This window comes from Pseudoalteromonas sp. P1-11, from assembly GCF_001399995.1.
Taxonomy (GTDB): domain Bacteria; phylum Pseudomonadota; class Gammaproteobacteria; order Enterobacterales; family Alteromonadaceae; genus Pseudoalteromonas; species Pseudoalteromonas atlantica.
The window spans coordinates 1-57671 of sequence record NZ_LJSP01000001.1 but is presented as its reverse complement, the minus strand read 5'-3'; the positions used below and the strand labels follow the sequence as shown (position 1 = coordinate 57671).

The following is a 57671-nucleotide window of genomic DNA, read 5'->3' as shown; positions in this document are numbered from 1 at the left end:
ATTACTTTTTTGTGCTGCTCAGAGAGGTAGTTTTGAATCACCTTTTCATCAAATTCTTGGTCTTTGCTAATATCGTTAAACGTAATTAACTCGGGGTTGTCTGCAAAGTATTCGTAGCTGTAAGTATCTAAGGTGTTGATCTCTGTAATTGCTTTAAAGCCAACTAAGTCTTCAGCTAACTTTTTTTCATAATCTAAATAATAGTCCACTAGCATCGCGTTACGTTCATCAAGTAACTCCTTAACGCTGTAAAAATTTGCCGCCATTTGTGTGTGAAATAAAACGGTCCAATCGTACACTTCTTTAATTGTTTTAACTTGCATGTGCATTCCTTACTAAGTTGACTGTATAAGGTATAGGTAGCGTAAACCGTGCCAACATAAACTCAATTAAAAACAATGCATTAAAAATAAAAAAACAACAGCTAGGCGGGTTATTTGGTACAAGTTACAAAATACGGGTAATTTTTATAGGGCAATAAAACGGGTATTGCCCACAGTGTGCTATTAGAGCGTGCTGAAATAGGGGCAGCTATCAAGCTCACGAGGGTACAAACCGTACACCGCGATTTAACCGCCCCTACATTCAGCAATGTTTTAACTCACAAAGAACAACACCTATTGACTAATATGCTGCTTTTTCCACAGTAAATACACCGCAGGTATAACCAATAACGTAAGTATAATTGCGCTTAGCATCCCGCCTACCATCGGCGCAGCTATTCTGCTCATCACTTCGCTACCGGTGCCGGTGCCGTATAAAACGGGTAATAAGCCAGCAATAATGGTAGCCACCGTCATCATTACGGGGCGCACTCTTAGCCCTGCACCTTGCATAATAGCGTGTTGTAGCGCTTGTAAGTTAAATGCAGTTCCAGTTTGCTCGCACTGCTGGCGCTGCTCTGTATAAGCTTGGTTTAAATATACAAGCATTATGACGCCTATTTCTACGGCAACACCGGCCAATGCAATAAACCCTACACCCACTGCCACCGAAAAGTTAAACGCTTCAAAGTACATTAGCCAAATGCCGCCCACCATAGCCAAAGGAAGGGTGGCAATAATAATAAGTACTTCGCTTAGGCATTTAAAATTAAGGTATAGCAGTATTACAATAATCGCGAGTGTAAGCGGGATCACATAAGTAAGCTTTGCTTTTGCGCGTTGCATGTATTCGTACTGCCCTGCCCAAGTAATTGAATAACCAGCGGGTAATTGTAGGTTATCGCCAAGTACTTGCTGAGCTTGTGCTACATAGCTGCCAATATCACTGCCTTTAATATCAATTAAGCTCCAGCCATTTAAACGCGCGTTTTCGCTTTTAATACCGGTAGGGCCATCTTCAATAAATACATTAGCAACATCGCCAAGTGCAATATGTTGGCCTGAAGGTGTAATAATAGGTAATAATTTTAAATCTTCAGGCGAAGCACGAAAGCTCTGCGGGTAGCGTAAATTTACCGGGTAACGCTGTTGCCCTTCAATTGTTTCAGTCACGTTTGAGCCGCCAATTGCAGTAGCTACAACCTGTTGTATGTCGGCTATATTTAGATTATACCGTGCTGCTTTTTCGCGGTTTATATCCACTTTAATATAACGCCCTGTGGCTACACGCTCTGAGTACACTGAGGCTGTGCCGGGCACATCTTTTAACAATTGCTCAATTTGCTGCCCAATGTTTTGAATTTCTAACAAGCTTGGGCCCGCAATTTTAATACCTACGGGCGTTTTAATACCGGTGGCAAGCATATCAATTCGCGTTTTTATTGGCATAACCCACGCATTTGTAAGGCCCGGTAATGCAACTAAGCTTTCCAGCTCTGCTTTAATTTTTTGCTTCGTCATGCCCTCTCGCCACTGTGATTTGGGCTTAAATTGAATAAAGGTTTCAATCATTGTCAGTGGTGCTGGGTCGGTAGCGGTATCGGCGCGCCCTATTTTACCAAATACAGTTTTTACTTCAGGCACAGAGGCTATGAGCTTGTCTGTTTGCTGTAAAATTTTTCGCGCTTCACCAATAGAGAGCCCTGGGTAAGTTGTTGGCATATACATTAAGTCGCCTTCATCTAGCAAAGGAATAAACTCACTGCCTATTTTGTTTACCGGATAAAAGCCTATAACCGTCACTATAAATGCAATAAATAACGTACTTTTTGGAAATTTAAGTACGGTAGCTAACAGCGGTTTATACCCTGCAACCAAGGCTCTATTAACTGGGTTTTTATGCTCAGCAATGACCTTACCCCGAATAAAGTAGCCCATTAGCACCGGCACTAAGGTTATAGCTAAGCCGGCAGAGGCTGCCATCGCATACGTTTTTGTATAAGCAAGCGGGGCAAACATGCGCCCTTCTTGCGCCTCTAAAATAAATACAGGCATAAAACTTACAGTGATAATGAGCAAACTAAAAAATAACGCAGGGCCTACCTCGGTGGCCGATTTAGTCACTATTTGCCAGCGGTTTTGCTTGGTCAGTGGCGTTTTTTCCATGTGTTTATGCATGTTTTCGATCATTACGATAGCACCATCTGTCATAGCGCCAATAGCAATAGCAATCCCGCCTAACGACATAATATTAGCGTTTACACCTTGCCAATACATCACAATAAAAGCCATTAATATACCCATAGGCAAGGTAATAATAGCCACCAGCGATGAGCGCACATGAAATAAAAATACCACGCACACTAAGGCTACAATAATGAGCTCTTCAAACAATTTACTACTTAGGTTATCGACCGCGCTTTTTATTAACGTGGAGCGGTCGTAAACCGGAATTATTTCAACCCCTTCGGGTAACCCTTGTTTTAAAGACTCAAGTTTTGCTTTTACCCGAGAAATCGTTTCTTGGGCGTTTTCGCCATAACGCATCACCACAATGCCACCCGCAACCTCGCCCTCGCCATTTAGCTCTGTAATGCCTCGTCGCATTTGTGGGCCTAAGCGTACATTTGCTACATCTCGTAATTGTAATGCACTCCCTTGGGCGTTAACTCCTAATGGAATGGCTTCTAAGTCGGCGACGCTTTTAATATAACCTGTGCTGGTTACCATGTATTCTGCTTCAGCCATTTCGATTACTGAGGCGCCAGTTTCTTGATTACCTTGGCTAATTGCAGTTTGTATCAAACTAAGAGGAAGGCCATAGGCACGCAACTTAACGGGGTCTACAACCACTTGGTACTGCTTTATCATGCCACCTACAGCAGCCACCTCAGATACACCTTCAACGCTTTGCAGTTCAAATTTTAAAAACCAATCTTGCAAGCTACGAAGTTGGCTAATATTGAGCTGATTTGTTTTATCGACTAATGCATATAAATAAACCCAACCCACTCCTGTGGCATCGGGCCCAAGTTGTGCCTTTGCACTTGCCGGCAAGCGGCTTTCTACCTGACTTAAATACTCTTGAACGCGGCTTCGGGCCCAGTAAATATCGGTATTTTCATCAAAAATAATATACACATACGAGTCGCCAAAAAACGAAAAACCACGCACTGTTTTAGCACCAGGCACAGACAGCATTGCCGTGGTGAGCGGAAAGGTAACTTGGTCTTGCACTACTTGGGGCGCTTGGCCTGGGTAGCTGGTTTTAACAATTACCTGTACGTCCGATAAATCCGGAAGCGCATCAACGGGTGTCTGTTTAACACTGTAAATACCCGCGCCAAATACAATAATACTCAGTAACAAAACGAGAAAACGATTAACAACCGACCAGCGAATAACAGCAGCTATCATAATGACTCCCCATGCATTGAATGATGAGCTGCGCCTTTGTCAGTAGGATGCTCGGCAATTTTGCTTATTACAAATTCGCCCTCAATAATGCTAAATGTAAAATGAACCTGCTGTTCAGGGGAAAGCGCACTAATATCAAGCTCTTTAGCAAGTATAAAGTCCATAGTAGCAGGGCCTCTGTTCCATTTAGCAATAGCCTCTCTACTAATATTAATAACCCGCTGCGCTGCGTTTATATTATTTATGGTTCCCATTACTGTGGCTGTTTGAACCACTTCAGCCTTGTCCATCTCCATGTTAGGCATGTCGCTCATGGCGTGAGTGCTTGGTGCGCTCATACGCTTAAAGTCCGAGTCTTTACTCGACTCAGAGTCTATTAAAAACTGCGCAGCAGTCACAACACGGTCTTCTTTGGTAATGCCCGATAAAATAGCCACCTCATGGTGGCTAATTTGCCCTACTTTTACCGCCACCGATTTAAAACGCCCATCGCCTAGAGCAAGTACTACTCGGTTTTGTGCGCCTGTACGAATAAGCGCTTGCTTAGGTATAACTAGTTGCGGTGAATCACTGTGTGTGTGAATACTTACTTGGGCAAACATATTAGGTTTAAGTAGCCCTGCGGTATTTTCAAAACGCAGCCTTACACGTAAAGTGCGATTTTTAGCATTCAGCGCTGGGTAAATGTAATCTACTACGCCCTGCCACTGCTTACCTTGAATGTAATCAAGGGTCATTGTAACGGGAAGCCCTTTGCTCACTAAAGCTGCTTGGCGCTCAAATATTTCTGCCTCTACCCATACTTGATCTAATTTAGCGATGCTCATCATTGAGGTGCCGGGCTTAACATAAAAACCTTCACGTATATTAAGCTCATCAAGCACTCCACTTTGGCGCGCGTAAAATGTAATGTTTTGCATCACTTTTTTATTTTTTTCTAAGCGCTTAATAAAGCCATCAGACACATTTAGCGACTCTAAACGCGCCTTAGCAGCCCGGATCAATACGCTGTTTTTTCTATTTACTGCGAGTAAAAATTCTTCTTGTGCGTTCACAAGTTGAGGAGAGTAAAGTGTGTAAAGAGGCTCACCGGCACTAACGGGCTCTCCTTGCGCTTTTACAAATAAAGTTTCTATCCACCCTTCTACGCGGGGGTGAATATGGGTTAACTGATCTTGATTGTATTGCACATAACCGATTGTTTGAATATCACTTTGCAGTGTTTTCAGTTGCACTTTACTGGTTTTAACGCCTAAGTTATTAACCACTTCAGGGGATATTTTTATAGTACCTGGGCTGTCGTTTTCAGCGTTTGCATATACAGGCACCAGCTCCATCCCCATTGGTGATAGCCCTGGTTCATCGCGCCTATAATTACTGTCCATGGGAGCAACCCAATACAGCGGCTTCGTTTTTTTATTATCAGCGGTTGTGGCTAAGTGCTCAGTGTCATCAATCAACCAGCGATTAGCAATAAACATTAACGTGGCACCAATAAGCAGCGCTACAAGGTATTTTAAGTTAGTTTTCATTGTTTTATCCTTGTAACTCAGCCATTACTAGCGAGTCTAAACTGGCTGCGTAATAATTTAAGCGAGCAATAATTATGTGTTTGTCTATTTGAATATTAAGGGCATCTATTTTGGCGTTTAGCTCACTAATACGCGCGCGCATAACATCAGAAAAGTCGCCATCGTCACGGGTATACGCGTTTAAAGTAGCCTGAGCTTGCTGCGACATTTGCGGTAATAACGTGTTTTGATAAAGCGTATTGCGCTGCTCAATTCGCTCAAGCTGACTAACCTCTTTAAAGTACTGTCCTTTTAAGCTTTGTAGCGCCACGCGTTTGTCGGTTTTAATGGCCTCTGCATTAGCAATAGCCGCATTAACTTGCTGATCTTGCCTGTTATCGGTAAATAAAGGTAAGTCAATACTCACCCCCACCGAAAGCAAATCAGCACGCGACTCACCAGCTTGGTTATCAGCGCGGTAGCCATAACCCATATTTACGCCAAGTTGTGGCTTATAACTTTGTTTAGCAAGGCTCACTTGTGTGCGTTTAGCGGCTATACGTTGATCTATAGCCACTATAGAGGGATGCGCCATAAGTAACTTAATGAGCTCATCAAAGTCTAAGCTATTAAATTGGGTAAGCGGGGCTGGCGCTGTAAAAGTTAGGCTTAATGGTTGGCGTAATATGCTCTGTGGTAACCACTGGGCTAACCCTTGTTTAGCGGCATCTAGCTGCTGCGCTAATACAATCAGTTTATCTTCAAGGCGTGTGAGCTCCAATTGTGAGCGAATAATATCTTGCTGACGGGTTTTACCTAAACTACTGGAGTAACTGGCTTCGGTAACTTCAATTAACTGGCTAAACAATGCTTTATCTTGTTCAATTAACGCAATACTTTGCTGTGCTCTGTAGGCATTTAACCACAGCTCCATTACCCTCGCTTTTACTTGCGCCTTTCGCTGCGCCCTAAGCCACGGCTGCTCAAGTGCTTCTTCTTTTATTGCTTGTTGGCTAAGTGCTAGGCTATTACCACGGCTAAAGCTTTGGCTTATACCCAGTTTTAACTGCGTCATGTTTTCTTGATCAAACGCAAAGCCATCTACGGGTACGCTTTGCAAACCTATGCTTAATACGGGGTCTGGTAGAGTACCTGCAGCAATACTTTGCGCAGTGGCGGCGGCTTGCTTTTGCTCACTGGCGCTCAGCCATGGCTCGTTATTGAGCGCTAGGTTTATGGCATCCGTTAAATTAAGGGTTGATGCTTTTGCTATGGCATCACTATTAAATACAGCACCAAATAAGGTGGCGCTCAGTAATACAGCTTTAAAAATTACAGTGCGGGTCATTGCCTGCTCCATCTAAAATTAAAAATAAAATCTTAAATTAACAAGCAGAACAGGCGCTTTAAGCGAATATAGCTAAATTTCACTCATACCAATGGTGTTGAGTTATTAGTTATTTATAGCGACAGTTAAATAGAGTGATAACAAGGCATAAATATCGACATGTAGTTGCTCTACACGAGAGGTTTATAACGCTGTTAACGCTTTATTTGGCACGCTAAATGACTAAATAATCAAGTCGATTGGTATCACACCTATCCTGCGTTTAAGCAAACATAGGAGGGCGATATAAGGTATTACTAGGTGGGGAGGAAATACCGCTATTAAGCTGGGTAACTTTTTCACTCGATAACGAAAAAGCAGTAAATAAGGCCGGGGACGTTAAAATAGAGCTGCTTCCACAGCCATTTATTGGGCAATGACAATCATTTTGAACATCTGCTTCATCACTGCAGCAATCCATTTCCATCATACCTGTATGCAATTTACTCTCGCTCATTACATGTGTGGCATGCTTTGCTGATAGGCTCATATGTGGCATTTCGCACTGCTGATTTACAGACGCAACGGCTTGCCCCACAAACGTGAGTAGCATCACAACAACGAGTAAATTTGAGTAAAAACGCTGCAAAACAAAGCCTATTAAGTAAATTACCCAGTAATAATATTTGAGTTATTGAGCTAACTCAAATAATTAATTTTCTTTTTTAGGTAGTGTAATTAAGCTACTCGCTAAAATAGCAAAAATACAATAAGCACTAAAATACCAAAATCCCTCACCAAAAGTGCTATGCATAATTAGTAAGTCGCTACTTTGACCATGAGCATTGCCTGCCAAATAAGTCACTATTAACGCAATAACAAACACATCCACCATGCTCCACTTGCTCAGTGCGCAAATAAACACACCTAACTTATTTTTAAATGCGCTGGCCGACAAGCAGCAATACAGTAATTGCAGCAATAATTTTAAGCTTGGGATCACAATAGAGAACAACCCAACTAACGCCGCTACAAATAAATTATTATTATTAGCTAGCTCGTTTACGGTTCCCCAAATGCTTTGTGTTTTGCTATACGCGTTTATTTCACCCTCTAATTTATCAAGTCCCAACATACTAGAGAACATCATTAACATACTGCGAGTACGGCCATCGCCTTCCTCAGCCAGCATTTCTATGCCTGCTTTGGCGAGTTGCGATTTATCAATGTTGCCCTCAATCGATAATACAGGTTTGGTAACACCAGGAAATAACAGCCCTAATGCAACCACAATACTTAAAATAGATAACCAATTACGCATATTTATTCTGCAATAGCCTCAATAATTTCGTCACTATACAACAGTGCATCAAGAACATAATTAAAAATATGACCTATATGCAAATCACTGTTTATTGCCGGCATTAACACCGCTATTTTATCCATTTCATCTAGTTCAAACGCCCTAATAAGCGCAAGGCTTTGCCCTAAAATGCCCTCATTGTTTAATAATGCCTGAGCAATACTTTCATCTAGCGAAAACTCTTTAACAATCGCTTCAAGGTCTGTATCTAAAATTGCATCCATCACAGAAAACAACCCAACCAAGTAGCCCTGACCAACCATTTCTGCGTGGTTTTGCCCTAGCAATAGCGCAATAAACTGCGCTCTGGTCAAGGCAAGTTTTGTGAGTTCTGAGGGCTTATCGGCGCCTAATTCGCTCAGCGCCAGCACGCGTACCAGTTGCCTTATGCTGTCTTCTCCTAAATACACAACCGCTTGCGAAATAGAAGTAATGGTTAATTTAGTACTGCCCGAGCGGGCATTCGCTAATTTCAATACTCGCGCTGTAATTGCCACATCTCTGGCTACTTGTTTTTGTATTTCATCAAAGCATAAAGATTCTTTTGCCGTAAAGCGCAGTAAATCAAACACAATCAACTTACCCGGCTCCACATCTTTGTAAGTGATCATCTCTGGGCGGGCAAAAAAGTAACCCTGAAATAAATCGCAACCGGCTTGTTTTAACGAGTGAAATTGCGCATGGGTTTCTATGCGCTCAACAATAATTTTTGCATGCGGATTAGCGCGTTTAATTTTTTTTATGCGCATATTGGTTTTAATTATTACATCGTCCATTTCAATTTTAATGTAATCTACATGCGCAAGTAATGGCGCCCATTTATCGTCGCCATCGTAATCATCTAGGGCAAACTTGTATCCCTCTTGCTTGAGCGCTTTCACGCGCTGAGTTACCTCAGCTATTTTGTTCGTACGCTCAACGATTTCTAACACACAATTTTGTGGTACTAACAATTTAGGAAAATTTTCTAAAATAGTGGCTGAAGAAAGGTTAATAAACGCTAAATGATGCGCTGTAAGTTTGTCTGGCCCTAGCATCATCAGTGTATTAAAAAACAAACGGCTGGTTGCTTGCTCATCAGATGTTCCCACAGGAAATGCATTATGGGCTGAATCACGATAAAGCAGCTCATAAGCAAACACATTCTGCTGCGCATCAAAAATAGGTTGCCTTGCAACAAACTGTGTTATCTTTTGCCCGTTCTGTAGAATATTTGTGGGATTCACTTAATAAAAGCCTATCTAATTTGACGTTGTTTATTACAATTAGGTTATACACTGTAATTCAACTGCTATGAAGATTCTAGAATCATTGCAAGCTGAGTTAAATTACATAACGCACAAGGTTAAAAGTTTAGCAAAGGTTACGTATTTGTATTTTTTAAAGTTGTTTTTATCCATATTTATTTTGCATCTTGCTACGTTTGCTCATGCCCAGCAAAACCAGCCAGAACTAAATTACAATGTCAGTGCGTCAGGTAGTCACTACCCTTTTTACACCGGCAACCCAGAAAAACCCGGCATTTTGCCAGAAATAATCACCGCTTTAATGGCGCAAGCAAATATTACCGCCAATCACGTTGAGCTCCCCACTAAGCGAATTACCAAATACTTAGAAAACGGCATTATTGATTTTGATGTAATTTCTTTAAAATGGTTAGCGCAAAGCGAGCGAGATAACCCTTACTATATTTTTTCAGAGCCGCTGATCCCCGCAACCGAAATGATTGTCGCACTGCCTGATAACGTCGCACAGTATCAAACTAAGCAAAGTTTATACTCTAAAGAGGTCGGTACAGTACTTGGCTACTACTACCATGATGATGCAAAATTTAACCGCGTCGATTTTCCCTCTGAAAAAGAGCTAATGATTGCATTATCTAAAGCGCGCATTAATGTTGCCATTATAGGTACTCATACCGCAGCGTATTGGTCTAAACAACTAAATATTAATACTGAGTTTGGCGCCCAGCATTCCCATGGTTATTTAAGAGTGCGTTTACTTGCTAAGCACAAAGCGTTACTGCCTAAAATTAACCAAGCCCTTGCACACTTACATAGCAGTGGTTACATAAAACGCATTGAAGATAAATACATTAACCCAATACCCGCACAAAATTTAAGGGATTAGTATCGCCGCCTACCTTTGCTAGGGTATAATACGGCCAAATGTAAACCTTTTCCTATATAAGAACGCCTTATGAGTATTGAAAAAGCCTTAATCGAGCGCAGTAATAACCAGTGTGAATTATGCAGCGCAACCGAGCATTTATCTGTTTACGAAGTGCCTCCTGTTACCGAAACCCATTCAGACAAATGCATTTACACCTGCCAAACCTGTAAAGATCAAATAGAAAACAACAGCGAGCTTACCCCAACACATTGGCACTGTTTAAACGACAGCATGTGGAGCCAAACACCTGCCGTACAAGTAGTGGCTTACAGAATGCTAACGCGCTTAGCTGTTGATAATGGCTGGGCACAAGATGCGCTCGACATGATTTACCTAGAAGAAGACACCCTTACTTGGGCCAAAAAAGCCCTTGCTGAAGATGACGATATAAAACACGTAGACAGTAACGGCGTAGTGCTACAAGCTGGCGATACGGTTACTTTAATTAAAGACTTAGACGTTAAAGGTAGTAGCTTGACCGCCAAACGCGGCACAGCAGTACGCAATATAGGCTTAACAAATAACCCTGAACATATTGAAGGGCGAGTAGATGGCCAACGTATTGTTATTTTAACAAAGTTTGTAAAAAAATAGCGTTAAAGCATTATGTTAAGGCGCATTAGCGCCTTTTTGTGCCTAAAAAAATTAAGCCATGATTAAGCTCCTCCCCCCTACACTTACCAGCAATATAGGAATAAGGAGCGCAAGCATGGCAAAGCAGCAATTTAGGTTTCAAAAACGTACATTTACTGGCTTAGGTTTATTAGCCCTAAGTGCACTCACATTAGCGGGCTGTGAAAAACCAGCTAACGAATCACAATCCACAGTACAAGAAAAAAGCGTTATGGGTTTAACCACGCAAGTGAGCTATAAAGATCGCAGTATGCCACGCCCTGGCTCACAACTAATTGTAACGCTATCTGATGTGTCAAAAGCAGATGTAAAAGCCGAAATAATTACGCAACAAGTAATTGATATAAATAAAGCGCCGCCGTATACCGTGGAGCTAGCTTATGATGACAACAACATTGTTGATAAACACCGCTATAACCTCACCGCTAGAATCATTAATAAAGACAAGGTTCTTTATACCAGCACAATGCAGTACGACCCTTTTAAAAATGCAAACTCGGGGATTCTTCACGAAATTGAGCTTGAAAAAGTCGCCTCACCTAAAAGCGATGTTACCCTTGCAAATACATACTGGAAAGCCGTTACAATTAACGCGCAAACAGTCAGTGTAAGAACAAAAGAGCCATTTATACAATTTGATAAAGATAACCGCGTTAACGGCTTTTTAGGGTGTAATAATGTCAGTGGTAGCTATAGCACAGAGCAACATTCAATTTCGTTTAGCCAATTGGCAAGTACAAAAAAAATGTGCTCACAAAGCATGGAGCAAGAAGCGGCTATGTTAAACATGCTCAATAACACGCAAAAGTGGGCTATAGAAGGCGAGTCTTTAGAATTAAAAGATAACAGTGGCAACACGCTTGCCACCTTTAATGCGGTTTATTTTAATTAAATAAAAGCCCAGCTGGGCTTTTACTTTACATAATGGCAGGCAGTTATTCGTCGACTAACTGCTCGCTTCTATAAAACCCGCTAGGCTCACTTAAAAGCTCAACTAACTCAGGTAATATGCTGTCCATAGTTTGTTTTAATTTCCACGGTGGGTTAATAACAATCATGCCTGATGCCGTCATACCGTGTACGTCAGTATCCGCTTGCGTGCCTAACTCAAATAATTGAATATTACGCATTCCCGACTCAATCAGCCCTTGCTCCATTGTATTGATTCGCTCTCTATCAACAACGGGATACCAAATCATATATGTGCCGGTAGCAAAGCGCTGGTGCGCCTTAACTAGTGTGCTTACTACAGTATCGTAATCGTCTTTAATCTCATAAGGTGGGTCAATAAGCACACATGCACGGCGTGAAGCTGGCGGAAGTAGCCCTATTAATCCGGCAAAACCGTTTTCGCCACGTACGCGAATAGAGCGCTTACCTTGCATGTTTTGCTCAAGTAACTGCAAATCGCGCGGGTGTAATTCAAAAAACCAGCCTTTGTCTTGACGACGTAAGTAATGCTCAGCAATTTTTGGCGAACCGGGGTAAAACGCCAGTTCATCCCCATCATTAAACGATTTAATTAATGCAATATAATCGTTTAGCGCTTCGTGTTTACTGCTATGTTGCCAAAGCTTAGCAATGCCCTCTTTGTATTCTTGTGTTTTTTGGGCATCAGATGAACTTAACTCAAAAAATCCCGCACCTGAGTGGGTATCAATATAATCGAGGGGTTTATCTTTAATGGTTTGATATTGAAGTACCTGTGCAAGTACTAAATGTTTAAGCACATCGGCAGGGTTACCTGCATGAAAAGAGTGTCTGTAACTAAGCATTGTTAATTTTCGCTATACGCAATTTAATATCGGCAGTGAACCATAAGCTCTGTATTTTGGCAACCTATACACCGCTTTGCGAGCAGTTAAGTGAACCATTTATGAACAAAAAAGCCGCTACCCTGAATTATCACTTAATAAACAATAAAATTGTGCTAAAACCACCGTAAATGCTGGCAAAACAACACACTTTGCTTTACATTTGCATGACATTAATTACAGTTATATGAGCGCCTTTATGAACAACACAACTCTTCAACAACTCGAACAACTGATTGACTCGCTTATCGAGCGCAACAACCAATTACAAACAGATGTTGCTAGCTTAAAAGAGCAAAACGCAAAACTAAGCGACGAAAACGAAATTTTACAACTAGAAGCCCTTGAAAACGAAGAAAAGCAAAAAGATGCCAGCTCTACGTTAACAGGCTTACTTGATAAACTACAAAGCGCACAACAGGCAAGCTAATGTCTGAGCTGCAAAACCAGCGGGTCACAGTTGAGTTGCTAGGTAAAGAGCAGCAGTTTGCATGCCCGGTTGGGCAAGAAGATGCATTAATAGCAGCAGCACAAAATTTAAATGACTTGGTTGAGCAAACAAAGCAACGCTCATCAGTTCGCAACGAACAACAGGCGATACTTTTAGCAGCACTTACACTTAGCCATGAGTTGCTAGAAGCTAAAACGCATGCCAGTGTAGAGCAACAGCAACAAGATCAACTCATTGATAAACTCAGCCAATGCTTGGCGAGTGACCCAATAAAAAAATAAAAAGCGCCCCGTGCGCTTTTTGTTTATTATGAGGGTAAATAAATGCTGCGCAGAGACACACAATGACATTAAAACCCCTTTTAGTAACTGTAATCCCCGCCCTTTTTATTACCCTTAGCCTATTTTCTCACTCTAGTAAGGCAGCGGTTACTTGGCAGCAAATAAACGAAAATGTACAATTTTTAAAACAACAAGATAAGTTACGTTTTTACGATTCAAACCAAGTGCTCATGGAGGGCGAGCAATGCGCACTCATGGTAGATGCAAGCGGAAACTTTGCAGCCGTTGAAGCACTGGCAAAACAGTTAAAAAAACACCTTAAAACCCCGCTCTGTTATTTAGTTGCGACTCACTTTCATGACGACCATTTACTCGGCATGGCCGTATTACAAAATGCCTTCCCAAAAGCGCAGCTAATAGTGCATAAACAGGTAGCCGATAACTTTGCCAAATACCAACAGGCTTATGATGATAAGTTAGCAGGCTATGAAAAAAGTATAGAGCTGAGCTATCAGCGCTTAGCCACATTGCCCGAGCAACAGCAAGCACAGTGGCGCGAAAAGCTCTCTTTAGCTAAACAACGTTTTTTACGTTGGAAAAACTATCACTTAAAATCACCTAGCACCGTAATCAGCGAGCAACAAAGTATTGATTTAGGTAGCTTTGCGGTACAAATAACACCCGAAAAAGCCCACACAAACGGCGATTTAACACTTAGCACCAATAATGGCACGCTGCTAATAGGCGGCGATATTGTTGACTGGTTACCCTACCCAGGCCACGGCCAGTTACAAAATTGGCAAGCCTTGCTCAAACGCTATATTAATCAGCCTAATTTGCGTACAATACTTCCCGGCCACGGCGGGGCGCTTGAAAAAGCGCAACTTAAGCAGCCTTTATTGTTTTTAACAAATTTAATAACCCATGTTAAAAACAATAAAAAACAAACGCTTGAGCAACTTACTGAGAGTTTCCCTGCGGATGTTTTAGCACCATATAAACAAGAAGCGTTAAATACAAAGTCGAGCCAGTTATTTTTACAGGCTGGGCTTAAGCGCGCCCAGTTAATTGAGCACGCGCAGTAGTGTTATAAAATAAAGGATTGTAGATAAGAGATGAAGATGCGTGGATTGCTTGTAAGTTGTGTAATTATTTTTTTGTATGGCTGTAACAGCACACAAACACAACCCGAAACAGACGCACCACAAATTTTTACTCACTTTGAGCCAAGCTACGAAAACCAAATAGAGCTTGAGCCTGTACAGCCAAAACAATTACAGCAAGCCAATACTGCGCCGCCGGTAAAGGCAAAAAAAACAATTGTAAAAAAGCGCCCCGCCAAAGCTAAAAACCTATGGGTGCATATTGCCAACAACCTACATTTTACGGTGTATCAAAATCGCGCCTTAAAAAAGCGTATTAACTGGTATTTAAAACAACCTAACTATTTACCCACGTTAAATAAACGCGCCGCGCCTTATTTGTATCATATCGTAAAAAAAATTGAGCAAAAGCGCCTGCCTATGGAGCTGGCTTTACTGCCCTTTGTAGAAAGTGATTTTAGACCCACCATTGCCTCATCGCAGCAAGCAGTAGGTGTTTGGCAGTTAGTGGCCGCCACAGCGCATCATTTTGGGATTAAATCCGATCAGTGGTATGACGGCCGACAAGATGTACTTGCCTCCACCGATGCCGCACTTGAATACCTCAGCTATTTACACAAACGCTTTGATGGCGACTGGCTACACGCCCTAGCGGCTTATAATAGTGGTGAGGGGCGTGTTAAACGAGCCATTGAGCGAAATAAAAAGCGCGGTAAAAGTACCGATTACTTTTCTCTAAAGCTGCCAAAAGAAACGGCCGACTACGTACCTAAACTGTTAGCGCTAAGCTACTTAGTTAAACACCCGCAAAAAGGCTTTAAGCGCCCTAAACTGGCTAATAAACCAATAACAACGCAAATGAATGTTGGCCAACAGTTTGATTTTTCGGTCATCGCTAAGCTCTCTGGGGTTGGCTCAAAACAGTTGCACGCGCTTAACCAAGGCTATTTAAAAAATCAAAGCTCACCTAATGGCCCCCACTCATTGCTTTTACCTATCGGCCAAGAAGCACTGTTGAAAAGTCAGTTTTTTAAGTCTAATTTTGCAGGCGAATACATCGTTAAAAAAAATGATACGCTATACAGCATTGCAAGGCGCTTCAGCATGTCGGTAAACGCGTTAAAGCAGCTCAATGGCAAACAAAATAATATGATAGGCATAGGTGAAAAACTGCTGGTTGGACAGCCTAAAACGCTCCCAAAATCGCTCACTATAGATTATCAAATTAGTCCTTATTTAGAGCCACAAGAAGTCGTGATCCCCACTCTTGAAATAGACTATGAAGTAAAACAAGGCGATAGCTTGTGGAGCATTAGTCAGCTTTACGAAGTGCCGCACAGTGATTTAGCTAAATGGAACAACTTAAGTGCCTCAAGCATTTTAAAGCCTGGCACGCAATTAACGCTATTTATTCCCCAGGCAGAAAAACCCAAACAGCCGCAGCAAAAACAAGATTTACTGCAAGATCTACAAAAATCACTTATTCAACCACGCTGAGTTTATAAAGCTCGGTATTTCGCGTAAAATCGGCTTTTAACTTAGTCAAAAACTTAAAGAGACAAGCATGCAAATTAGCAAAAATTCAGCAGTTGAATTTCATTACACATTAAGCGAAGCGGGCGAGCAACTAGAAAGCAGTGTAAACCACGCGCCTCTTAGCTATATTCATGGCAGCGAAGGCATGCTTCCTGGCTTAGAAAAAGCCCTTGAAGGCAAAGCCGCAGGCGATAAGTTTAGCGTAACACTTGAGCCAAGCGAGTCATACGGTGAGCGCGTTGACGATTTAATTCAGCGTATTCCGCTTAAGCACCTACAAGGTGACGTAAAAGTGTGGAAACCAGGTATGACTGCGATGGTGCACTCAAACCAAGGCCAACACCAGGTAACATTAGTTAAAGTAGGCCGCTTTAATGCAGATTGCGATTTAAACCACCCGTTTGCAGGCAAAACGCTAACGTTTGATTTAGAAGTGGTATCGGTTCGTGAAGCAACCAGTGAAGAGATTTCGCATGGCCATGTTCACGCTGAAGGCGGCTGTGGTCACTCTCACTAATCACACACCTTAAATTAGGAGCATGTATGTCTAAGGTTGCTATTGTTACAGGCGGTACAAAAGGCATTGGATTAGCGGTTGTAAAACGCTTTATTGAAAATGGCTACACGGTGCACAATCTGGATATTGAGTACAGCGAGCTGGGGGTTTTTCACCAATGCGATGTGAGTAATGTTAGTGCTGTAAAAGCCTGTATTACGGCCATATGTAAACAAAGCTCACGCATAGATGTACTTGTTTCTAACGCAGGTAAACACCTCAGTGCTAGCATTGAGGGTACCGATGAGGACACTTTCGATGCATTATTTGCATTGAACGTTAAAGGGGCCTATGCGGCTGTACAAAGTGTACTACCCAGCATGAAAGCGCAAAACAATGGCGCCATTATTTTAATAGCCTCAGATCAGGCAATAATTGGTAAACCTAACTCGTTTGCCTACAACCTGACAAAGCATGCTCTTGCTTCTATGGCAAAAACCACAGCGCTTGATTACGCCCAATTTAATATTCGCGCGAATGCGGTATGCCCAGGGACAATAGAAACCCCTCTATTTCACAACGCGATAGATGCTTATTGTAAAAAAAGTGGGGCTAACAAGGCCGATATAGTGGCAGAAGAGGCAAGCCTTCAACCGCTAAACCGCCTAGGACAAGCTGATGAAGTTGCCGCGTTAGTTAGCTTTTTAGCAAGTGATGATGCAAGCTTTATAACCGGTAGCCTACAACATATTGATGGCGGCTATACCACACAATGAGCACATGCCGATGAGCCTTAAAATTATTGACCCCCACGTGCATTTTTTTAACCTTGCCGAGGGGCAATATACCTGGCTGCAAGGCGAAAACCCACCAGCATGGCCAAATTTAGAGTTAATAAAACAACCTATTAGCGAAAAAGAGCTACTAGAGAGCAGTGACTTTACCCTCGCCGGTATAGTACATATAGAGGCAGGTTTTGATAACAACGCCCCCATTAACGAACTTAATTGGCTAACGGCGCATTTAAAAAAGCTTCCCTTTAAAGCCATTAGTTACGCTCAGTTAGATTGCGCACCTGTGCAATTTGCAAAAGCAATAAACGCCCTTGCCCACCCGCATTTAATAGGCATACGGGATATAACCGAAGGCGCAGATGCACAGCGATTATTAAACCCAGAGTGCTTTAGTAATTTGCAAACCCTTTGCCAGCAAGGACTGCATTATGAAGCCCAGTTTGAGCTTGAAAATACCGCAATAGCCGCTCAGCTTGCTCGTTACGCTAAGGCGCTGCCTCAGCTAAAAATAATAATAAACCATGGCGGCCTACCTAATAATATTAATAACTGGCAGCAAAGCATTCGCATGCTAAGTGCGCACAATAATATAGCGATTAAGTTTTCGGGTTTTGAGCTTTTAGCGTTGAATTTACAACAGCAACAAGATTGTTTTGAAACTATGCTCTCGTACTTTGGCGAGCAGCGCATTATGTTTGCGAGTAACTTTCCGGTTTGCCAAATTAACGCAAGCTATAATGATGTTTGGCATAGCCATCAAGCTTTGTGTAAAACAAATAAAATATGGCACAACCTTAGCTACGCAAATGCTAAGCATTTTTATAACATATCCTAGATAAGCTATATTAAATTTAACCACTTACGTAAATGCGGCAATGACTATGACAATACATTCGCGATTATCAGCCCTTGGCATATTAACTATTTTAAGTGGTTGCGCATCTAACACGCAGCCTACTCCTAAGCTGCATCATGCCTTACTTACCAAGCCAAATAGCCAAGCGGTAGCGAGTGTTATAGAGCGCTTAATGCATATAAAAAACGTAACGCTTGCTGACGATATCTTTATTCACACCAGTACCTTTACTCTTAAAAACACAAACCGTAGCGATATAACAGCCAATCAACAGCTTAACTTTCCCGATCAATTTGAGTTAATGATAAATAATAATCGCTGCTATATACGCCACCTTGATAGTAAAGCCACCGCTGAGATAAAAGGCGTTACGTGTACAATTAATCTTGCCAATTAAACTCACTAACTATTCAAATGGTATTGCTCATAGGTATTAGAGAAACACAGCTATAAAAAAGCCGGTAAGTGAGCTATCACTTACCGGCTTTTACTTTAAAAAATAGTATTTAAATAACGCTCTTTAAATAAAGCTTAAATTATTTAATTTCTACACGCTGCGAGCGCATAACAATCTCATCATTTAATTCAATGCCTAAGCCTGGCTCTTCTGATACTTCAAAAAAGCCATTTTTTGGTTGTGGATCTTGTAAGCACAGCTCTCGGTTCCACTTTTTAATGGCATATGTATGATGCTCATGAATCAAAAAGTTAGGAATAGCGGTTTCTAAATGAAGCGATGCAGCTGTAGCAACAGGCCCGCCACATACATGCGCCTGAATACGCACATCAAAAATATCGGCGTAGTCACATACTTTTTTAGTTTCAGTAAAGCCACCACATAAACCGATATCAGGTTGAAGTACATCAATGCTTTGATCTTCTAAATAAGGGCGCACACCCCAGCGGTTGTATAAACGCTCACCGCCTGCAATTGGCACTGCCACTTTATCTGCTACTTTTGCATGTAAAGAATGGTTTAAGTAGTTAACTGGCTCCTCGTAGTACATGCAATCAAACTCTTCGGCTATTTCACCAATTTGTATAGCAGAGGTCGCGCCAGGTAAGCTGTGGCATTCAAAAATAATATCCACTTCGTCACCAACTGCTTCACGTATAGCTTGCATACGAGCACGGTATAGCTTCATTTCAGCGCGAGAAATTATTTTAGTACGGTCGTAATACGTATTGCCGTCTTTATCGTATTGGATAGGGTCAACTTTTACTGCATCATAACCTTCGCCAATCGCTTTTAACGCAGCTTCTGCGTATTCTTGCGGTTGTACTAACGCTTTAAATTCGCTGTCCCAATCAAACTGTAACTGCGATGCGTAAGTACGCAGCTTATCGTTTACTTTGCCGCCCAGTAATTGGTATACCGGTAAACCAAGTGCTTTACCTTTTATATCCCAAAGTGCTGTATCTATGGCGCTCATTGCTGCATAAACAACAGGGCCGCCACCTAAACCCCAAAAGCTTTCGCGTAACATACGCGACCATAACTTTTCGGTTTGAAACGGGTCGTGCCCAATTAAAAAAGCATCAGCCATTTCTTTTATCATTGCTGCTGCTGCGCTGTGGCCTAAATCGTAAGCTAAACCAGCCTCACCTACACCACTAATACCTTCATCGGTATGAATACGTACAAAAACCGGCGTCCAGGCTGGACGCTCTGGGCAATGAATATCAAATACTTCTACGCGATTTACTTTCATTAAAATTCCTTATTAGCCACGCTGGCTATTGTGCAAAACTGGGATCAAGTCGGTACGCTTTTCGTAACATGGCAGGCCACGCTAATTGCCCACCTGTGCTGCCGCTATGTACCACATTAGCTTGGTTATAAATATTGTCGATAATTGGCTGCGGCACCGGAATAACCTCTTGTGAGCTGGCTTGTAATGCAAGCTGAATTTCGCAGGCACGTTGCAAGTCATAAAAACGCATAAAGGCATCGCCTACGGTTGGACCTACGGTTAAGCCACCATGATTTACCAATAGCATATGATTGGTATTGCCTAAATCATCTTGTAATACTTTGCGCTCGTCATCATTTACAGCCAGCCCTTCATAGCCATGGTACGACAGCGAAGGGAGCGAAAACATAGAGTATTGGCTTAGTGGCAATAGGCCATTTTTTTGTGTAGCAACGGCAATGGTTTCTTTTGTATGTAAGTGAATAACACAATGAGCATCTTCACGCACTTCGTGAATTGCGCTATGGATAGTAAAACCTGCTGGGTTAATGCTAAAGGGGGTGTCGTCAATAATATTGCCGTGCAAATCAACCTTTACTAGGTTTGATGCAGTTACTTCGTCAAACGTTAAGCCAAACGCATTTACAAGGTAGTGATCCGTGCCAGGTAAACGTGCCGATAAATGCGTGTATATTAAATCCCCCCAACGAAAATGCTCTACTAATCGGTAGCAAGCTGCTAAATCTACGCGCAATTGCCACTCTTGCTCCGACACTTTATTTTTTAAATCTAGTTGGGGTAAATCAATCATAATCAACCTTTTAAAATACGTACAACAACACAAGTACGAATAGATGTTTAGAAGTCTAAAGCAGTATTAATTTTATAGCAAACACAAACAAAACAGCCACACAATTGTGTGGCTGTTTACGCTGCGCTTTAATTTAAAACGATAATACGTTTTTAAACGCGGTGCTTTATTTTACCTTTGAAAGGTAGTCAGCAATTGCTTCAAACTCTTCGTCCGTTACCGTTGCAACCATTGCTTTCATTGCGGCAGTCATACCATTGCTACGCGCGCCCGATTTAATATCTTTCATTTGGGCCACTAAATAGTCTTTGTTTTGACCATTAATTTTAGGGTATGCGCCCATAATAGGTGCTTTACCTTCTGCACCGTGACATGTTTGACACATTTTTTGGGTGTAAAGGGCTTCGCCATCAGCAGCGGCGGCGTTAAACGAAAAACTTGCGGCTAAACTAATACCCGCGCCTACTATTAGTGCTTTCATCTTGCTCATTATATTACTCTTCTTTTTGACGGTTAGAAAATAGTCTATTGATTGTAGTAAACAATCTAGTAAAAAGCATACGTATCAATTTACGTTAGGCGATCAAACAAACATGACTACGTTTTCAGCCATTGTTGTTACTTTAGCAAACAATACTGAACAGACACTTACCATACTAAATCATCTGGTACTTCAAAGTCTGCATATGGGTCGTCTTCATCTTTTGGTTTGTTTTCAGGTTCAACATGAAAAACAATGTACTTTTCATCAACTTCTGCGACTTTACGCGCCGGCTCATCATCGAGTACGTAAAACTGCCCTTCCAGTACACAAATAGCTAAACGACCACCCGATAACGCTTTTTGGGTTTTCTCGTTTACATCTATCCCTTTTACTTTGTTATCGTAAGTAAAATTAAAGGTACGCTCACCGCGGATAGAGTCTTGGTTATGGTGCTCAAGTATTTGCTTAACACGAGCAACTTGCTCACGTTGCTTAAGCTCTTCTTGGCGCGACTGGTTAAGTTCTTCAGCCTTTTTTTGCTGCTCTAATTTAGTTTGCTGTATGTGCTTTTGCAGATCGCTTGGGTTACTGGTAGCCCCTTTTTTTTGCTTTTTTTGTTGCTTACGTTTTTCTGACTTAGCAACTTTAGCTTTGTGCGATGTTGTTAACCCTGCTTGCAGCAATTGGTCTTGTAATGAACCCATGGCTTTGTTCCACTAAAAACTTATATTAGGTTTATTTTAATCACCAACGAGTACAAATAACAGTGCTATTAGCATTAATCTAGCAAAGGGCTGAATATACACTTTGATTTAGCGCAATTGTTAATGATTTAACCTATGAAATATAAGCCATTTTTCATATACTTTGGCTAACTTATCAGCTTATGTTTTAAGCCTTACAATGCGTTTTGCTCATTTACTTATTTGCTCGGTGTTTATATTTTTTGTGCTGTACGCACCTCAGCCTTTATTGAGCTTATTTGCTAGCGAATTTAACGTCTCCCCAGCGCTTGCCGGCAGCTTAATGAGCGTAACCATGCTGCCTCTAGCAATTGCACCTTTGGTTTATGGGCTATTTTTAGCCAAGCAAAACCCGCTTATTATTTTACGTATTGCTATGTTTATTTTAGGAGTGAGCTGCATACTGTTTACAGTAGCGCCAAGTTTTGAGCTATTACTTTTGGTGCGTTTTATACAAGGCTTAACCTTACCTGCCGCGCTCACCGCGATGACAAGCTTTATTGGTATACGTTACAGCGCAGATGCCTTACAAAAAAATATGACCTTATACATAGGCAGTACCATAGCTGGGGGCTACTTTGGCCGAGTATTGGCCGCTTTATTTAGTGATGTATGGCATTGGCAAAGTTTTTATTATGTTATTTCGATTGTGCTTATTGGCCTGGCTATAAGTATAAAGCCCACGGGCTTTGTGGTATCTAATCAGTCAGCACTTACGCCGTTAACGTATATTAAGCAGCTAAAAGATGCGGCAGTACTAAAATTGTATGGCGCCGTTTTTTGTATGTTTTTTTGCTTTGCAGCCTTATTAAATTACCTACCGTTTATTTTGCAAAACACCTTTTTAATTACAAACACACGCGATATTGGCTTAGTGTACAGCGGCTACTTAATCGGTGCTTTAGCATCTATTGCAACACCTTGGCTTGCTAAAAAAGTGCCTTCAGCTTGGCATTTACTTGCTGCGGTTTTTATCGTGTATAACTTAAGCATTGTATTACTTATAAGCCAGCAACTGAGTGTGTTTTTAATCGCGTTTACGTTATTTTGTGCTGCTATGTTTGTTATACACTCAAGTGCTGCTCCACTTGTTAACAAGATTAGCAAAGCGCCTGCAAGTGTAACGAATGGCGGGTATGTATCGTTTTATTATAGTGGCGGGGCACTGGGCTCGTTATTGCCTGGTATTGTTTATCAACACTCAGGGCAAACTGCATTTATGCTTTGCTTACTGAGTGTGTGTTTTATTGGTTTAGTCTTAGTCACTTTAGGCTATCGAGAAGGTAAAAACATTACCCGAGGCTGATGCCCTGTATGCTCAAAAAAGGTATTTAAATCATTTTTTGAAAGCAGCCAAGTTTGGGTGTTTTCAAACGGGTGACAATGAAACAGCTCGTTAAACCAAATATCTTGATCAAGCCACAAAGTAACATTGCTTTGTTTATCGTTTGCTAAAGCAAGCATAGACACACATCCGGGCGCCACTTTTAAATAACGTGCTAACCGCTCGCTAGAGGCAAACCCCAACCGAGAAAGCCCCTGTTGCTTAGATAGGGTTTTTAAATCGAGCTGTTTGTCGTGTGCGGTAATTACTAAAAAGTGCTTTTTGCCCTCGTTATCACGCAAAAACAAGTTTTTAAGTCGCGTACCTGGGCGCTCCACCATAAATGCATCAGCATCTAAACTGGTATGTAACGCAGGGTGTTCTATTACATCGTAATTTATACCTAATTGCGCTAACAACTGCGCAAGCTTTGCTTTATCGGCCAACATACTACAAACAACGCCCTCTTAGCTGCACACTTAAGTCACGCCATAGTACTTGTGTAATTTCGTGTTTATTTTCACAATAGTTATTTTCACTGAGGGTTTCGTTTAAAAACCTGACGGCTTCATCCTCAAGCTTAAGTTTTAACACACTAGAGTCTTCGAAGTGTTCTTGTTCTATGTAACGTTTTACATCAGAGCGGCTCGGTCTTTTTTCGCCTCGCCCGCCGTTATTTAAGTTTATGTTACTGCGATGCTCAGCCTTTACCGATACAACATAAGCAAATATTTTGTTACCTTGCTCATCCACGTTCTCATAAAACTGCTTGTTATTTATTTCATAAGGAGGCGCTTCATTACTGGCACACCCTGCAAGTAGCAAAGCAAGTATACAGATACTTTTTTTCATTGTTTTTGTCGTTTCGCGAGGTATTTTTCTCGAGTCTATCAAAAATAAACGATAACAGTTAAATATTGCTAAAAAATACTTGACCAAATTTATAAAAATATTTAAAGTTCACCCCGCTTGGAACTCAGCAGCCAAGTAATTACAACTATGTAATTTAGGAATGTGGGGCTATAGCTCAGCTGGGAGAGCGCCTGCCTTGCACGCAGGAGGTCAGCAGTTCGATCCTGCTTAGCTCCACCACTTTCCTACTCTTCTATTACTTCCTATTTTTCATCGCCTTATTATTCTTTTATCTTCTACAAAATAACTTTTATATTTGCGCATTCCTTGTTTGTTTAGTCTTTGTTGGCTATAAATTATCTCATCTGTAGCAGTGATACTTTTGGCTTAAACAATGGATACCCCTAAACGCACCACATTAAAAAAGCTCGCTGTCATCGGTTTAACCGCGGGTGTAGTTACTCATGTACCATATGTGTTTGCCCGAAAAAAAGTAACCCTAAGAGTCTTAGGAACACATGTAACGCTACAAGAAGGCATTCGTAAACAAGCAATGCTTGATTTAGGCATAAATATAGAATTTTCCCCTGCAGGTAGTGCTGCCGTATTACAAAAAGCCTCTATGGACCCTGGCTCATTTGATTTATATGAGCAATGGTCAAACAGTATAAATGTGCTTTGGCGGGCGGGGTCTATTCAGCCCATAGAAAAAAAACGGCTAACCTACTTTAATGAAATAAATTCTCTTACCAAAACAGGGAAGCTCACTCCCGATGCAAAATTAGGTGCAGGCGACGCCCCTTATAAATTACTCAATGTACAAGAGGACGGCACACTAAGCGCAAACGAAAGCGATTACATTAGCTTCTTGCCCTATGTACATAATGTTGACTCTTTTGGCTATAACACCGCCAAAATAAAACCTGGTATTGCCTACGAAACTGAAAGCTGGGGCTGGTTACTTGATGATGCCCACCGAGGTAAAGTAGGTATTGTAAATGCACCCACAATTGGCTTATTTGACCTTGCCTTGGCAGCACAAAGCAAAGGGTTAATAACATTTAAAGATATTGGTGCGATTACTCGCTCTGAGCTTGACCGTTTATTTAGTATTTTAATTGACTATAAACGCCAAGGGCATTTTGCAGGTTATTGGAACTCGGTGCCAGAGTCTGTTGAATTTATGAAAAGCCAACGCGTGCACATAGAAAGTATGTTTTCCCCCGCTGTGGCCGCGCTCAATAGTCAAAATGTTAACGTGCGATTTGCCGCTCCAAAAGAGGGCTACCGTGGCTGGCATGGGGTAATGTGCTTATCGTCACAGGTTAATAATAACCAAAAAGATGCCGCATACGATTACATGAACTGGTGGCTTTCGGGATGGGCCGGCGCATTTATTGCTCGCCAAGGGTATTACATTAGTAATCCACAGCGCTCAAAAGCAATGCTTTCACCAAGTGAATGGGATTACTGGTACTTAGGCAAGCCCACTACGGTTGACTTACTAAACACCCAAAAACAAGTCGCAGTAAAAGCCGGCGAGCAGCGAAATGGTGGTAGCTATTTAAAACGCTTAAGCAATGTAGCTGTTTGGAATAGCGTTATGCCGACTTACGATTACAGCTTGCAAAAATGGTATGAGTTAATAAGCAGATAATGATAACCCGTTCAATAAAATCAAAAATAATAATTGCCCTATGCGTGTTAATTACTTTATTAATTTTGCAAAGTTACCTATTCAATTATTCGCAAAAATCACTTTTTGAGCTGCAAAATGCGCAGCACAAAGCTTTATTACAAAGCGAGTCCGTTACCCGTTTAGAAAGCGATGTGATTTCTTTACAAAGCCAAGCCATTGCTTATCTAGATCATGCTAATAGCAATACCATTGAAAAGTTTAATATGCACTTAAATGCTGCAAAAAGGGATTTAGATACGCTAAGTACATATTTAAATGAGTATGATGAAAACTATCAAAACAATATAAAGCGCCTTAACGAGTACTTAAATAATTATCAAGATACATTTAATCGCGTAGTCGTTAACAGAACCAAACGAGAGCAGCTGTACATTACACAGTTCAAACAACCTATTGAAGCGCTAAAAGCACAACTTAATGAGCTTAAAAAAAACACGCTAACCAACAAGCAAAATAAAATAGTGAATACCCTTTTAACTATTAGCAATATAGAACAAGCAACAACCAATTATTTACACAAGCCAAATTATGATGAAGCACAAAATGTGCAAGATAACCTAGCACACTTAAATACCCTACTGGCGAGTATTGAAACCGCTAATGTTAACCTACTTAATAATACTGACGAGCTTGAGCAAGCGTATAGCCAATTAGTTATTTTAACCCGTAGCTATACGTTTTCGATAAATGTAGTTTTAACAGGAATAGAAAACGAGCTGCTTTACCTAGCCGAAAAAATTAGGGATGTAGAGAAGCAAAAGCTCACCCAGACCGAGCAGCAGCTAAGAGACCACGTATTAAAAAGTACCGAAATGGCCAACCTTTTTGCCGCGCTGATCACTGTTATCATAATAGTAATTACCTTTTTTATATTTAACTCTGTCATTAAGCCCATTGCGAAATTAACTAAGCTGTTAAATGATATGAGCAATGAAAAGCAAGTAACACTAAATAGTGATGAGCATCATCAAAATGAAATTAACTCGGTTATTACCGCGGCTAATGCGCTGTATTTAAAAAACAAACAAACAAAAGAGCTACTAGCAGAAACCCAAGCGCTTAATTCTAAAATGGAATTAATGAATAAAGAGCTTACAGTTGCCATCACCCAAGCAAAAAATGCCAACCAAGCGAAAGGTGACTTTGTAGCTAATATGAGCCATGAGCTTCGCACTCCAATGAACGGTATTTTAGGCATGCTGCAGCTATTACAAAGCAGCGCTCTTCCAGCAAAACAAAAACACTATGCAGATAAAGCGTTTTCTAGTGCTCAAAACTTACTGCAAATACTTAATAACGTACTCGACTTTTCAAAGCTTGAGTCTGACAAAGTAAAGCTTGAATCAATCCCTTTTACTTTGCATACCGTTGTTTCTAATGTAAAAAATTTATTTTCGGTAAATGCGAAACAAAAAGGGTTGCGCCTTAATTTTGTATTGCATGTTGATGCAGGGCTTGAGCTGATGGGCGATCCACTGCACTTGAGTCAAATTATTAATAACTGTGTAGGTAATGCCATTAAATTTACAGAGCGCGGTGAAGTAACTGTAACAATTGAGGCCACAACACAAGATGAGCAGCAAATACAGTTACGCTTTGGTATTAAAGACACAGGCATAGGCATGACGCCAGAGCAAACCGCCTCAATTTTTGACTCGTTCTACCAAGGCGATTCCAGTACAACACGTAAATATGGCGGCACCGGATTAGGTTTAACTATTTGTAAGCAACTAACCAAGTTACTAGGCGGCGAAATACAAGTACGCAGCACACCCCACGTCGGGAGTGAGTTTTATTTTACACTACCGTTTAAAATGACGAGCAAAGAAGCGCTTAAAAAGCATGCCTTACTAATTAGTCCCGATGCTGAGCAAATAAAATCACTCACTAAGTTATTAAGTAACGCTGATATTACTGCAGAAATTACCCAAGAGCCGCTACGTGCAATTGCAAAAATGTCTCAACCGAGTAACCCTTTTAATATTGTGATCATGACGTTGTCACACAAAGAACTAAAAGATAATTTTATTTTGCAGCAACTGTACTTACAAAAACAAAAAAATAAACACAAACTGCTGCTTATTTTACTCATTAACGATCAAGAGCACCCGCAGGCAGTCCCCGATAGCGATCATATTGATATTATAACAATAGGTAATACTCACACTGATTCTCAGTTAATGCGTTTATTATTACCCGACTCAACACAGCTTAAAGAAGGAGAGTCTTACCCACAGTTTACCGGTTACACCGCACTTGCAGTAGATGATAACCCTGTAAACCAAGAGATTCTTGAAGCACTATTAACTAAAATGAATATGACTGTTATCTCTGCAAGTAATGGCGAGGAAGCACTCATTAAAGTAGAAGAAAACACAATTGATATTATTTTTATGGATATTCAAATGCCAGTGATGGATGGCCTAGAAGCGACACGTATACTGCGTCAAAGGGGTTATACAACGCCTATTGTTGCTGTAACTGCAGCTGTATTTTCTAATGATAAAAAAGCCGCCATTCGAGCAGGCATGGATGACTATTTAGTCAAGCCGTTATTATTTGGTCTGCTTTGTGACAGCATAGAAAAGCATCTAACAAAAACCCATACGTTAAGTACATTAAACCTCGATGTAGCACGGTCTAATCTTGAAGATAATAATGAACTCATTAATTCAATATTCACTAAGTTTAATACCGATTACAGCCACTTTATGGAGGTAGCTGTAAAGCACTTGAAAAATAATGAGCATAAAACATTAGCTAGAGCGATGCATAACTTAAAAGGCTTAGCCGGCACCCTAGGGTTAGAGCTACTAGAGCAAAGCGCTAAAAAAGCAGAGTTAGAACTGAGCAGTAACGCATGCACCGATCTTAGTGTTTTTAAAGAACAATTGACCTTAGCACTTTATGCAGTAAGACAGCTACTGGTAACAAACTCTTATAATCATCAGCCAGAAGCTATAAGCTCTGGGCAAAATCCAGATACATTAATTGATGAAATCTATTCTTTAGCGTTATCTGCCCGTCCTATTCCTAGTAAATTAGTTAGAGAAATTGCGCTTCAAAAATTCGATCATTCCCATCCATTATTCAAGCTAAAAGAGGCAATAGATAACTTTAACTACGCTTTAGTGATTAAACTTATTGATAAATACAGAAATAACTATAAAAACTAGACAATTATGGCAACTATAAACTAACTTTAAGGGGTAATTAAAGAATAAGGATTTAGTGTGCATTCAACCTTTCTAGCTGGCAACAATCAACCTGCAGTAACTCAACCGCGAAAGCCTTTGATACTCATTGTTGATGATGAACCTAGCAACCTACATGTATTAGTTGAGGGCCTACTTGCAGACTACGATGTACGCATTTCAACAAGTGGTGAACAAGCGCTTGTATTTGTTGAATCCACACGCCCAGATTTAATTTTACTCGATATTATGATGCCAGGCATGGATGGCTATGAAGTATGTAAAAGATTAAAAGCAAAGCAAAATACCAAAGGCATTCCCATCATTTTTGTCACCGCACTTACTGAAGTAGAGTCTGAAGAGAAAGGCTTTGCAATGGGCGCCATTGATTATATCCATAAACCTTACAAGTTAGCTTTGGTTAGAGCCCGCATACGTACACACATTACTGCACAAGGCATGCTAGACAGACTTATCGAAAAAAACTTTGACTTACACGACAAATTACTCGAAATAGAAGCCCTTGCAAAAGAGTTAAGCCAACGCGAGGAAGAGCTAAAGCAGCTGTCATCTAAGCAAAAGTTATTTTACCAGGCACTTACTAGTACCGCCGATGGTGTTGTAATTACTAATAGCGATGGCAAGATTATCGCTGTTAATCCATCATTTTGTAGAATTACCGGCTATTGCGAAGCTGAATCACTGGAAATGGATTTAAAAGAGATAAAACAAAATAATCACCCAAGTATTAGCTTTGATGAGGTATGGAAGCACGCTAACGAAGCGGGCTACTGGAGCGGTGAACTTGTAACCCGAAGAAAAAATGGCGAGCTATACCCTGAGCTATTAACACTTAGCATGGTAAAAAGCGAGCAAGATACCAACATTCACTACATTGGCGTTTTTAGTGATATTTCAAGCGTAAAGGTAACGCAAGAGCGCATAGATTACCTAACTTGGCATGATGAGCTTACTAAGCTGCCAAACCGTAACGGTTTTTTAAAGCAATTAGAACAGCAACTACAAGATTGCAGTAGCGATAAAACATGTGCCTATATTTATATTATTGACATTGATAGCTTCCACTCTATTAATGATGGCTTAGGGCTTTTAGCAGGGGATAATATTTTAAAGGAGCTTGCTCAGCGTATTCATGCCAATGTAGATAAAAAAGATATTATTGCACGCTTAGGCAGTGATGAATTTGCCGCCTTATGTAGCGTAGATAAAGGAATTGGGCGTACACGTGCGCAATCAATCGCCGAAAACAAAGCGCAAGAGCTTTTAAACGCAGTCAACCACCCTTTTGACGTTGATGGGCAAGAGGTTAGCTTAACAATTAGTATAGGCACTTATATTTTCCCGCGAGACGATGTATGGGAAAGTGCTATTGAGACAATCAGAAATTGTGAAGCAGCCTGCTATAAAGCCAAAGAAAAAGGCGGAAACAGAGTTACATTTTTTGATACCACATTTGGCGAGCAGGCTAAACGACGCTTTGAAATTGAACAAGACTTAAGAAAAGCCATTCCTCAAAATGAGCTATCCATATTTTTACAGTCGCAATTTGATAGTAAGCAAACGTTAAAAGGCGCAGAAATACTGCTGCGCTGGAATCACCCTCAAAAAGGCTTTATAAGCCCATGTGAATTTATATCAATAGCTGAAGAATCTGATGTTATTTTTGAGTTAGACTGCTGGGTTACAACTAATGCACTTAATTTACTTACCAAGCTTAAATACAGCCACCCAAGTTTGAATATTTCGGTAAATATAAGCGGTCGACATTTTCATGAACCGCGATTTTTAAACTTTATAAGCCAACAAATTAAAAGTGTTGATATTAATCCTCAGCAACTCACAATAGAGATAATAGAGGGGACGCTACTTAATCACATGGAAGCGGCCATTGAAGCCGTGCACTACCTTAAAAAGCTGGGCGTACGTGTATCAATAGATGACTTTGGCACGGGCTACTCAAGTTTAACCTACTTAAAACAGTTACCTATTCATGAGCTAAAAATAGATCGCTCATTTGTGCTTGAAGCCCCCACTGATAACAACGATAAATTAATTATTGATATGATTGTCAGCCTTGGCAGGTTGTTTCAATTAGAAGTGGTAGCGGAGGGGGTCGAGAATCAATCGCACTTTGACTTATTACAAGAGTACCCTGAGGTTATCCTACAAGGGTACCATCTGCACCGGCCTGAGCCATTAGAAAGCTGGTTAGAAAAACTAAACCATACTTTGCAAAATGCATAAAAAAACGCCGATTAAACAATCGGCGTTTTTTATATGTGAAGTATATTACTTACGTACTTGGCCTTCGCCATTAACTAAATACTTTTCAGTTGTAAGTGATTCAAGCCCCATAGGACCATAAGCATGTAGCTTAGTTGTAGCTATACCAATTTCAGCACCTAACCCTAATTGCGAGCCATCTGAGAAACGCGATGATGCATTTACCATCACTACCGATGCATCAACACTGCGTTGGAAAAGCTCAGCCGCAGTATCGTTTTTAGTACAAATAACCTCAGTGTGGTTTGAACCAAATTGAGCAATATGCTCCACAGCAGCACTAAAGCTTGGTACTACACGAATAGCAATTTCTAAATCTAAGTATTCTTCACCAAATTCATTATCAGCAAGTACTGTAGCATTATCGAAGTATTTTGCAGCTTGCTCATCTGCATTAATTTTCACACCTTCTTGGCGCAATACAACGGCACATAAATTTAAAAATTCATCAGCAACGTCTTGGTGAACCACTAGCCCTTCAAGCGCATTACATACGCCTGTGCGCTGTGTTTTACCATTTAATAGTAAATTAAGTGCAACCTCTAAGTCGGCATCTTTATCTACGTATAAATGACACACCCCTTTAAAGTGCTGAATAACAGGAATAGTACTGTTTTCTGTAACAAAGTTAATTAAGCCTTCGCCACCACGTGGGATGATTAAATCAATACTTTCGCGTTGCTGCATTAGCTCCATAAGCAATGCACGGTCTGGATCAGGAATAACTGAGATCAGTGCTTTAGGTAAGTTATGTTTTTCAAGTACACCGTGCATTACACTCGCAATGGCTTGCGAGCTTTTAAGGGCTTCTTTACCGCCGCGTAAAATAACACCATTACCCGATTTAAAACACAATGCGCCTGCATCCGCAGTTACATTAGGACGCGCTTCGTAAATCATACATACAACACCTAATGGCACACGCATTTTACGTATTTTAATGCCATTTGGGCGCTCTGTAATGTCGCGTAGCTGACCGACAGGATCATCTAAACTTACAATAACTTCAATACCTTCTGCCATTGCTTCAATGCGCTCTTCGTTAAGCGTTAGGCGGTCGATCATCGAAGCGGCTAAGTTATTATCGCGTGCTGCGCTTAAATCACTTTCGTTTTCTTTAATTATAAATGCTTTTTCTGCGCGTAATGCTGCCGCCATTTCGGTTAACACTTGGTTTTTGGTCTCGGTGTCGAGTAAAGCAAGTGTGTTTGCAGCTTTTGCTGCCTGGCGTGAAATATCCGTAATCAAACTCATGACTTCTCCAATAATGCGATATCTTTTTCTGAAATAACAGGACCAATAGAATCCTGCATTTTTTCGCTAAATTCACTTTGCTCGTTATCTGCAATAAAGCTTAACAAGCAACTACTATAATTTGCGGTGGCTTTTGCTAAACGTGTGCCATCCTCGCTTCTAACTAAAATGGTATCGCCAATGGCAAACTCACCATGAACTTCCATTATTTCATCGCCACGTATGCAACCGTTTTCACCTTCAAGAGACTCATCAAACGAGCCATCTACAACTACTTCACCTTGCTCATTGGCTGTATGCGTCATCCAGTGCACAGCTTCTTGCATTGGTTTTTCGTAAGGAAGGAAAACACTACCAGGGTTGTCACCTGCCAATAATCTATTAAAGGTTTCTTCTTTAAAGCCATTAATAATATAAGTAGCAATACCGTGAGACGTTGCTTTTTCGGCAGCTTCAATTTTGGTTTTCATGCCACCGGTTCCTACAGAGCTTGTAGCACATCCTGCCATAGCATAAATAGACTCATCAATTGATTTTATTTCAGGCAGTAAAACTGCATCGTCGTGCAAATTTGGGTTTTTATCATACAGCCCATCTACATCAGAAAAAATCATTAATGCATCGGCATCAGCGGCCGCCGCTACCATGGCTGATAAGTTATCGTTGTCACCTACTTTTAAGTCATCCGTTGTTACAGCATCATTTTCGTTAATGATAGGCAGTACACCATGCTCTAACAAAGTAAAAATAGTTTCGCGAATACTTTCATAGCGCTCACGGTCACGTAAATCACCATGGGTTAATAATAATTGCGCTGATGGAAAATCGAAAAAGCGATCCCACATAGCCATCATTTCAGTTTGACCTGCTGCTGCCATCGCTTTTTTCATCACAACTGAACGTGGAATGTCAGATGGGAATAAGTGTGAGCCTGCAGCTACTGAGCCTGAAGATACTAAAATAACTTCAATACCACGAGCACGACAGCGAACAATAAATTGCGCAATGGTTAATAAGTAGCGTGAACGGCACCCATCTTGATCTGGAGCAATTAATGCACTACCTACTTTTAAAACAATACGACGCCAATTTAACTTTTGCATAAAATCTCAACTTTCCATTTTATCTGCATTCACATAGTGTGAACTAAAACTAGGTAATTGCGTAAAAAACACGCAATTTCGAATAGGTTGTTTGTTTATACACTTTTTAAACGCACGCAAATACACGACCTAAAATTGCTTTTAGATTTGTAAAGACATGAAACAGCACCAACCAAAATAAATGGAGGTCTATTAAATATAAAAATAAAAAGTGTTGTTTATGTATCGCTGTAAAAAGCTGTGTGCGGCCTTTTTGTTAACAACATACATAGAGCCTCTAAAGTCAGATACACCAACAGATAGGGTGATGACTTAAGGACCGAGATTTAGCCGCCACGATGGGAGCTAAACATTGAAAGTAATAGTTCAACTCAAACATTTATTTACTTAATTGCTTAAATAAACTTGTTTGAAAAAACCATACCAAGATATTCAATAATACAATAGCTACTAATTAATGGTAAAAATAGCGTACAAATCTATTATTACAGGGCAAATATGACGCTAGTATTAATACATACCGTTATTTTGCAAAATTATATTTAGATGACTAATTGTTTGAACTCTAAATATAATACGACATTTCAAGGGGTAAGATCAAGGCTAAAAATCACTCTAATGTATAGCTACGCCTCACCTCTAAGTGGTTAATCATTTAAAATCAAAGAGTTATATTTATTTTTGTGTTTTAATTCAATTTTTATAAATAAATCAATAAGTTTAACCTACAATTTTTGTATTAAGCGCTAAAATTTTATTAGCAAATTAAACATTTCACGTGTATACCCCTGTATTAATATTTAACAAAAGTTATACTTTTCACATTGTGATAAATAAGGAATTCTTAATTTATGTCAGCAATTTATATAGCCGGTATCGCACTTTGTTCGGTGCTTGCCCAATGGGTAGCGTGGGCGTTTAAAGTACCCGCTATTTTGTTCTTATTGCTTACCGGTTTATTGCTAGGGCCGTTTAGTGGTGTATTAGACCCTGATGCTTTACTGGGTGATTTATTATTTCCTGTTGTGTCACTGAGTGTTGCTGTCATTTTATTTGAAGGCTCCCTTACTTTGCACTTTAGAGAATTAAAAGGCATAAGTAAGGTCGTACGTAACCTGTGCTCTATCGGCATGATCACCACCTGTGTGGTAATAAGCTTAAGTGCCTATTGGTTACTTGAGCTTAACTGGCGGGTGGCTGCAGTATTAGGCGCTGTGCTAGTAGTAACAGGGCCTACGGTAATCGCCCCTTTACTTAATTCGATGCGCCCAACACAAGATATTGACCGTATATTACGATGGGAAGGCATTGTAATTGACCCAATCGGCGCTCTTTTTGCTGTGCTTGTATTTGAAGCAGTCATGCTGGTAGGCCAAGGAGAAGTGCTTAGCCACACTATTGTTGCACTTGTTAAAACAGTCGGCGTAGGGCTTTCTATCGGTGTTGTTGCGGGGTGGATCACCACACAGCTTATGCGCCGTGAATGGCTACCGTTTGAACTACATAAATTTGGCATACTTGCCTTGGTGCTTATTAGCTTTTCGGTATCTAATCACTTAAGTCATGAATCGGGATTATTGGCTGTTACCGTATTTGGTATTTGGCTTGCCAATCAAAATGATTTAGAAATCGATTCTGTACTTGAGTTTAAAGAAGACTTATCGATGATTTTAATATCATCACTGTTTATTTTACTTGCTGCGCGGCTACAGCTTTCTGACTTGATGATGTTAGACAGCGACGTATTTATATTCCTTGCAGTGGTGTTATTTATAGCGCGTCCATTGTGTATTGCCATATCTACTTTTGGTACTGACTTGCCAATGAAATCGCGCTTGGTGCTATCGTGGATAGCCCCTAGAGGTATTGTTGCAGCTGCTGTTGGCTCGGTATTTGCGCTAAGTATGATGGAAGCTGGCGTAGCTGATGCAGAAAAAATGGTGCCGTTAATATTTACCGTTATTATCATCACTGTGGTATTGCAAAGCTTAACTGCTATTCCTGTTGCTAAGTTATTGGGCGTGCGCCAACCTTCTCCAAATACCATACTGATTATTGGTGCAAACCATGTATCTCGCGCTATAGGTAAAGGCTTACAAGAGCAAAGCATTCCTGTTCATCTATCAGACCCCGCATGGGAGAACTGTAAAATGGCTCGTATGGACGGCCTTGCCTGTTATTATGGTAACCCACAATCAGAGCATGCTGAGCGTTACTTGCCGCTCACAACAATAAGAACGGTATTAGCACTTTCACCAAACCGCCACCATAATGCGCTTGGTGTACAATATTTTTCTCACTTGTTGAATGAAAAAAATGTATTTTCACTGCGCTCATCTACCTCGCATGCTAAAGCGAATAAAGACAGTGCAACATTCCTATCTAGACAAATTTTGTTTGGTGAAGATGGCTCTTACGCTCGCCTAAGCAGTATTATTGCTAAAGGCGGTAAAGTGAGTGCGACGCGTATTTCAGAAGAATTTGATTGGGAAAAATACCAAGAGATGAACCCTGAAGCGATCCCGTTGTTTATTTTAAAAGGTGATAAAGACAACGACGACGATACGCCAGTAAAGCTTCGCCCATTTACCAGTAATATGGAAAAGCCACCGCAGGAGGGCGAGCGTATCTTTGCACTTCAGCCGCCAAAAATGTCGGTGTTAAAAGACCCCGCTAAAACAAAAAATAAAGAAGAGAGCTAACCTCTTCCAGTTATTGCAAAAAAGCCCTAATTAAATATTAGGGCTTTTTTATTTTATAAAAATAGCGTGCATTATCGACACTTACATGGGTAATCTCGCGCGGGCAACAACACTATCGGGCATTTTTTTAGCGAGTAAGCTAAGCGCACGCTCAATTTTTTTATGGGTTGCTTTATCTGCCACCATGGCATTGAATAACCAGCGATACGCATCTTCAAAGTCACGTGGGCTTCCGTAGCCTGCATTAAAAAGCTTAACCAGCCTTAGCTGTGCTTTTAAGTTCCCTTGCGCTGAGGCCTCTCGTAAGTAGGTAATGGCCATAGCTTTATCTTGCTGCACTAAGCGACCCGTGTCGTAATAACGTCCAAGCTGCTCTAATGCAGCCGCTAAGCCTTGTTCAGCCGCTTTACGCATGTAGTACACACCTAATTCCACATTGCGCTCAACACACACGTTATATGCCAGCATATCGCCATATAAAAATTGGTAAGATGGCAGCGCCATTTTATTGGCCCTTGCCTCTATATCTTGTACTAATTGGCAATCGTCTGCCTTTACACGCTGTAAATGTGTATTTTTATTTATTAGTGCAATCAGCTCCGGTTCGGTATAAAGCGGCACCGCAGCGGGCGTTTCTTCAGCTAACACATTGCTACTTATAGATAAAAGTAACGGAGTGAGCAAAGACGCTAGAAAAGTGTTACAGGTAGATAGGCGCATGTTTACCACGTATAAAATAAAACTTATCAAATAATATACAAAGATCGTTCCAAGGTGAATTTTAGGCATAAAAAAAGCTGCAAAAAGCAGCTTTTTTTTAAACGAATGGTGATTAAGCAAACGGGTTGCGAAGTACCATTGTTTCTACACGATCTGGGCCGGTAGAAATAATATCAACAGGTACACCTGTGATTTCTTCGATACGCTTGATGTAGTCAATCGCAGCTTTTGGTAAGCCTTCAAGGCTAGTTACACCAACTGTGTTTTCAGACCAACCTGGCATCTCTTCATATACTGGTGTTACTTTCTCGTAACCCTCAGCAGCTAATGGCGTTACATTAGTCACTGTGCCATCTTCAAGCTGGTAACCAGTACAGATTTTAAGCGTTTCTAAACCATCTAAAACATCTAACTTAGTTAAACAAAAACCAGAGATGCTGTTGATTTGAACTGCGCGGCGCATTGCCACAGCATCTAACCAACCAGTACGGCGTAAACGACCTGTTGTCGCGCCAAACTCATGACCTTTATCACCTAAGTGCTTACCCACTGGGTCTTGTTTTTCAAGGCCATCGTAAAGCTCTGTAGGGAAAGGACCAGAACCAACACGTGTAGTGTACGCTTTAATAATACCTAACACGTAGTCAAGGTTTAATGGACCAAAACCAGCACCAGTCGCAACGCCACCAGCAGTGGTGTTTGAAGAGGTTACATAAGGGTAAGTACCGTGATCGATATCAAGTAATGTACCTTGCGCACCTTCAAATAAAATGTGTTCGCCCGCTAAACGTGTTTGATCTAAAAGCTCAGTTACATCAACAACCATTGCTTTTAAGATGTCTGCAACAGCCATTGCATCATCAAACGTTTTTTGGAAATCAACAGCATCTACTTTGTAGTAGTTAACTAAAGTGAAGTTATGGTATTCAAGTACTTCTTTTAGTTTAGCTGCGAATAATTCTGGATTGAATAAGTCACCTACGCGTAAACCGCGACGGGCTACTTTATCTTCGTACGCAGGACCGATACCACGGCCAGTTGTACCAATTGGCTTGTCGCCGCGAGCAGTTTCGCGAGCTACATCTAATGCAACATGGAAAGGCAGAATTAACGGACATGCTTCACTAATTAAAAGACGCTCACGTACAGGTACGCCACGCTCTTCTAACATGCCAATTTCTTTCATTAGCGCTTCTGGTGATAAAACCACACCATTACCAATCACACATTTAACATTGTCACGTAATACACCCGATGGAATAAGGTGTAGAACTGTCTTTTCACCGTCAATAACTAAAGTATGGCCCGCATTGTGGCCACCTTGGTATCGAACTACTAAAGATGCTTTGTCTGTAAGGAGATCAACAACCTTACCCTTACCTTCGTCACCCCATTGGGTGCCTAATACAACAACGTTTTTACCCATTGTAAATTCACTTCGAGAAAATTAGGACGAGATTTTACCAGAAAACGGAAGTAAAGATCACCCCTGTTCAGCTTATTTTTTCTGCGCGTATTTTTTAGGCCATCACACTTTTTAAATAACCACATATATAACAGTAATTTAAAGTTTTAAATTATGCTTAACAAAAAGCCCCGCATAGGCGGGGCTTTATAACTTTTTAAATGATTAAGGCATCGCTTATTGCGCTGCAGCGCCTTTCATATATTTAAAGAAGTCACTATCTGGTGAAAGTACCATAACATCTTGTTTATCTTTAAAGGTCTTTTTATACGCCTCTAAAGAACGAACAAAACCAAAGAACTCTGGATCTTTGTTGTATGCTTTAGCATAAATAGCGGCAGCTTCTGCATCACCTTGACCACGAACTGAGCGCGCATTACGCTCTGCATCAGCAAGCATTACCGTTACACGGCGGTCAACATTTGCACGAATAGTTTCTGCTTTTTCTTGACCTTCCGAGCGGTGCTCTTTTGCAACAGCAGTACGCTCAGCGCGCATACGTTGGTAAATAGAGCTACTCACTTCTTGTGGTAAGTTAATTTGCTTAACACGCACGTCAAGTACTTCAATACCTAACTCGCGCGCACTTTCAGAAGCTTGTACTAACGCCTCTTCCATCAGCTCACTACGCTCACCCGATACAATCTCGCGAATAGTACGCGTACCAAAGTTAGTACGCAGACCATTATTAACTTTTTGCTTTAGTAGTGTTTCAGCGTATTGCTTATCACCACGAGCACGAAGGTAAAATGCGCTAAAGTCGTTTACGCGCCATTTAACAAACGAATCAACAATTAAGTCTTTTTTCTCGCTTGTTACAAAGCGGTCTGGCGTGCCATCTAGCGTTTGAATACGTGCATCAATACGACGTACTTGGCTAAAAAATGGTACTTTTAAGTGAAGGCCTGGGCTGTATACAACGGCTTTGTCTTCACTGTCTTTTTCAACTTTGCTAAATAGCAGCACAATCGCTTTTTGCCCTTCAGGTACTACAAATACCGCAGAGAAAGACATAACAATGGCAGCTAATAGTATGACTAAACTAAAGTTTTTCATTACGCTTATCTCCCGTTATTGTTAAAGCGATCACTGTTAAAACGGTCATTACCGCTATTCACAGTGCTATTTCGTGATGTATTTACTTTATTGCGTAAATCTTGAATATCACTTGAGCTTGGTAAAGCTACACGTGTTGCAGTGCCTTGCTTTTCCATAATTTTATCAAGTGGTAAGTACATCATGTTGTTACCGCCTTTAACATCAACAATGACTTTAGAACTGCTGCTAAGCACCTCTTCCATAGCATCAATGTATAAACGTTCGCGCGTTACTTCTTTAGCTGCTTGATACTCAGGTAATAGCTTTTCAAAACGAGCCACTTCACCTTGTGCTTCAAGTGTAATGCGTTCTTGATAACCTTCTGCTTCTTGCGTCATACGTGTTACTTGACCACGCGCGCGCGGTTCAATTTCACGTGCATACGCTTCTGCTTCACGGATGAAACGCTCTTCATCTTCTTGTGCGGCAATAGCGTCATCAAATGCATCTTTTACTTCAGTTGGTGGACGTGAATCTTTAAAGTTCACATCGGTCACAATTAAACCTAAGTTATACGGTTCGATGATTTTATTAAGCTCATCCCACGTATTTTGACGAACAACTTCACGGCCATTAGTCAGTACTTGGTCCATTTTTGCATGGCCAACAACGTAACGTAACGCGCTATCAAGCGCTTCTTCTAAGCTGTTATCAGCATTAGTTACGCTAAACTTGTAAAGGTACGGGTCAATAACACGGTATTGCACTTCAAACTCAACGCTTACTACGTTTTCATCTTCCGTTAGCATAAACCCTGATGCAGATAATGAACGCACAGCTTCAATATCTACCGGGATAACCGTTTCAATAAAGGTCATTTTCCAGCGTAAGCCTGGCTCTGCAATACGGTCATACTTACCAAATTGCAGTACCACACCACGTTCGGCTTCTTTAACCGTATAAATACCACTTAACGCCCACACAATTGCGGCGATAATGAGGATAAATGAAATACCGGCTCCGCCAAGTCCACCGCCACTATTATTGCCGGATTTTTTACCGCCAAATATGCCGCCTAACTTGTTGCTAAACTTACGGAACACCTCGTCTAAATCAGGTGGGCCTTGATCACGTCCGCCTTTATTGTTCCACGGATCTTTGTCATTGCCATTATTACCCGGTTCATTCCAGGCCATAGCTATACTCCATTGTTATCTAAATAAATTAGGAAATTGTGTTAAATCTATCAAATCTACCGCGTTTCTCATACAAAAACCGACATTTATGTGCCAATTTTTAATCGCGATTGATAAAACCTTCAATTTCAGGACCAAACTCTTTAATTAATCGGTTCCATTCAACCATAGGTAAACGTACATCCAACAACCAGTTACCATGTTCATCAAAGCGCTCTTCATGGACTGCACTTAAGCTAAATAAAGACGCTCTTAAGCGGCCATATTGAGGGGCAAGTAATAACGTACCACTAAGCATTTTCTTAGCCAGCAGGTCACTTATTGCCTCACTAAGTAGCTCACACCCTTCGCCGGTTTGTGCAGATAACCATACTCTTATAGGCTGCCCTTGGTCATCCCGATCAATTCGTGGGCTTACATCATCAAGCGCATCAATTTTGTTATAAACTAATAATTGCGGTACTTCATCAGCTTCAATCTCTTTTAAAACCGACTGTACTTCCTCTATGTTTTCGCGTCTGCGCGGGTCTGCCACATCAATTACATGTAATTGTAGGTCGGCTTCACGCGTTTCTGTTAATGTTGCTTTAAAGGCTGCCACTAAGTCATGCGGTAAGTGGCGAATAAATCCCACTGTATCGGCCAAAATAACCGAACCAACATCACCTATATCAAGTTTACGTAGTGTTGGGTCAAGCGTGGCAAAAAGCTGATCCGCTGCGTATACATCTGAGTCTGTTATACGGTTAAACAGGGTTGATTTACCCGCATTGGTATACCCTACAAGCGACACGGTAGGAATTTCGTTACGCGTACGCGCACGTCTACCTTGCTCACGTTGTACAGCCACTTTGGCTAATCGGGCACGAATATTTTTAATGCGCGCGCGCAATAAACGTCTATCGGTTTCAAGCTGTGTTTCGCCTGGGCCTCGTAAACCTATTCCCCCTTTTTGGCGCTCAAGGTGAGTCCACCCTCGGATTAATCGAGTAGACATATGCCTAAGCTGAGCAAGCTCTACTTGTAGCTTACCTTCGTGGGTACGGGCTCTTTGGGCAAAAATATCAAGAATAAGTGTTGTTCTATCAAGTACACGACATTGGCAAACGCGCTCTAGATTACGTTCTTGAGACGGACTTAATTGATGATTAAAGATGACAACATCTGCATTGTGGATTTTGACAATCTCAGCTATTTCTTCTGCTTTACCGGTACCGACGAATAGTTTCGGATGTGGTGCTTGGCGGCTGCCTTGCACAACCGCCAAACTACTAACACCAGCAGAAGATACCAACAACTCTAATTCATGAAGATCTTCACGATCGCCATCTTTAGGTAAGTCGATATGAACTAAGACTGCCTGTTCGCCGGATTCATAGCGGTCAAACAAGCATTACGCTCCTAATTAAATATTTCCTGGTTCTTGCTCTTCAGTGTCATCGCTCCCTTGAACACCTTGGAAGTTGACTGCACGAGCAGGTACAACTGTTGAAATTGCGTGTTTATACACCATTTGGTTTACAGTGTTTTCAAGTAAAATAACAAATTGGTCAAATGACTGAATTTTACCTTGTAATTTTATGCCATTTACCAAAAAGATTGATACTGGAATGCGCTCACGACGTAGTGCATTCAAAAATGGGTCTTGTAACGATTGGCCTTTTGCCATGTTATTGTTCCTTCGTTCTAGGTGTTATTATAATTTAAGTAGCTGAACTTATTTAATTAAATAATTCGCAACTACTACTAGCTTAGCGAACTTACTACGCGTTGCAAGTTTTCTTCATCGTCTGTTGTTAACCAAGTAACATCAGGCCAACTCCGTAACCACGTTAGCTGACGTTTTGCCAGTTGACGCGTTGCAGCAATGCCGCGAAAAACCATCTCATCATGGTCTACTTCACCCGCAAGATAATCCCACATTTGTCTATAACCTACACAACGAATAGAAGGCATATTGGGGTGTAAATCCTTACGTAGATATAGGGTCGAAACTTCTTTTTCAAACCCCTGTTCTATCATTATTTTAAACCTTTTTTCAATTCGCTGATGTAATTCACTGCGATCATCAGGCGCAATCGCAAATTGATGAAAAGTATAAGGTAACGTTGGCTGCTTTTGCTTTTGCAATTCAGTCATTGTTTTACCACTAATACGGTAAACTTCCAAAGCTCGATTTATTCTTTGTGAATCATTTTCACTTATTTTGTCGGCCGCTTGCGGATCTACTTTAGCCAGCTCTTGATGTAAATGTGGCCAGCCAAATTTTTTTGCTTGCGCTTCAAGCTCTGCTCTAACGACTGGGCAGGCTTCAGGTAGTGGTGATAATCCATCAATTAAAGATTTAAAGTACATCATGGTGCCACCCACTAATATTGGTACTTTACCTTGTTGATGGAATTCATCAATTTTTTTTATCGCATCACGTCTAAAATCGGCGACCGAATAGGTTTCGCTCGGATCGAGTAAATCAATTAAATGATGCGGAGCACGAGCAAGCTCTTCTGCATCGGGCTTTGCCGTACCTATGTCCATACCTTTATACACTAACGCTGAATCAACGCTGATTATTTCTGTATTTAAGTGCTCACACAGTGAAATTGCCAACGCCGTTTTACCAGCTGCGGTTGGGCCCATTAAAAATATGACCGGTAAATTGCTCAACACGGGTACCTTAATTTAATTGCGTTAAATAATGTTCTAGGTCTATTTTAACTGCTTTTTCTTTTAAACGTTCAATTGTTTGCGGATTATTTTGTAAGCTAATTTGTAATTCAATAAATGCATTACTTTCATAAAAGCGTTCTGGTACACAACTAAGCTGCCATGTGAGCCACGCTTGTAACTCGTTGAGCTGTGTTTTACATGCGCCAAGCAAGCTTTCAACCGCGGCTGATACTTCAAGTAAATATAAACACGTGGGTAGCTTTTTAACCATCACAAACTGTTTTTCAATAACTAGCTCAAAGCCTAATAAAGTAAACCACGATTGCTGCTGAGCTATTAGTTCGCAGTCAGCTTTTTCAAGGTTAACCCTTACGGGTAGTAGCAAGGCTTTACCCTCTAAATTACCCAGCTCTTTTATTTGTGCATGCCAGTAATCAACAAGTGCATGCTTATAGTGTGAGCAAAATAACTGCTGCTGCTGAGTAAATACACACACGCCTTTATTTACATGTAATACCTGCACACTTTTTAATGTGTGTGCAGCGCTTTCATCAGTAACGGGCTGCGTTGATACACTATGCTCAAAATGAGCGGCTTGTTGCTCACTCACCCCTTGATAAAATGCATTTACATCGTGATGATTTGCACCATGTTTTTGAGACGGTGAAGCATACCCCGCAGCGCCCCCCCCTGACCCTGCGCGATTAGAGGGGGCACGACTAGTAAAACTAGCGTTTTGTGAATCTATTGGTTGCAACTGTGACTTAGGGTAATCATACCCTTGCTGAACTGGCTGGTTATTAGCCGCATGACTTGGCTGCTCAATAAACGCTGAGGATTGGTAATCGTCTGTGGGCGCTTGATTAGTTGCAAATTCGCCTTGTAGAGGCACAACTACTTGCTTAATCGCCTGTAATATAAAGTCGTGCACTAACCGGCCTTGATGAAAACGCACCTCGTGCTTTGCAGGGTGAACATTTACATCCACTTGCCTTGGGTCAATATCAATATAAATAACAAAACCTGGGAGTTCTTGCGCTCCACTTACCTCTTCAAACGCCTGACGAATAGCATGTAAAATTAGCTTATCGCGCATCATGCGATTATTTACATATGTATATTGCGTGGTATTAGCTGATCCCACTGGCAATACCCAACCATGTAGCTGTAAACCACTTTCGCCAGATTGAATATGCAATCCTTGCTCAGCAAAGGCTTTACCTGCAACTTGCGCAACCCGAGTAATCGCTTGATTTGGATCGGTTTTAGCACGGTACTGCCTAACCACCTTTTGGTTATGCGTCAGTGTAATCGACACATCAAAACGACTCAGTGCAATACGCTTTATAAGCTCATCAATGTGGCTAAATTCGGTTTTTTCGGTGCGTAAAAACTTGCGCCTTGCTGGGGTGTTAAAAAATAAATCTTTAACTTCTATCGTTGTGCCATCTGGGTGGGCTACCGGCTTTACTTGCACGTCCATATCGCGGCCCTGTGCAAACGCTTGCCACGCGGCATCTTGTGCTTTGGGCTTTGAGCTAAGCGTTAAACGCGATACCGAACTAATAGATGCAAGCGCTTCCCCTCTAAAGCCTAAGGAGCAAATATTTTCTAAATCATCGAGTGATTTAAGTTTACTTGTCGCATGGCGAGAAAGCGCTAAAGTGAGCTCATTTTTGCCAATACCTGAGCCATTATCACGAATACGAATAAGCTTGTGACCACCACGCTCTATGTCTATTTGCACACGCGTTGCGCCCGCATCTAAGCTATTTTCTACTAATTCTTTAACCACTGAAGCCGGGCGTTCAACCACTTCACCTGCCGCTATTTGGTTAGCTAATCGTGCAGGTAATATTTCAATACTCATGAGGCCCCTAATACGTGTACAGGTTTAATAAACATCAACTCTGCGGTATGTCCAGCTCTTGACCTATAAACAAGGTGTTTGAGCGTAGTTGATTAACTTGCTTTAATTTGGCTACCGATACACCATACCGACTCGCTAATAGGCTTAGCGATTCACCCGGGCGAACTTTATGTTTAGTTGGGTACTGCGATTTAAGCTTTGCAAATAACGAATCATCAGGTGGGTTTTTTAAGTAATAATTTTTTATAGACGTAAACATCGCTTTAGCTAAGCGTTCCTGATGATTAGCGCTTTTTAACATGCGCTCTTCACGGGGGTTTGAAATAAAACCTGTCTCAACCAAAATTGAAGGAATATCTGGCGACTTTAATACGGCAAGACTTGCATGTTGTGGATCTTTTTTATGTAATTTAGCGACCTTTTTTAGCTCTTTTACTACTTCTTCGGCCACACTAAGCCCTGTTTTCATTGAGTGGTCCATAGACATATCGAGCAGCGCTTGCGCGAGGTATTTTTCGTTAGCAGCATCTTTAATTACATCGGCTGCACCACCTAAAAGCTCTGAGTGTTTTTCTTTATCTTCTATCCATTTACCAATCTCAGAATTAGCGCGACCAAGCGATAACACCCACACCGAAGCACCATTTGGCCCAGGGCTGGTAAATGCATCAGCATGAATTGACACTAAAAAGTCGGCTTTTTTCTGGCGTGCTCGGTTGGTACGGGTATTAAGCTTAACAAAGTAGTCGCCACTTCTTACCATGCGCGAAATCATGCCACGTTCGCCGTCAATCATACGCTCTAAACGTTTAGCTATTTGCAGGGTAATGGTTTTTTCATACGTACCAGAGGGGCCAATAGAACCAGGGTCTTCTCCGCCATGGCCCGCATCAATTGCAATAACAATGTCTCGCTCTTGGCTTAACTGGCGCTTTTTAGCTGCTTTTTGGGCAGGTGTAGAGCTTACTGCAGGTTCACTTTTATTATATAAATCCACAACTAACCTGTTTTTGTACGGGCCAGTAGGTGCCAGCGCAAAAATAACCGGCTTAATAGGCGCGGTTAGCTCAAATACAAAACGTACACTTTGTTTATTTTTAGGTTTTGAATAGCGCAGCTTGCTTACAATTTTGTGCTTAGAAGGAATACTCGGTAATACTTTTAACCCCTTGGTGTTTTCAAGGTCGACCACTAAGCGACTCGGGTTTTTAAGCATAAAATAGCTGAAATCGGGCTTATCATCTAAATCAAATACCACCCGCGTGCTATCTGGCGAGGGCCATACGCGTACACTATTTATGGTATTTTTTGCCCACAACGGTAAGCTCACAGCGAAAACTATGAAACAAATAAAAAGTTTAACTACACCTCGATTCATTATAACTACCATTGCCTTAACTATTTATTATTATGAGAGCGGGCGCCTTAACCCGCTATTAGCTTATTAACCTAAACGTTGGATAGTAAATCTACCTTAAGCCGCTATTTTGTACGCCAACTAAAAAGGTAACTTTGATGCTTTTATATTTCAATGTGTTAGTAAGTATATTAACTCGGGTTTAGGTTAGTTAGTTTTTCGACAATTGCTATTCCGCGCTCGCTGGCACTATTCATAACAATTTTGCGCTCATCGCCAACGTAACTTAAGGTAATGTCTAAATCGGGAACTGGTATAAATTCTCCCCCTTTTTCTGGCCACTCAACAATACAAATAGCCTGCTCAGAAAAGTAATCTCTTATACCCATGTACTCAAGCTCTTCAGGATCGCCTAACCGGTATAGGTCAAAATGATATACATTAGCACGTGTCAGTTCGTATGGCTCTACAAGCGTATAGGTTGGGCTTTTTACCTTACCAGTGTGGCCAAAGCCTTGCACTACACCACGCGTAAATGTTGTTTTACCTGCACCTAAATCACCGTGTAAATAAATTACTGCACCTTGCTCTATAATAGCAGCCACTTTGTTACCCATTGCTACTGTGGCTATTTCATCATTTAGGTGAGCTTCAAAACTACGCGTCATTGTTACCTCAAAAATTTACTAAAAGCGCATCTTTGCTAATCATACCAGAATATTTCTTGAAGGCGATAAATTGGCGTTTTAGGCATAAAAAAACCGGCCTAAGCCGGTTTTAATTAACTGGGGCTTTATAGCCCTAGTTTTTTCTCAAGGTAGTGGATATTTGTACCACCACTTTGGAAGTTTTCGTCTGCAAGAATTTTCTTATGTAATGGCGTGTTTGTTTTGATGCCATCAATAACTAATTCGTTCAACGCATTACGAGCACGGGCAATAGCCACATCACGGTTTTCACCGTAAGTAATAAGCTTACCAATCATCGAATCGTAATGTGGGGGTACTGTATAGTCAGCATAAATATGGCTATCCCAACGAATACCTAAACCACCTGCAGGGTGGAAACGTGTAATTTTACCCGGCGACGGGATAAACGTTTCTGGGTCTTCTGCGTTAATACGACATTCAATTGCATGGCCGCGGATAACCACGTCATCTTGCGTGAAAGATAGCGGTTGCCCAGCAGCAATTTTTAGCTGCTCTTTAATTAAATCAACACCGCTTACCATTTCAGTCACTGGGTGCTCAACTTGAATACGGGTGTTCATTTCGATGAAGTAAAATTCGCCGTTTTCGTATAAAAACTCAAACGTACCCGCACCACGGTAACCAATTTCGATACATGCACGTGTACAGCGTTCACCAATAAATTTACGCACTTCTGCCGTTATACCTGGAGCAGGTGCTTCTTCAACTACTTTTTGGTGACGACGTTGCATAGAACAGTCACGCTCACCTAAATGAACAGCATTACCTTGTCCATCAGCAAGTACCTGAATTTCAATATGGCGAGGGTTTTCAAGGAATTTTTCCATGTAAACCATGCTATTACCAAAAAACTGTTTCGCTTCTTGTTGAGTAAGTGCGATTGAATCAATTAATTCAGCTTCGCTACGTACTACACGCATACCACGGCCACCACCGCCACCAGCGGCTTTAATAATTACCGGGTAACCAATGCGCTTTGCAATTTGCATGTTGCGTTCTTTGTCATCCGATACCGGACCGTCAGAACCCGGTACACATGGTACACCGGCTTTGCGCATTGCATTGATTGCCGATACTTTATCGCCCATAAGACGAATAGTGTCGCCTTTTGGACCAATAAATACAAAGCCGCTTTGCTCAACTTGGTCAGCAAAATCTGCATTTTCTGAAAGAAAACCATATCCTGGGTGAATCGCTACAGCGTCTGTTACTTCAGCAGCCGCAATAATGCGCGGAATATCTAAGTAACTTTCAGTGGCTGGAGGTCTACCGATACAAATGGTTTCATCTGCAAGTAATACGTGCTTAAGATCGCGATCCGCCGTTGAATGCACAGCAACCGTTTTGATCCCAAGCTCTTTGCAGGCGCGCAATACGCGAAGTGCTATTTCACCTCGGTTTGCAATGACTACTTTATCTAACATAAGAGTTGGCCTTTAGGTTACTAAATTATTCAATGATGAATAGAGGTTGATCAAATTCTACTGGTTCGCCATTTTCAACTAAAATAGCTGTAACTGTACCCGCTTTATCTGACTCAATTTGGTTCATCATTTTCATTGCTTCAACGATACATAAAGTATCACCTACTTTAACTTGAGAACCTACTTCTACGTATGCTGGCGCTTCTGGAGAAGCTGCTGAGTAAAATGAACCAACCATAGGTGATTTAACTTGATGGCCTGCAGGTGCTGCTGGTGTAGCATCGGCTTCAACGGCTGGCGCAGCTTGTGCTGGTGCCGCAGGCGCTGGAGCAGCAAATTGCTGTGGTGCGTACTGAGCGTAAGCAGGACCTGCGCTCATGTTGTTACGGTTAATACGTACTGATTCTTCACCTTCAGTGATTTCTAGCTCAGCAATACCTGATTCTTCTACTAATTCGATTAGCTTTTTGATCTTGCGAATATCCATGAACGACCCGCCTATAAGTTTGTTAGTTTAAATTAATTCGAGTTTTGCAACCGGCTCACGGCAGCGTTCAATGCTGCGTGGTAACCCATTGCACCTAATCCACATACCACACCTTGCGCCACATCAGAAAAATAAGAATGGTGACGAAATGCTTCACGTGCATGCACATTACTTAAGTGCACCTCAAAAAAAGGAATATCAACGCTTAACAATGCATCACGTAAAGCGACGCTAGTATGCGTAAATGCAGCAGGATTAATAATTATGTAATCAACTGCCTGCCAAGCATCGTGTATTCTTTCAATAAGGGCTTGCTCACTATTACTTTGAAAATGCGTAAGCTGAACATTTAGACCCTCTGCGGCAGTCGTTAGTTCGCTCATAATTTCACCAAGAGTGTGCAAACCGTACTTTTCTGGCTCACGCTTTCCTAGCATGTTTAAATTTGGACCATTTATAACTAAAAGTTTAAATTTTGCAGCCATAATACGCGATATATCCTCTAAGTAATGAGTTAAGCCGTTGCGAGCTAATTTTGTACACTAAAGTAAGTATAAAAAACAAAAATTGCAACAAATTCTCACGTTAGCCAACTATTATAGTCAGTTCGATGTAAATAGCAGCAAAATACTGGTCTAATCTCTGGAGGTGTAATAAATATGACGTAATTGGAGGCAAGCCACTTGGTAAGCCCAAGCGGCTAAATTGCACTATTATTGTGCGCTGGCGCGCACTGCAGCTAGGTGGGTGGCAAAATCATCAGCGTTTAAAAATCCTGTAACGCGCTCTGAACTTAGCTCTTGCCCTTGTGTGTTAAAAAACAAAATACTGGGTAAACCAAACACAGTGAACTCTTCCATTAGCTCAATGGTGGTGTCATCACTTTGCGTTAAATCGATTTGAATTAACTGATAGTGGCTAAACTCGCTCTGTACTTTGGCATCTGGAAATGTGTAATGTTCAAACTCTTTACATGCCACACACCAATCGGCGTATAAATCAACCATCACCAGTTTGCCTTGCTGATTAGCTTCAGCAACAGCGTTTTTTAGCTCAGTTAAATTAGCCACTTGTTTAAACTCATTACTTTGCTGACTAACCTGCTCAACCTGTTGCTGCGGCCAAATAACGTTTTTAGCTAATGTAAAACCAGTAAGTACTAAAAATGTAGCACTAAACCAAAGCGCTGTTTTAAGCTTGCTTTGTGGCTGCGCACTCTGCCAATAGTGTAAATAAACAGCCGTTGCCAGTGCTAAAATACCTGCCATAAGTAAAATAATGTCGGCGCTAATTATGCGTTCCAATAAAATAAGTGGCACAACAAGCATAATAAAACCAAATAACGTTTTAACTTGCTCCATCCAACCGCCAGCTTTAGGAAGCAATTTGCCACCAGACGTACCGAGTAATAAAAGCGGTAGGCCCATTCCTAAACTTAATACATACAGGGTTAAACCACCGACAAGGTAGTCACCACTTTGTGCTACAAATAATAGCGCAGCAGACAACGGAGCTGTGGTACAAGGCGATGCAATTAACCCCGACAACACCCCCATTAAAAACACACCTAGGTAATTGCCGCCTTTTTGGTTATTACTGACTTGCGTTAGCTTGCTCATCATGGCGCTGGGTAACTTAATTTCGTACCAGCCAAACATCGACATTGCGAGCAGTACAAACAGTAAACTAAAACTAATAAGTACATAAGGGTGTTGTAAATACCCTTGCACTTGCCCGCCTAAGGCCGCCACTACTAAACCTAATGCAGCATAAGTAAGCGCCATACCTTGTATATATACAAACGACAACGCAAACGCTTTTTTAGTAGATAAATTTTGCTGCCCTGCAATTAAACTCGATAAAATAGGAAACATAGGGAACACACACGGTGTAAACGCAAGCCCCACCCCAACAGCAAAAAATATGAGTAAATTGGTTACTAAACTTTGACTTGCTAATCGCTCTGTAAAACTTAAATCTTGAGTGGTTGTATTACTATGGCTACGTGTTGAGTCTACAGAAGGAGTTAATGCGTTTAATGTATCAGCGGCATCAGCAGATGAGTTATTACCTTGCGCTTGCTCTGAGGCAATAACGCTTAAAGGAATACTAATAACCTCAGGCGGATAACACAGCCCAGCTTTGGCACAGCCCTGATAGCGCACCTTTACAACAGCCCCCTCTGTAACATTACTGAGCTTACTTATAACACTCACACTATTGAAAAAAACTTCGGTTTTGCCAAAAAACTCGTCTTCAATTATTTCGCCAGAACCGGCATCGCCTACCTTTATGTTGGCGCCTTTGGCGATAATTTCTATTTTCTTTTTATAAAGGTAATAGTCAGGGGCTATATCCCACCCCACAAATAAAGTGCTACCTTGTTGATCAAAATCAAATACAAACGCTTGGTCTACGGGTAAAAAGGTTTGCTGTGGCGGGGCAAGTAAATCACCTAGCACATTATTGGTGTTTGCCTTTGCCGGAAGCGCCAGCAAGCTAACCAATAATAAAAAGAAAAACCGCATTAATTTAATACCTCATCCATCCAATGAAAATAAGCCAAATTACCAGTGGCCACATCAACCACTTGAATTTCGGGTACTTCGTAACTGTGTAAACTTTTAATGGTTTCAAACACATCATTCATTTTTTCTGATTTTGTTTTAATCAGTAGCTTTGCTTCTATCTCTTGAGCAACATCGCCTTCCCACATATAAACTGAGGTCATATTTGGTAAAATATTTACACACGCCGCTAATTTTTGCGCTACAAGTGCTTTTGCTAAAGTGCGTGCTTCAGCCTCATCTTTGCACGTGGTAAATATCAATTTAAATTGCGTAGTCATAATTAACCTTTACTAATTTATAGGGAACTAATGCAATAGTATCTGATAGCTAGTGTAATGTGTAGGCGATGAATAATTGTAGATATTAAGCAATTATTAATCACTTTAAGCTCAACCTTGAAAATAGACCCTTTCACCCTCACTTATATTTCATCCACTCTTTTGAGTGCCATTATTTAGAGAGCCCTATGTTTAGATTTTTATTTGTGTTGTTTATTATCATTCCTATCATCGAAATTGCGCTACTAATACAGGTTAGCGATGTAATTGGTGGGTTTGCGACTATAGCCCTAGTGATTGTTACGGCTATTTTGGGCGCCAGAATGGTTAAACAACAAGGTATGGGTGCATTACAAAATGCACAAAGCCAAATGGCCCAAGGACAAATGCCAGCTAAAGAATTATTTACCGGTATTTGCGTGATCATTGCGGGTGTTTTATTGCTAACCCCAGGCATTATGACCGATGTATTCGGCCTACTATTATTAACCCCCTCAATACGCAACAAACTTGCTGCAGGCCTTGCAAGTCAAGCAACGGTACGCATGAGCACAGGTGCACAGCAAGGCTCTTCAGCCTTTACACAACACCCACACTCGCAGCAAGAACAACAGCATGTAAATAAACCAACTACCATTGATGGCGAGTATGAGAGAAAAGATTAAAAATTTATCGATTTTTCTCTTGGAATTTTACACTCTACCCCCATTAATGAATGCAAATTAGAAAAGCTTTTTTCTGTACTGTTCAGAAACTGTTAGGAGAACTAAAAAAATGAACATTCGTCCTTTACAAGATCGCGTAATCGTTAAGCGTCTAGAAGAAGAAACCAAGTCTGCTGGCGGTATTGTATTAACTGGCTCTGCAGCTGAGAAATCAACTCGCGGAGAAGTTATTGCTGTTGGCAATGGTCGCGTTCTGGATAACGGTGACGTTAGAGCTTTAGAAGTAAAAGCCGGTGACACTGTGTTATTTGGCTCATATGTTGAAAAAACTGAAAAGATCGAAGGTCAAGAGTACCTGATCATGCGTGAAGACAACATTTTAGGCATTGTAGGCTAACCCTACTTTTCGTTTAACAAACATTTAAGAATTTAGAGGAAATTAAAGATGGCAGCAAAAGAAGTACTTTTTGCAGGTGACGCACGCGCTAAAATGCTAACAGGCGTAAATATCCTAGCAAACGCAGTAAAAGTGACCTTAGGTCCTAAAGGCCGTAACGTAGTACTAGATAAATCATTTGGCTCTCCAGTAATCACTAAAGATGGTGTATCTGTAGCAAAAGAAATCGAACTTGAAGACAAGTTTGAAAACATGGGTGCACAAATGGTGAAAGAAGTTGCATCTAAAGCAAATGATGCAGCGGGTGACGGTACTACTACCGCAACTGTACTTGCGCAATCTATTGTAAACGAAGGTCTTAAAGCGGTTGCTGCGGGTATGAACCCAATGGATCTTAAGCGCGGTATTGATAAAGCAATTATCGCTGCTGTAGAAGAACTTAAAGCGCTATCTGTACCATGTGCTGATACTAAAGCTATTGCACAAGTAGGTACTATTTCAGCTAACTCTGATAAAGAAATTGGCGACATCATTGCACAAGCAATGGAAAAAGTAGGCCGTAACACAGGTGTTATTACTGTAGAAGAAGGTCAATCACTAGAGAACGAACTAGATGTTGTAGAAGGCATGCAGTTTGACCGTGGTTACCTATCTCCGTACTTTATCAATAACGCTGAAAAAGGCGCTGTTGAGCTAGACAACCCGTTCATTCTACTTGTAGATAAAAAAGTATCTAACATTCGTGAGTTACTACCTACATTAGAAGCCGTTGCTAAAGCAAGCAAGCCACTATTAATCATTGCTGAAGACCTAGAAGGCGAAGCACTTGCAACGCTTGTAGTTAACAACATGCGCGGTATTGTTAAAGTATCAGCAGTTAAAGCCCCTGGTTTTGGCGACCGTCGTAAAGCAATGCTACAAGATATCGCCGTATTAACTGGCGGTACTGTTATCTCTGAAGAAATTGGTTTAGAGCTTGAAAAAGCAACTATCGAAGACCTAGGTACTGCTAAGCGTGTAGTAATCACTAAAGATGATACAACTATCATTGATGGTGCGGGTGAAGAAGATGGCATTAACGGCCGTGTTGCTCAAATTAAAGCACAGATTGAAGAAGCAACGTCTGACTACGATAAAGAAAAACTACAAGAGCGTATGGCTAAACTTGCCGGCGGTGTTGCAGTAATTAAAGTAGGCGCAGCGACTGAAATTGAAATGAAAGAGAAAAAAGACCGTGTTGAAGATGCATTACATGCAACTCGTGCAGCGGTTGAAGAAGGCGTAGTACCTGGTGGTGGTGTTGCTCTAGTACGTGCTGCTAGCAAGCTAGTTGAGCTACTTGGCGACAACGAAGACCAAAACCACGGTATTAAAGTTGCACTTCGTGCGATGGAAGCACCACTTCGTCAAATCGTAACAAATGCAGGCGACGAAGCGTCAGTAGTAATAAACGCTGTTAAAGGTGGCGAAGGTAACTACGGTTACAACGCAGCCTCTGGCGAATACAACGACATGCTTGAAATGGGTATCCTAGATCCAACTAAAGTAACGCGCTCTGCACTACAATTTGCAGGTTCGATTGCGGGTCTAATGATCACTACCGAAGCAATGGTTGCTGAAATCCCTAAAGAAGAAGCTGCTGGTGCCCCTGATATGGGTGGCATGGGCGGAATGGGTGGTATGGGCGGCATGATGTGATCATCCTCCTTTAAGCACCTTGCTTATATAAAAACCCAGCTTCGGCTGGGTTTTTGCTTTTTAATACAAGCCTATTGTTATTGCTTAATTTATCTCCACATCTATACCATGAGTTATTGGATTAAAGGTAAAAGGATTTGCTTAATAATAATGAATTAATCACCTTCTTTATTTTGGTATCACTTATAACAGGGTTAGTGGTATTTATTGCTTGGATTATGCTTAAGCTCGTTATATGGGGTAAGAGCATGTCTAAAGGAGCGTATTTATTTTTAGCATTTTTTCCACTAATTTCACTTATGCCTATTCCACCCCCTACTTATGAAAATGTTCAAAAGGCCAAGCAAGAGCAGCGTAAACGCAAAGAAGACTCAGGTGACGACCCTACGAATGAAGATGAGTAAGCCAGTTTAGCTACGTAAATTAAAACACTTTTTAAGGACGCTTTAAGCATGCTATAGGGTTTAAAATAGAGTGAATCCTTTTACTGCTAGCGATAGATGCGAAGCCAATGTATAACGTACAACTCCCCTTAAAATAAGCTTTAATAAACATTTACCTATACTATTCAACCCTGTATTGATATGTGAAAATACACCGACATAAAACAACTTTAGGTTTTTAAGTTATGCCAAAGCAGCATATAGGTAGTATTGCTCTTGTTGTAAAAGACTATGACGAAGCAATCGCATTTTATACAAAAAAATTAAGCTTTGAATTAGTGGAAGATACGGATTTAGGTGATGGAAAACGCTGGGTGTTAATAACTCCACCCAACTCAAACGGCACACATATATTACTTGCACAAGCCACAGAGCCTGAGCAGTTTAATGCTGTCGGCAATCAAGCAGGTGGCCGTGTGTGGCTATTTTTAAACACTGACAACTTTTGGCGCGACTACGAAAGCATGCTAGGAAATGGCGTAGTATTTCATGAGCAGCCTCGTAATGAGCCTTACGGTACGGTGGCCGTATTTGAAGATCTCTATGGTAACAAATGGGATCTTATTCAACAGAGCTAAATACTTAGTTGATTAACGACCTGACTATTTGAAATAAATCCGAGGGTAGCATGCCGCGCTGCCCTTGCTCTTCAGCCGCAACCTCACCTGCTCGAGCATGAAGAGTTACCCCGTATCGCGCTGCTTCATCGATACTAAGCCCTTGAGCAAGCAATGCACCAATAATACCTGTAAGTACGTCGCCACTCCCTCCCACGGCAAGTGCTGCGTTACCATTTTCACACACCCAAGTACTTTTGCCGTTATCAATTAAAGACCCAGCGCCTTTTAATATGCAAGTAGCATTATACCGTTTTGCGCATAGTCGCACGCTTTCAAACCTATTTGACTCTATTTCAGAGGTGTTTTTGCTAATGAGCCGAGCCGCCTCACCAGGGTGCGGAGTAAGAACACATTGAGCCAACGTATAAGCACTTGCATTTTCAGCTAATAAATTAAGTGCATCAGCATCAAGTACAAGCGGCGTATTGTGCTCTTGGCAATAGTGCATTACAGTGCAAAACGTTTTTTTAGCCCATTCATCCTGCCCAAGTCCAGGGCCAAGTACAACACAACTTGCCCACTCTAAAGCCTGTTCAAGGTTTTCACTCATGACCATTAACTCTGCCCTACCTATGCTTATTGGCATAATAGAACTTTGGTGCGTATAAACCTTCACCATCCCTGCACCTGCTCGTAGCGCAGCTTCACTACTGAGCCTGATTGCACCCGCAGTACCTTGGTTGCCCCCTACGCATAATAACTTGCCATGATTGCCCTTATGGCTATTTAAAGCCCGAGAGCCCAAGCGATTAAAGCTGTCTATATTTATCAAGTGAGCACAAGGTGAAGCGAGTTGACTAAAAGCATCTTCAAGTGCTAATTCATCGAGAATCAACTCACCGGCATGCTGTTTACCTGTCCCTGTAGAAAGGCCCTGTTTAATCGCAATAAAAGTAAGTGTTTTTGTTGCCTGAATAGCTGCGCCTAATACTTCACCTGTATTTGCATTAATCCCTGAGGGAACATCGATACTTAAAACAGGCTTTTCGCTTTGGTTAATGGCTGTAATAATCTCACAATAATTTTCGCGAACAGGTGAATTAAGCCCAGTACCTAGTAACCCATCAATCACACAGTCGCAGCAATCTAAATCACTGTTTGCAAACTCGTTAACTATGCCACCATTATCAAGCCATAGCTGCTTCGCTTTAGCAGCGTCACCACTGAGTGTTTTAACAGGATCTATAGCGCAAACTTTAACCTCTGCACCAGAGTCCTTAATTAAACACGCGGCTATGTAAGCATCACCCGCATTATTGCCATTACCTGCAATAATTAAAGTAAGCTTAGCGTTAAAAGACTGCCACTGCTTGTATACTGCCTCTCCCGCTCGCTGCATTAAAGTAAATAAATCTATTCCACGTTGCTTAGCCGCCTCACCCTCATAAGAGCGAACCTGCTCTTTTGTGTAAATATGCCTTTGTTTATTTAACATAGAAACTCGCCATAAATTAGTGTGTAGATGCTCTTTAACTATAGCTTGGGATAAAAGAGCACTTTTCAATAGCGGATTTAGCATGCTAAACAGCTATTAAAACAGAAATTGAAGGATTTATTACAAAGAGTTTGAGTTCTGTGGTGGGCTTTTGCCGTGGGTTTCGTGATACTCAACCCACGCTACGGAGGTGGTGGAGACTGTGCAAATAATACCTGGAATGTATTTTCACTTTTCTGCGGACGTAAAAAAGCCCGACTATTGCTAGTCGGGCTTTCCTGTATTTTGAACCTGGCGATGTCGTAGTGCCCACAGCGGTAGAGAGTCACATAGCAAATGCACATTATCATTGCGTCGGGAGTCGCTACGCTCGCCCGACCTACATTCTAG

53 protein-coding genes and 1 tRNA gene (1 of these 54 running past the window's edge) are annotated in these 57671 nt (G+C 41.2%); 22 read left to right on the top strand and 32 right to left on the bottom strand.

Annotated features, from left to right (window positions below; genetic code table 11):
- The 7 genes from AN390_RS00270 to AN390_RS00240 all read right to left on the bottom strand — a co-directional run.
- Window positions 1-323, bottom strand: partial view of a hypothetical protein gene (locus tag AN390_RS00270; RefSeq protein WP_004587628.1) — the 5' portion only. The gene continues 133 nt to the left of window position 1, outside the view; only the first 323 of its 456 coding nucleotides appear in the window; its start codon is at window positions 321-323; its stop codon lies beyond the left edge, outside the window.
- Between the two features lie 294 nt (window positions 324-617).
- The gene (locus tag AN390_RS00265) at window positions 618-3740 is read right to left on the bottom strand and encodes an efflux RND transporter permease subunit (protein WP_055252612.1); all 3123 of its coding nucleotides are present in this window, start codon (window positions 3738-3740) and stop codon (window positions 618-620) included.
- Entirely contained in the window at window positions 3737-5272 is a 1536-nt protein-coding gene (locus AN390_RS00260; protein WP_055252610.1) for an efflux RND transporter periplasmic adaptor subunit, read from the bottom strand. Before AN390_RS00260 ends, AN390_RS00265 begins: the two co-directional genes overlap by 4 nt.
- Before the next feature lie 4 nt (window positions 5273-5276).
- Window positions 5277-6599 carry a TolC family protein gene (locus AN390_RS00255; RefSeq protein ID WP_055252608.1) on the bottom strand — a complete coding sequence of 441 codons (1323 nt, stop codon included), beginning with the start codon at window positions 6597-6599 and terminating at the stop codon, window positions 5277-5279.
- A 262-nt stretch (window positions 6600-6861) separates the two neighbouring features.
- The gene (locus AN390_RS00250) at window positions 6862-7227 is read right to left on the bottom strand and encodes a hypothetical protein (protein ID WP_024031447.1); all 366 of its coding nucleotides are present in this window, start codon (window positions 7225-7227) and stop codon (window positions 6862-6864) included.
- Between the two features lie 63 nt (window positions 7228-7290).
- Entirely contained in the window at window positions 7291-7899 is a 609-nt protein-coding gene (locus tag AN390_RS00245; RefSeq protein WP_055252606.1) for a paraquat-inducible protein A, read from the bottom strand.
- A gap of 2 nt (window positions 7900-7901) precedes the next feature.
- Complete coding sequence (locus AN390_RS00240) at window positions 7902-9167, bottom strand: EAL and HDOD domain-containing protein (protein WP_055252604.1); 1266 nt, start codon at window positions 9165-9167, stop codon at window positions 7902-7904.
- A gap of 145 nt (window positions 9168-9312) precedes the next feature.
- On the opposite strand from AN390_RS00240, the gene AN390_RS00235 reads away from it, so the two are divergent.
- The 3 genes from AN390_RS00235 (at window position 9313) to AN390_RS00225 (ending at window position 11638) form a co-directional block, all read left to right on the top strand.
- The gene (locus AN390_RS00235; RefSeq protein ID WP_055252889.1) at window positions 9313-10071 is read left to right on the top strand and encodes an ABC transporter substrate-binding protein; all 759 of its coding nucleotides are present in this window, start codon (window positions 9313-9315) and stop codon (window positions 10069-10071) included.
- Between the two features lie 69 nt (window positions 10072-10140).
- Window positions 10141-10707, top strand: a complete 567-nt coding sequence (locus AN390_RS00230) for an alkylphosphonate utilization protein (protein WP_055252603.1) — start codon at window positions 10141-10143, stop codon at window positions 10705-10707.
- 115 nt (window positions 10708-10822) lie between these two features.
- On the top strand, window positions 10823-11638 hold the full coding sequence (locus AN390_RS00225) for an META domain-containing protein (RefSeq protein WP_055252601.1): 816 nt from the start codon (window positions 10823-10825) through the stop codon (window positions 11636-11638).
- Window positions 11639-11681: 43 nt separating this feature from the next.
- Here the strand turns inward: AN390_RS00225 and AN390_RS00220 are convergent, their stop codons facing one another.
- Window positions 11682-12521, bottom strand: coding sequence for a 23S rRNA (adenine(2030)-N(6))-methyltransferase RlmJ (locus tag AN390_RS00220; RefSeq protein WP_055252599.1), 840 nt, complete (start codon window positions 12519-12521; stop codon window positions 11682-11684).
- A gap of 238 nt (window positions 12522-12759) precedes the next feature.
- On the opposite strand from AN390_RS00220, the gene zapB reads away from it, so the two are divergent.
- From zapB to AN390_RS00180, 8 genes are all read left to right on the top strand, one after another.
- Entirely contained in the window at window positions 12760-12990 is a 231-nt protein-coding gene (gene zapB, locus AN390_RS00215; protein ID WP_024031454.1) for a cell division protein ZapB, read from the top strand.
- Window positions 12990-13292 carry a cell division protein ZapA gene (locus AN390_RS00210; RefSeq protein ID WP_004587640.1) on the top strand — a complete coding sequence of 101 codons (303 nt, stop codon included), beginning with the start codon at window positions 12990-12992 and terminating at the stop codon, window positions 13290-13292. Before zapB ends, AN390_RS00210 begins: the two co-directional genes overlap by 1 nt.
- A 62-nt stretch (window positions 13293-13354) precedes the next feature.
- On the top strand, window positions 13355-14377 hold the full coding sequence (locus AN390_RS00205; RefSeq protein ID WP_055252597.1) for an MBL fold metallo-hydrolase: 1023 nt from the start codon (window positions 13355-13357) through the stop codon (window positions 14375-14377).
- 36 nt (window positions 14378-14413) lie between these two features.
- Window positions 14414-15892 carry a LysM peptidoglycan-binding domain-containing protein gene (locus AN390_RS00200; RefSeq protein ID WP_055252596.1) on the top strand — a complete coding sequence of 493 codons (1479 nt, stop codon included), beginning with the start codon at window positions 14414-14416 and terminating at the stop codon, window positions 15890-15892.
- Window positions 15893-15959: 67 nt separating this feature from the next.
- Window positions 15960-16448 carry a peptidylprolyl isomerase gene (locus AN390_RS00195; protein ID WP_024031457.1) on the top strand — a complete coding sequence of 163 codons (489 nt, stop codon included), beginning with the start codon at window positions 15960-15962 and terminating at the stop codon, window positions 16446-16448.
- A 26-nt stretch (window positions 16449-16474) separates the two neighbouring features.
- The gene (locus AN390_RS00190; RefSeq protein ID WP_055252593.1) at window positions 16475-17203 is read left to right on the top strand and encodes an SDR family NAD(P)-dependent oxidoreductase; all 729 of its coding nucleotides are present in this window, start codon (window positions 16475-16477) and stop codon (window positions 17201-17203) included.
- 10 nt (window positions 17204-17213) lie between these two features.
- Complete coding sequence (locus AN390_RS00185) at window positions 17214-18056, top strand: amidohydrolase (RefSeq protein WP_055252591.1); 843 nt, start codon at window positions 17214-17216, stop codon at window positions 18054-18056.
- Between the two features lie 46 nt (window positions 18057-18102).
- A complete protein-coding gene (locus tag AN390_RS00180; RefSeq protein ID WP_055252589.1) occupies window positions 18103-18474 on the top strand; it encodes a hypothetical protein in 372 nt (123 codons plus the stop codon).
- A 139-nt stretch (window positions 18475-18613) separates the two neighbouring features.
- Here AN390_RS00180 and AN390_RS00175 read toward each other — a convergent pair whose 3' ends face one another.
- The 4 genes from AN390_RS00175 to AN390_RS00160 all read right to left on the bottom strand — a co-directional run bounded on the left by AN390_RS00175 (window position 18614) and on the right by AN390_RS00160 (window position 21770).
- Window positions 18614-19789: a mandelate racemase/muconate lactonizing enzyme family protein gene (locus AN390_RS00175; protein ID WP_054983246.1), complete on the bottom strand. Its 1176-nt coding sequence runs from the start codon at window positions 19787-19789 to the stop codon at window positions 18614-18616.
- Window positions 19790-19814: 25 nt separating this feature from the next.
- Complete coding sequence (locus AN390_RS00170; protein ID WP_024031462.1) at window positions 19815-20582, bottom strand: class II aldolase/adducin family protein; 768 nt, start codon at window positions 20580-20582, stop codon at window positions 19815-19817.
- Window positions 20583-20748: 166 nt separating this feature from the next.
- Window positions 20749-21072 carry a c-type cytochrome gene (locus AN390_RS00165; RefSeq protein WP_004587649.1) on the bottom strand — a complete coding sequence of 108 codons (324 nt, stop codon included), beginning with the start codon at window positions 21070-21072 and terminating at the stop codon, window positions 20749-20751.
- A 158-nt stretch (window positions 21073-21230) separates the two neighbouring features.
- A complete protein-coding gene (locus AN390_RS00160; RefSeq protein WP_004587650.1) occupies window positions 21231-21770 on the bottom strand; it encodes a DUF2058 domain-containing protein in 540 nt (179 codons plus the stop codon).
- A gap of 199 nt (window positions 21771-21969) precedes the next feature.
- Here AN390_RS00160 and AN390_RS00155 point away from each other — a divergent pair, with 199 nt between their 5' ends.
- Window positions 21970-23115: an MFS transporter gene (locus tag AN390_RS00155; RefSeq protein WP_055252587.1), complete on the top strand. Its 1146-nt coding sequence runs from the start codon at window positions 21970-21972 to the stop codon at window positions 23113-23115.
- On the opposite strand, the gene AN390_RS00150 is transcribed toward AN390_RS00155, so the two are convergent.
- Window positions 23082-23582, bottom strand: a complete 501-nt coding sequence (locus tag AN390_RS00150; protein WP_004587652.1) for a prolyl-tRNA synthetase associated domain-containing protein — start codon at window positions 23580-23582, stop codon at window positions 23082-23084. The two genes, AN390_RS00155 and AN390_RS00150, sit on opposite strands and share 34 nt — an antisense overlap.
- 1 nt (window position 23583) lies before the next feature.
- The gene (locus AN390_RS00145) at window positions 23584-23985 is read right to left on the bottom strand and encodes a hypothetical protein (protein WP_024031465.1); all 402 of its coding nucleotides are present in this window, start codon (window positions 23983-23985) and stop codon (window positions 23584-23586) included.
- 164 nt (window positions 23986-24149) lie between these two features.
- Here AN390_RS00145 and AN390_RS00140 point away from each other — a divergent pair.
- The 4 genes from AN390_RS00140 (at window position 24150) to AN390_RS00125 (ending at window position 31143) form a co-directional block, all read left to right on the top strand.
- Window positions 24150-24225, top strand: a tRNA-Ala gene (locus AN390_RS00140).
- 154 nt (window positions 24226-24379) lie between these two features.
- Window positions 24380-25642, top strand: coding sequence for a PotD/PotF family extracellular solute-binding protein (locus tag AN390_RS00135; RefSeq protein ID WP_055252585.1), 1263 nt, complete (start codon window positions 24380-24382; stop codon window positions 25640-25642).
- On the top strand, window positions 25642-28860 hold the full coding sequence (locus AN390_RS00130) for an ATP-binding protein (protein ID WP_055252584.1): 3219 nt from the start codon (window positions 25642-25644) through the stop codon (window positions 28858-28860). The genes AN390_RS00135 and AN390_RS00130 overlap by 1 nt, the downstream gene beginning before the upstream one ends.
- Before the next feature lie 57 nt (window positions 28861-28917).
- Complete coding sequence (locus AN390_RS00125; RefSeq protein WP_024031468.1) at window positions 28918-31143, top strand: EAL domain-containing protein; 2226 nt, start codon at window positions 28918-28920, stop codon at window positions 31141-31143.
- 45 nt (window positions 31144-31188) lie between these two features.
- Here AN390_RS00125 and AN390_RS00120 read toward each other — a convergent pair whose 3' ends face one another.
- Complete coding sequence (locus tag AN390_RS00120; RefSeq protein WP_004587657.1) at window positions 31189-32436, bottom strand: glutamate-5-semialdehyde dehydrogenase; 1248 nt, start codon at window positions 32434-32436, stop codon at window positions 31189-31191.
- Window positions 32433-33539 (bottom strand): glutamate 5-kinase, encoded by a 1107-nt coding sequence (gene proB, locus AN390_RS00115; RefSeq protein WP_004587658.1) that lies wholly within the window; start codon window positions 33537-33539, stop codon window positions 32433-32435. Before proB ends, AN390_RS00120 begins: the two co-directional genes overlap by 4 nt.
- Before the next feature lie 851 nt (window positions 33540-34390).
- Between proB and AN390_RS00110 the strand changes: the two genes are divergently transcribed.
- Window positions 34391-36241, top strand: a complete 1851-nt coding sequence (locus tag AN390_RS00110; protein ID WP_024031470.1) for a sodium:proton antiporter — start codon at window positions 34391-34393, stop codon at window positions 36239-36241.
- Between the two features lie 81 nt (window positions 36242-36322).
- On the opposite strand, the gene AN390_RS00105 is transcribed toward AN390_RS00110, so the two are convergent.
- The 15 genes from AN390_RS00105 to cutA all read right to left on the bottom strand — a co-directional run bounded on the left by AN390_RS00105 (window position 36323) and on the right by cutA (window position 52023).
- Window positions 36323-36961 carry a tetratricopeptide repeat protein gene (locus AN390_RS00105; protein ID WP_029772606.1) on the bottom strand — a complete coding sequence of 213 codons (639 nt, stop codon included), beginning with the start codon at window positions 36959-36961 and terminating at the stop codon, window positions 36323-36325.
- 112 nt (window positions 36962-37073) lie between these two features.
- The gene (locus AN390_RS00100) at window positions 37074-38387 is read right to left on the bottom strand and encodes an adenylosuccinate synthase (RefSeq protein ID WP_004587661.1); all 1314 of its coding nucleotides are present in this window, start codon (window positions 38385-38387) and stop codon (window positions 37074-37076) included.
- Between the two features lie 216 nt (window positions 38388-38603).
- Entirely contained in the window at window positions 38604-39482 is an 879-nt protein-coding gene (hflC, locus tag AN390_RS00095; RefSeq protein WP_004587662.1) for a protease modulator HflC, read from the bottom strand.
- 5 nt (window positions 39483-39487) lie between these two features.
- Window positions 39488-40660, bottom strand: coding sequence for an FtsH protease activity modulator HflK (gene hflK, locus AN390_RS00090; protein WP_004587663.1), 1173 nt, complete (start codon window positions 40658-40660; stop codon window positions 39488-39490).
- A 100-nt stretch (window positions 40661-40760) separates the two neighbouring features.
- Window positions 40761-42050, bottom strand: coding sequence for a ribosome rescue GTPase HflX (hflX, locus tag AN390_RS00085; RefSeq protein ID WP_024031472.1), 1290 nt, complete (start codon window positions 42048-42050; stop codon window positions 40761-40763).
- Between the two features lie 15 nt (window positions 42051-42065).
- Window positions 42066-42329, bottom strand: a complete 264-nt coding sequence (gene hfq, locus AN390_RS00080; RefSeq protein WP_004587665.1) for an RNA chaperone Hfq — start codon at window positions 42327-42329, stop codon at window positions 42066-42068.
- 77 nt (window positions 42330-42406) lie between these two features.
- Window positions 42407-43324 carry a tRNA (adenosine(37)-N6)-dimethylallyltransferase MiaA gene (gene miaA, locus AN390_RS00075; protein WP_095206706.1) on the bottom strand — a complete coding sequence of 306 codons (918 nt, stop codon included), beginning with the start codon at window positions 43322-43324 and terminating at the stop codon, window positions 42407-42409.
- Window positions 43325-43334: 10 nt separating this feature from the next.
- Window positions 43335-45197 (bottom strand): DNA mismatch repair endonuclease MutL, encoded by a 1863-nt coding sequence (gene mutL / locus AN390_RS00070; RefSeq protein WP_055252579.1) that lies wholly within the window; start codon window positions 45195-45197, stop codon window positions 43335-43337.
- A gap of 34 nt (window positions 45198-45231) precedes the next feature.
- Window positions 45232-46575: an N-acetylmuramoyl-L-alanine amidase gene (locus tag AN390_RS00065; RefSeq protein WP_004587668.1), complete on the bottom strand. Its 1344-nt coding sequence runs from the start codon at window positions 46573-46575 to the stop codon at window positions 45232-45234.
- Between the two features lie 170 nt (window positions 46576-46745).
- A complete protein-coding gene (gene tsaE, locus AN390_RS00060; RefSeq protein WP_054983237.1) occupies window positions 46746-47222 on the bottom strand; it encodes a tRNA (adenosine(37)-N6)-threonylcarbamoyltransferase complex ATPase subunit type 1 TsaE in 477 nt (158 codons plus the stop codon).
- Window positions 47223-47347: 125 nt separating this feature from the next.
- Window positions 47348-48688 (bottom strand): acetyl-CoA carboxylase biotin carboxylase subunit, encoded by a 1341-nt coding sequence (gene accC / locus AN390_RS00055; protein ID WP_024031477.1) that lies wholly within the window; start codon window positions 48686-48688, stop codon window positions 47348-47350.
- A 25-nt stretch (window positions 48689-48713) separates the two neighbouring features.
- On the bottom strand, window positions 48714-49175 hold the full coding sequence (gene accB, locus AN390_RS00050; protein WP_004587671.1) for an acetyl-CoA carboxylase biotin carboxyl carrier protein: 462 nt from the start codon (window positions 49173-49175) through the stop codon (window positions 48714-48716).
- A gap of 32 nt (window positions 49176-49207) precedes the next feature.
- Entirely contained in the window at window positions 49208-49660 is a 453-nt protein-coding gene (aroQ, locus tag AN390_RS00045; protein ID WP_055252577.1) for a type II 3-dehydroquinate dehydratase, read from the bottom strand.
- Between the two features lie 228 nt (window positions 49661-49888).
- On the bottom strand, window positions 49889-51703 hold the full coding sequence (locus tag AN390_RS00040) for a protein-disulfide reductase DsbD (RefSeq protein WP_055252575.1): 1815 nt from the start codon (window positions 51701-51703) through the stop codon (window positions 49889-49891).
- The gene (cutA, locus tag AN390_RS00035; RefSeq protein ID WP_029772613.1) at window positions 51703-52023 is read right to left on the bottom strand and encodes a divalent-cation tolerance protein CutA; all 321 of its coding nucleotides are present in this window, start codon (window positions 52021-52023) and stop codon (window positions 51703-51705) included. Before cutA ends, AN390_RS00040 begins: the two co-directional genes overlap by 1 nt.
- A gap of 188 nt (window positions 52024-52211) precedes the next feature.
- Between cutA and AN390_RS00030 the strand changes: the two genes are divergently transcribed.
- The 5 genes from AN390_RS00030 to AN390_RS00010 all read left to right on the top strand — a co-directional run bounded on the left by AN390_RS00030 (window position 52212) and on the right by AN390_RS00010 (window position 55804).
- Window positions 52212-52688 (top strand): FxsA family protein, encoded by a 477-nt coding sequence (locus AN390_RS00030; protein ID WP_004587675.1) that lies wholly within the window; start codon window positions 52212-52214, stop codon window positions 52686-52688.
- Window positions 52689-52797: 109 nt separating this feature from the next.
- Window positions 52798-53085 (top strand): co-chaperone GroES, encoded by a 288-nt coding sequence (locus tag AN390_RS00025; RefSeq protein ID WP_004587676.1) that lies wholly within the window; start codon window positions 52798-52800, stop codon window positions 53083-53085.
- Between the two features lie 48 nt (window positions 53086-53133).
- Window positions 53134-54783, top strand: a complete 1650-nt coding sequence (groL, locus tag AN390_RS00020; RefSeq protein WP_004587677.1) for a chaperonin GroEL — start codon at window positions 53134-53136, stop codon at window positions 54781-54783.
- A gap of 137 nt (window positions 54784-54920) precedes the next feature.
- Complete coding sequence (locus AN390_RS00015) at window positions 54921-55187, top strand: hypothetical protein (RefSeq protein ID WP_084554425.1); 267 nt, start codon at window positions 54921-54923, stop codon at window positions 55185-55187.
- Between the two features lie 224 nt (window positions 55188-55411).
- On the top strand, window positions 55412-55804 hold the full coding sequence (locus tag AN390_RS00010; RefSeq protein WP_055252573.1) for a VOC family protein: 393 nt from the start codon (window positions 55412-55414) through the stop codon (window positions 55802-55804).
- Between the two features lie 4 nt (window positions 55805-55808).
- Here the strand turns inward: AN390_RS00010 and AN390_RS00005 are convergent, their stop codons facing one another.
- Window positions 55809-57281: a bifunctional ADP-dependent NAD(P)H-hydrate dehydratase/NAD(P)H-hydrate epimerase gene (locus tag AN390_RS00005; RefSeq protein WP_055252571.1), complete on the bottom strand. Its 1473-nt coding sequence runs from the start codon at window positions 57279-57281 to the stop codon at window positions 55809-55811.
- Window positions 57282-57671: the final 390 nt, after the last annotated feature.

What these genes read in the sequence shown, in the direction of transcription:
- AN390_RS00180 (WP_055252589.1), top strand. Translation starts at nt 18,103, where the DNA reads ATGACAATACATTCGCGATTATCAGCCCTTGGCATATTAACTATTTTA.
- groL (WP_004587677.1), top strand. Translation starts at nt 53,134, where the DNA reads ATGGCAGCAAAAGAAGTACTTTTTGCAGGTGACGCACGCGCTAAAATG.
- AN390_RS00130 (WP_055252584.1), top strand. Translation starts at nt 25,642, where the DNA reads ATGATAACCCGTTCAATAAAATCAAAAATAATAATTGCCCTATGCGTG.
- AN390_RS00135 (WP_055252585.1), top strand. Translation starts at nt 24,380, where the DNA reads ATGGATACCCCTAAACGCACCACATTAAAAAAGCTCGCTGTCATCGGT.
- hflK (WP_004587663.1), bottom strand. Translation starts at nt 40,660, where the DNA reads ATGGCCTGGAATGAACCGGGTAATAATGGCAATGACAAAGATCCGTGG.
- AN390_RS00225 (WP_055252601.1), top strand. Translation starts at nt 10,823, where the DNA reads ATGGCAAAGCAGCAATTTAGGTTTCAAAAACGTACATTTACTGGCTTA.
- zapB (WP_024031454.1), top strand. Translation starts at nt 12,760, where the DNA reads ATGAACAACACAACTCTTCAACAACTCGAACAACTGATTGACTCGCTT.
- cutA (WP_029772613.1), bottom strand. Translation starts at nt 52,023, where the DNA reads ATGACTACGCAATTTAAATTGATATTTACCACGTGCAAAGATGAGGCT.
- AN390_RS00040 (WP_055252575.1), bottom strand. Translation starts at nt 51,703, where the DNA reads ATGCGGTTTTTCTTTTTATTATTGGTTAGCTTGCTGGCGCTTCCGGCA.
- AN390_RS00185 (WP_055252591.1), top strand. Translation starts at nt 17,214, where the DNA reads ATGAGCCTTAAAATTATTGACCCCCACGTGCATTTTTTTAACCTTGCC.
- AN390_RS00025 (WP_004587676.1), top strand. Translation starts at nt 52,798, where the DNA reads ATGAACATTCGTCCTTTACAAGATCGCGTAATCGTTAAGCGTCTAGAA.
- AN390_RS00200 (WP_055252596.1), top strand. Translation starts at nt 14,414, where the DNA reads ATGCGTGGATTGCTTGTAAGTTGTGTAATTATTTTTTTGTATGGCTGT.
- AN390_RS00265 (WP_055252612.1), bottom strand. Translation starts at nt 3,740, where the DNA reads ATGATAGCTGCTGTTATTCGCTGGTCGGTTGTTAATCGTTTTCTCGTT.
- proB (WP_004587658.1), bottom strand. Translation starts at nt 33,539, where the DNA reads ATGCAAAAGTTAAATTGGCGTCGTATTGTTTTAAAAGTAGGTAGTGCA.
- AN390_RS00145 (WP_024031465.1), bottom strand. Translation starts at nt 23,985, where the DNA reads ATGAAAAAAAGTATCTGTATACTTGCTTTGCTACTTGCAGGGTGTGCC.
- tsaE (WP_054983237.1), bottom strand. Translation starts at nt 47,222, where the DNA reads ATGACGCGTAGTTTTGAAGCTCACCTAAATGATGAAATAGCCACAGTA.
- AN390_RS00175 (WP_054983246.1), bottom strand. Translation starts at nt 19,789, where the DNA reads ATGAAAGTAAATCGCGTAGAAGTATTTGATATTCATTGCCCAGAGCGT.
- AN390_RS00165 (WP_004587649.1), bottom strand. Translation starts at nt 21,072, where the DNA reads ATGAGCAAGATGAAAGCACTAATAGTAGGCGCGGGTATTAGTTTAGCC.
- hfq (WP_004587665.1), bottom strand. Translation starts at nt 42,329, where the DNA reads ATGGCAAAAGGCCAATCGTTACAAGACCCATTTTTGAATGCACTACGT.
- AN390_RS00195 (WP_024031457.1), top strand. Translation starts at nt 15,960, where the DNA reads ATGCAAATTAGCAAAAATTCAGCAGTTGAATTTCATTACACATTAAGC.
- accB (WP_004587671.1), bottom strand. Translation starts at nt 49,175, where the DNA reads ATGGATATTCGCAAGATCAAAAAGCTAATCGAATTAGTAGAAGAATCA.
- AN390_RS00190 (WP_055252593.1), top strand. Translation starts at nt 16,475, where the DNA reads ATGTCTAAGGTTGCTATTGTTACAGGCGGTACAAAAGGCATTGGATTA.
- AN390_RS00205 (WP_055252597.1), top strand. Translation starts at nt 13,355, where the DNA reads ATGACATTAAAACCCCTTTTAGTAACTGTAATCCCCGCCCTTTTTATT.
- hflC (WP_004587662.1), bottom strand. Translation starts at nt 39,482, where the DNA reads ATGAAAAACTTTAGTTTAGTCATACTATTAGCTGCCATTGTTATGTCT.
- accC (WP_024031477.1), bottom strand. Translation starts at nt 48,688, where the DNA reads ATGTTAGATAAAGTAGTCATTGCAAACCGAGGTGAAATAGCACTTCGC.
- AN390_RS00110 (WP_024031470.1), top strand. Translation starts at nt 34,391, where the DNA reads ATGTCAGCAATTTATATAGCCGGTATCGCACTTTGTTCGGTGCTTGCC.
- AN390_RS00010 (WP_055252573.1), top strand. Translation starts at nt 55,412, where the DNA reads ATGCCAAAGCAGCATATAGGTAGTATTGCTCTTGTTGTAAAAGACTAT.
- AN390_RS00160 (WP_004587650.1), bottom strand. Translation starts at nt 21,770, where the DNA reads ATGGGTTCATTACAAGACCAATTGCTGCAAGCAGGGTTAACAACATCG.
- AN390_RS00210 (WP_004587640.1), top strand. Translation starts at nt 12,990, where the DNA reads ATGTCTGAGCTGCAAAACCAGCGGGTCACAGTTGAGTTGCTAGGTAAA.
- AN390_RS00005 (WP_055252571.1), bottom strand. Translation starts at nt 57,281, where the DNA reads ATGTTAAATAAACAAAGGCATATTTACACAAAAGAGCAGGTTCGCTCT.
- AN390_RS00105 (WP_029772606.1), bottom strand. Translation starts at nt 36,961, where the DNA reads ATGCGCCTATCTACCTGTAACACTTTTCTAGCGTCTTTGCTCACTCCG.
- AN390_RS00245 (WP_055252606.1), bottom strand. Translation starts at nt 7,899, where the DNA reads ATGCGTAATTGGTTATCTATTTTAAGTATTGTGGTTGCATTAGGGCTG.
- AN390_RS00220 (WP_055252599.1), bottom strand. Translation starts at nt 12,521, where the DNA reads ATGCTTAGTTACAGACACTCTTTTCATGCAGGTAACCCTGCCGATGTG.
- AN390_RS00255 (WP_055252608.1), bottom strand. Translation starts at nt 6,599, where the DNA reads ATGACCCGCACTGTAATTTTTAAAGCTGTATTACTGAGCGCCACCTTA.
- AN390_RS00170 (WP_024031462.1), bottom strand. Translation starts at nt 20,582, where the DNA reads ATGATTGATTTACCCCAACTAGATTTAAAAAATAAAGTGTCGGAGCAA.
- mutL (WP_055252579.1), bottom strand. Translation starts at nt 45,197, where the DNA reads ATGAGTATTGAAATATTACCTGCACGATTAGCTAACCAAATAGCGGCA.
- aroQ (WP_055252577.1), bottom strand. Translation starts at nt 49,660, where the DNA reads ATGGCTGCAAAATTTAAACTTTTAGTTATAAATGGTCCAAATTTAAAC.
- AN390_RS00155 (WP_055252587.1), top strand. Translation starts at nt 21,970, where the DNA reads ATGCGTTTTGCTCATTTACTTATTTGCTCGGTGTTTATATTTTTTGTG.
- AN390_RS00120 (WP_004587657.1), bottom strand. Translation starts at nt 32,436, where the DNA reads ATGAGTTTGATTACGGATATTTCACGCCAGGCAGCAAAAGCTGCAAAC.
- AN390_RS00030 (WP_004587675.1), top strand. Translation starts at nt 52,212, where the DNA reads ATGTTTAGATTTTTATTTGTGTTGTTTATTATCATTCCTATCATCGAA.
- AN390_RS00150 (WP_004587652.1), bottom strand. Translation starts at nt 23,582, where the DNA reads ATGTTGGCCGATAAAGCAAAGCTTGCGCAGTTGTTAGCGCAATTAGGT.
- AN390_RS00260 (WP_055252610.1), bottom strand. Translation starts at nt 5,272, where the DNA reads ATGAAAACTAACTTAAAATACCTTGTAGCGCTGCTTATTGGTGCCACG.
- AN390_RS00100 (WP_004587661.1), bottom strand. Translation starts at nt 38,387, where the DNA reads ATGGGTAAAAACGTTGTTGTATTAGGCACCCAATGGGGTGACGAAGGT.
- AN390_RS00230 (WP_055252603.1), top strand. Translation starts at nt 10,141, where the DNA reads ATGAGTATTGAAAAAGCCTTAATCGAGCGCAGTAATAACCAGTGTGAA.
- AN390_RS00065 (WP_004587668.1), bottom strand. Translation starts at nt 46,575, where the DNA reads ATGAATCGAGGTGTAGTTAAACTTTTTATTTGTTTCATAGTTTTCGCT.